Raw genomic sequence first — 57,671 nt, 5'->3', positions numbered from 1 at the left:
AATCACCAAAGGCAAAAATGTTTGGATCAGCCTGAGTCTGTAAGGTTGCGTATACGTTTAAACGCCCCATGCGATCTTTTTCAAAGCCTGCTAAATTGGCAATCACTTTAGGGGTTTTTATCCCTGCTGCCCAAACTTTTAATTGTGCTTCTACGGATGTGCCATCACTAAAATAGACTTTTTCAGCATCTACTTTTTCAACACGTTTGCCCGTTAATACATCTATTTTCATTCGTTGTAATTGCTGTGTGGCATGCTCAGCCATTTTTTCAGAAAGTGCAGGTAAGATACGATCAGCGCCTTCAACCAAAGTAATTTTGACATTGTTTGGGTTAATTTTATTTAAACCATATTTATAAAAGTTCTGTTTGGCTTGAACCAACTCAGCTGAAAGTTCAACACCTGTTGCGCCTGCACCAATCACGGCAATGTGTAATTCACGATCAATATTTTTATTTTGAGCATCTAAATACAAGTGCAGTAAGTCCTGTTGGAAGACTTCTGCTTGTTGGCGACTGTCGAGATAATGACAAAACTCTTTAACCCCAGGCGTATTAAAGTCATTGGAGACTGAGCCGACTGCCAGAATTAAGGTGTCATAATGCAGTGTGATTTGCTCTTGATTGGATTCATATTTACTGGTTTGGGTTTTGCTAAGCTCGATGGTTTTGTTATCACGATCTAAATGTTCAAAACGGCCCAGGACAAATTCATAGTGATGCTTGGCTGCATGCGCATAATAATTGGTTTCTTCATCACTTGGGTTCATGGTGCCAGCTGCAATTTCATGCAGCAATGGTTTCCAGATATGGGTGAGTTTTTGGTCAACAAGGGTGATTTTGGCTTTTTTACTCTTTCCAAGCGTATCACCGAGTTGTGTCACCAGTTCTAAACCACCAGCGCCACCACCAACAATCACGATATGATGTAGATTTGACATAGAAAACCTAAATTGTTGTTATGAAAATAGAATGGCATAAATATGCCATTCTATTTAATTGTTTAGGTTTTTTTTGTATTACAGGTTACATAATTATAATAAATCTAACTAAATTGGTTGGTTTTAATTAAATCCCAAAAATTGATTTGATCCATTCCATTAAACGTTCAAACCAAGAGGCTTGTTCGATATGCACTTCATCTTCAATATCAAAACTTTGAATTAGTTGATTGTTTTGGTAAACATTCACTTTTGCCAAATGCATGATCTTTTCTAAAGGTGCGGTAAGTGATGTCTCATTCAGTTCAACATTCAAATGGGTTTGAGTTGTTGTAAGCGGTTCAACTGCTGCCAAGAGACCATTTGCCTCAGATTTCATGATACGACTATTTACAACATCAAAAGTCGCTAAATCAATTGGTGTCGCATCGTTATATAAAGATGTGGTAATGAGTTGAGGTTTTTTTGCTTCAACCTTAAACATTTTTAAGGTGGATTTAACTACAGGAAGCTCAGCAATCAATTGTTTGTCTTTAATTGCGACTTCATCACGGGTGTAGGCATAGCCCAAGTTTAACAGTTTATGTGCAATTTCCGCGCGTTTAACTGCACTTTTTGCACCCATCACCACCACAATTAAACGACGATCAGGAGACTCTGTAATAGCAGAAGGACGATGCGCTGTCAGTGCTAAGTTATAGCCGGCTGCTTTGGTAAAACCTGTTTTTAAACCATCTACACTTGGATCAGACTTTAAAACAAGGTTGGTGGCATGATGAAAATGTTGGTTATAACTAAAACTTGGCATCACTGAATAATGCATATATTCAGGGGTTTGTGATGTCACTGCTTGACCTAAGATCGCCATATCATGTGCTGACGAAAAATGATCAGGCATGGTAATGCCAGGAGGGTTGGCAAAATGAGTATCCTTCATTCCTAAGGCTTGTGCTTCTTGGTTCATACGAGCAACAAATGCAGGTACGCTACCTGAGATACGTTCTGCCAGCGTTACTGCTGCATCATTGGCAGACATCACAATCAATCCAGCAAGAAGTTGGTCAATTGAGATTTGCTCACCTTGCTTCAGGTACATTTGAGATTCATCCCATTGCACGATCTGAACTACAGGGGTTGCAGTAATAATCTCTTCTTTTTTGATATGACCTGCTTTGAGTTCTTTCAACGCAATATAGGCGACCATCATTTTGGTCATGGATGCTGGCGCACGCTGTACATGACTATTATATTCAGCAATGGTTTGACCCGATTGTGTATCTAATATTGTCCAAGCTTCAGCTTCAACAGATTGCGGATTAATATTAAGTAAAGCGGCGTTAACAAACGTGGAGCAAACCAAGCCAGTTATCGCGATAAAAGAAGCAAGAATTTTCAACAGATTTACCTTTAAGCCAATCCTATGGCAAGAGTGCATAAACTTTGCGAATGCTATGCCTTTTTTGCACTCTTCGCTAGTCAGAATCGTAGACAATTGCGACTAAAATCGCCTGACTTTGTAAAAAAATGCTAATCTAATTGGTAATTTCTCACTGTCTATTTTCGAATATATATTTATGTTGCATTATCAGATTGAATTTGACGATTACCGTCAGCACCTCATTCATGTCACATTGCGCTTTCTGGCGAACCCTACTCAAGTTTTGTCACTTCCTACATGGATTCCTGGTAGCTATTTGATCCGTGAATTTTCTAAACATATCGAATCTGTGAAAGCCTATGATGAAGCAGGTCGTCAACTACAAATTAATAAGTTTGAAAAAAATAAATGGCGTTTATATAACACCGATCATGAACTGATTACTGTTGAATATGATGTTTATGCCTATGACCTTTCGGTACGTGGTGCATATGTCGATCAAACCCGTTTATATGTCAATCCTGCTTGTGTCTGCCTAGGGTTGCAAGACCAAGAAGAATCAGCAATCGAAGTTGAAGTATTTTTACCTGAAGAATTAAAGCATTTTCAAATTGCCACAGGTTTAGAATCAAGAAGCCTAGTAAAAGGGCGCTATACCTTAAAAGCCAACAATTATGCACAATTGATTGATGCACCATTTGAATTGGCGGATCAAACCCGTTTTAGTTTTGAAGCGAACGGGATTCCACATGAATTTGTGGTTTCTGGTCAGCATACAATGAATGCAGCGCGTATGAAGCAAGACCTTGAAAAAATCTGTAGTACAGAAATTTCAATGTTTGGTTCAGCACCTTTTGAAAACTATACTTTTATGACCATGGCAACTGGCAATAGTTATGGTGGTTTAGAGCATCCGAATAGTACCAGCCTGATTTCGCCACGTGATGATTTTCCTAAAGCAAATGAACCTGTAGAGCCTTCTGCGGATTATCAACGCTTCCTTGGATTGTGTAGTCATGAATATTTTCATTCGTGGTTGGTTAAATTTATTCGCCCTGAAAATTTTGCAAATTACGATTTAGATCAGGAAGGCTACACCTCACTGTTATGGATTTTTGAAGGTTTCACCTCTTATTATGATGATTTGATTCTGTATCGTAGTGGTGTGATTTCTCAAGCATCTTATTTAAAGTTGCTAAAAGGGCAAATTGATCGTTATCTACAGAATCCGGGACGTTTTATTCAATCCGTTTCAGAATCTAGTTTTGACGCTTGGATTAAATTTTATCGTCAGGATGAAAACTCAAATAATGCTGGAACCAGTTATTACAATAAAGGCTGTTTGGTTGCACTCAGTTTAGATTTGGGTCTACGTTTACGTGGTTCTAGTTTGGATGCGTTAATGCGCCGTTTGTATGAAAATACCCAAAAGGGCGTGCAAGTCAATGAGCGTACGATTGTCGAATTGTGTAACGAACTGACTGGCGATAATTGGATCGAGCAGATTAATCATTTGATTAATACCACAGATGAATTACCACTGGATCAATTGTTTCCTGAATTTGGTTTGAGCTATAGCTTGCAGAATGAAAAAGCACTTCCATTTGGTTTGAAAGTTGCTGAAAAAGCTGAGGGTGTCATCATTCAGCAAGCGCGTCGTGATGGTGCTGGCGCAAAAGCAGGTCTGTCTGCCAATGATGTGATCATTGCGATTGATGGTTTAAAAGCGTCTGAAAAACTTTTAAACCAATATGCAAAACAGCAAGGTCAATTTACGGTTTATGCATTCCGTCGCGATGAGTTTTTGCAATTTGAGCTGCAAGGCGGCGAAGTTGCGTTGACTACGGTTGAGTTAACTGTATTAGATCAAGCCAAAGCTGAGAAATGGTTAAAGGCTTAATTAAATTGTGTAGCAAGAAAAACCGATGTTAAAAAAACATCGGTTTTTTATGCCTAAAATTTAACGTGGTATGGTCAATCAATTACCACGATATGTTGAATATCCATAAGGGCTAATCAACAGTGGGATATGGTAATGTTCGAGACTTCCATCAATCACAAAAACCACAGGAACTTCTGGGAAAAAAGCACGTTGGTTATTTTGTTTAAACCATTCACCTGTTTGAAAAGTAACCTTATAGACACCTTTATCTAATACTTTGTTTTCAGGGTATAAGGATGAAATTCGCCCATTACTATCAGTGCTTCCTTCATTAATTTTTACCCATTTATCTTTTTGTTGCGCTTCAAGAATGACTTTAACATTGCTTGAAGGTAAGCCATTTTCAAGATTTAATACATGTACGCTTAATGGGTTTTGGGCAAAGCAAAGCCCAGAAAATAGGGTTGCTGAAATAGCTAAAGTTAATTTTTTCATCATCAATTTTTACTAAGACTAAAATCACTATGTTAAGGTTAAGTTGAAGTGTTGCCGTTAAAAAAATGTAAAATTATATTAATCGTTAAAATTTAACGATGTACGAAAAATAAAATAATATTCATTTAACAATAAGATAGATAATTAAAATAATAGATAAATTGGCAATGATTTATTTCAACCCAAATCTGCAACAACAATAAAACGAGGTAAATAAGCTAAAGCGTCATCTATTTTTAAATTCATGATTCCCAGTTAAAAGAAATCAACATATTTGTCATTAAACTTTCTAACTGTATATTTTAGAATCATCCAACAATAAATTTATTTTAAATTTTGAATTCATAATACAAAAGGGTAATGTCAATGAAAAAGCGTTTCTTAAAGCTCATCACAATTGCATGTGGTTTAGGCGTAGCTCCACTTGTATTTGCTGCAAATTGTTCAAGTACAATTAGCAATAATGCTGTGGCAAACTTAACTGTCCCAGCAGGTGCAACATGTACTTTAAATAGTACATCTGTTGATGGAAATGTGAATGTACTCAATGGTGGAAGTTTGATTTTAAATAATTCTTCAGTGAGTGGAAATGTGCAAGCCAATACAGCCAAAGTATTAAAGTTAGTCAATTCTTCTGTTGAGGGGGATGTGCTTGCAGGTCAGGTTTCGTCAACATTGAGTTTAAATAAATCCATGATTTCAGGAAATTTACAATGTTCTACACTGACGAAACTACAAAGCAATATGAGCAGTATTGAAGGTAAAACTACAGGGAAGTGTCGTTAAAGATCAAAAATATCTGTAAAAAAGCACTCAATTTTGAGTGCTTTTTTGACGCTTAAATTTGTGAACGATGACTTAAGCTTCGATGGCTTGTACCGCAATTTTTTTCGCAGGATCAACTTTACGACGTACCACTGGAACAGGTTCACCATAATATTGACGATCTGCAAAATAGCTTGAACGAACCATTGGAGCAGCCCAGATATTTCTGAAACCAAGCTTGTGACCATGTGCAGTATAACGCTCAAATTCTTCTGGTGTGACAAAACGGTCAATTGGTGCATGTTCTTTAGAAGGCTGTAAGTATTGACCAATTGTCACATAATCAACACCGTGTGCATGTAGATCATCTAACAGAGCAATCACTTCTTCTTCGGTTTCACCAATACCCACCATCAAACCACATTTTGTTGGCACATCAGGGCAGTATTCTTTAAACATTTTTAATAAGTTTAAAGAATGTTGATAGTCTGAACCCGGACGCATCGCTTTATAGAGGCGAGGTACTGTTTCGATGTTATGGTTAAATACATCTGGTGGACATTCAGTCATGATACGTAGTGCAATATCCATACGACCACGGAAATCTGGAACCAATATTTCTAATAATGTTTTTGGACTGAGTTGACGCGCTTCTTGAATACAATCAACGAAATGTTGCGCACCACCATCTAAAAGATCATCACGGTCTACAGAGGTAATCACTGCATACTTTAAACCGAGATTGGCGATGGTTTCTGCCATATGACGAGGTTCATCAGGATCAAGTGCATTTGGACGACCATGTGCAACATCGCAGAACGGGCAGCGACGGGTACAAATATCACCCATGATCATAAAGGTTGCAGTACCACCACCGAAACATTCTGGAAGGTTAGGACAAGCTGCTTCTTCACACACAGTATGTAATTTTTGTGCACGTAAAGTGGTTTTGATTCGTTGAACTTCATCAGGCGCAGCCATTTTGACACGAATCCAGTCCGGCTTTCGTGGTGCTTCAACCGTGGGAATAACTTTTACAGGTATACGAGCAACTTTTTCCGCGCCACGTAATTTGACACCCTGTTCTGGTTTACGGTTCTCTGACATATTCAACTTTTCCACTGTTTTCTACGGGGGAGATTATGCTCATTATAGCGGAAATGCAAAAAGATAGGGCAAAAACACTATTCATATACTAAATGTCGTTATCACAGAATATATGCATGCGAAATACAGAAAATTGTTTTGGTTTAGGTCATAATATTGCATAAGACAAGATATAGACTGAATTTACTATAAGGAGCTTTGAATGCCACGTAAGAAAGAAGTCGTTAGTGGGAAATTTGTGAAATACGATGCGGTCGTACTTGGCTCTGGTCCTGCTGGTGAAGGCGCGGCAATGAAGCTTGCTAAATCGGGTAAGCGTGTTGCAATTGTAGATATTCGTGAGCAACTTGGTGGTAACTGTACCCATGTCGGCACCATCCCAAGTAAGGCTTTACGTCAGACAGTTTCAAGTATTATCCGTTACCAACGTGATCCAATGTTTAAAAAAGTAGGGGATTGGAAACAATTCACTATGAAGCAAGTTTTGCGTAATGCGCATAAAGTGATTCAACAGCAAGTTGATACACATTCACGTTTTTATGACCGTAACCATATCGATGTATTTCACGGTCGCGCATATATCCAAGATAAAAATACGGTGATTATTTTTAGCGAAGATGGTGTTAAAGAAACGTTAGTTTTCAAACAGCTTGTGGTTGCCACAGGTAGCCGTCCTTATCACCCACAAGGTTTAGACTTTAATCATCCGCGTGTATTTGATTCAGATAAAATTTTAGATCTGGATTATCCAATTCATAAAATTATTATTTATGGCGCAGGTGTAATTGGTTGTGAATATGCATCTATCTTTATTGGTTTAGACCATAAAGTTGACTTGATCAATACACAGCATCAGCTGCTCAGTTATCTCGATGATGAAATTGCAGATGCGTTGTCTTATCACTTACGTGAACAAGGCGTGTTGATGCGTCACAATGAGCAAATTGATCATTTAGAAACGTTTGATGATCATGTGGTCTTGTATTTGCAAAGCGGTAAAAAAATTAAAGCTGATGCGATTTTGTGGTGTAATGGCCGTTCAGGAAATACCGATGGTTTAGGCCTTGAAAATGTAGGTATTACACCAAACAGCCGTGGGCAACTTGCGGTAAATGATCAATATCAAACCGAAGTTGAAAATATCTATGCGGCAGGTGATGTTGTGGGTTGGCCATCCCTCGCTTCTGCAGCATATGACCAAGGTCGTTGCGCTGGTTCAAATATGAGCGGCGAAGAAAATGTTAAGCCAGTGAAAGACATTCCAACGGGGATTTATACCATCCCTGAAATTTCATTCTTTGGTAAAACTGAAAGTCAGTTAACTGCTGAAAAAATTCCATATGAAGTTGGACAAGCATCATTCCGTCATTTGGCACGTGCGCAAATTACAGGAGATACAGTTGGTGAACTTAAACTGTTATTCCATCGTGATACCTTAGAATTATTAGGTGTGCATTGTTTCGGTAATAATGCGGCTGAAATTATCCATATTGGACAGGCGGTGATGCAAAGTGGAAACAATACCATTAAGTATTTTGTTGAAACGACATTTAACTATCCAACAATGGCAGAAGCCTATCGTGTTGCAACATTGAATGGTATGAATCGCTTGTTCTAAACAAATATTCAGAATTAAAAACCCGTAAGTCATCTTGCGGGTTTTTTATGCCATATTTAAAAGATTTGATGTGTGAACTGCATAGTCTTAAGTGGTTCAAAGGTTTATCATAGCGGCAGTTAAACTTGTGGATGACGCTATGAAAATTGTTGCAGATGAAAATCTAGCATTTACTGAATATTTCTTTTCAGAATTCGGAACCATTCATCAAGCAGCAGGACGCAATTTGACTCATCATGATGTGAATGATGCAGATGCGTTATTGGTACGCTCTATAACAAAAGTCAATGAACAGTTGGTCCAAGATACAGCACTAAAATTTGTTGGTAGTGCAACCATAGGGACAGACCATTTAGATATTTCAGCATTAGAAAAGCACCAAATCGCATGGTCAAATGCAGCTGGTTGCAATGCACAAGCCGTTGCAGAATATGTCATCACGGCTTTACTGCATCTCAATCAGGATTTTCTAGATTTAGGGAAAAAGTTTACTTTAGGCATTATTGGTCTAGGCAATGTGGGAACACGATTAGCATATATGGCTCAGTTGTTGGGCTGGAATGTCATTGGCTATGATCCCTTGGTACAACGAGAAAATGTTCAGCAAGTTGAATTTAACGCTTTATTAAAGAAAGCCGATGCGATCAGCATACATGTGCCTTTAACCCAAACAGGGCCGTTTGCAACACATCATTTAATCAATGCTGATGCATTGGCGCTGATGCAGCCAGAAACCATCTTAATTAATTCAGCGCGTGGTGCTGTTGTTGAAGAAGCGGCATTAATGGCAGATATCTTAAAAACACGTCGTAAAGTGGTGTTGGATGTATTTGAACATGAGCCTGAGATTTCACAACGTCTATTGGATTTAATTACAATCGTGACGCCACATATTGCGGGTTACAGTCTGGAAGGTAAAGCACGTGGTACTCAGATGATTTATGACGCATTTTGTAAAACATTTGCCTATACCGCACATAAGAAATTTGAATCACAATTACCGGCATGTGAACAATATTTTTATGGCAATAACATTAAACAAACGCTAAAAAAATACTTAGCTGAAATTTACAATATTCAGCGAGACGATGAAAATTTAAGAGATTGCTTAAAGGACGGCAAGGTGGATCAAAAAGCCTTTGATTACCTTCGTAAAACTTATCCTTTGCGCCGTGAATGGGCTGCTCATGGAGGGCCAAAAGCATGAGCATAGATTTTAAACCAACATGTGATATTCAGGCGCTTAAAGCACGAGCAAAACTCTATAGACAAATTCGCCAATTTTTTATTGAGCGTGATGTTTTAGAGGTTGAAACTCCGATCTTGTCTCAAGCAGGTGTAACTGATGTCCATCTGGCTTCCGTACAGGCTCAGCGTCATCTACATGGCAAACAACAAACGCATTATTTACAAACTTCACCAGAGTTTGCCATGAAGCGTTTATTGGCGAGTGGCAGTGGTGCGATTTATCAAATTTGTAAAGTTTTTCGAGATGATGAACATGGGCGTAAGCACAATAGTGAATTTACCATGTTGGAATGGTATCGTCCGCAATTCAGCTTGAAAGATTTAATGTTAGAAGTCACTGATTTATTAAATGTGGTTTTGGCTGAACGTTTTGGTGAAGTTCGACCAACCGTACTCAGTTATAAGCATGCATTTATCGATCGTTTGGACTTGAATCCACTGCAAGCAACATTGCAACAATTAAAAGATGCTGCACACCGTGTAGGGCTCAATCTTGATTTGGGTGATGATCGTTTAGCCTATATTGATTTGTTATTTTCTCATATGGTTGAGCCAAGTTTAGGTTTTGATACGCCGGTATTTTTAACTGATTTCCCTCCAGAATTGGCCTCTTTGGCAAAGACCAAACTGGATGAGGATGGTGAGTTCGTTGCTGCACGTTTTGAGCTCTATATCGAAGGGTTAGAACTTGCCAATGCCTATGATGAGTTGATTGATGCTGAGGTTTTGCGTAGTCGTTTTCAAGCAGATAATGCAGAGCGTGAAAAGCTGGGCTTACATGTGATGCCCATCGATGAGTATTTGCTCGCTGCTTTACCGAATATGTCGGAATGTGCAGGTATTGCTTTGGGAATTGACCGTTTATTAATGGTGGTAATGAACCAAATGAAGTTGGAAAAGGTGATTACATTTCCTGCGGATGTGTCTTGATATAATGTCGTTTTGGACCATAGATAGATATTTATTCATGCTATGGTCAATCAATGATTGGATATTATTTAAAAGAAAATACGATATCTAAAATCTAAGAACGCCTCTCATTACTGAGAGGCGTTTTTTTAAACCGTATGATGATGATGACCTAACTCATGCTTTAAATCAGCAATCGCTTCAATACGTTTTTGAATCAACATTTCACCGATATCAGGACCTTGAATATCTGGGGGTAAATCCGATGCTTTAATCGTGCGTACAGTTTTCATTGCATCTAATAGGTAATGCGCTTGTGGGTATTCGCGATTTTCTAAGCCTAAACGGCCTTTAGCATCACATTCACAGGCTTGCGCAAAAGCTTCGACTCGCTCAGGACGACGCAGCACATCTAAACGCTGTAACAAACGCCATAAGGTGCCTGGTTTTAAGGTAAAAGCCTGATGACATTTTAAATGTTCTTTACACACGGCTAGAGCAAGCTGTTTCGTTTGAGTGGGCACACGTAAACGATCACACACATCTGTGACAGGCTGAATCCCACGTTCTTCATGCATGATATGACGAGGTAATTCATCTTTCGGTGTTAAAGCTTTGCCCAAGTCATGTACCAATACGGCAAAACGAACATCTAAAGAATAATTGGCTTTACATGCTTGCTGTAAAGACATCAGTGTATGAATACCACAATCAATCTCAGGATGATATTCAGGTCGTTGTGGAACGCCAAACAGGGCATCTATTTCAGGAAAGAGCACTTTTAATGCACCACACTCACGTAACACTTCAAAGTAAACATCGGCATGACGTTCCATTAAAGCACGAGAGGTTTCTTTCCAAACACGTTCAGGTGTCAGTGCTTCTAATTCGCCAGATTCAGCCAGTTGACGCATCAATGCAAGTGTTTCATCAGCAATAAGAAAACCGTATTGCGCATAACGAGCAGCAAAACGAGCCACACGCAGTACGCGTAAAGGATCTTCTGCAAAAGCGTCTGAAACGTGGCGTAGGATTTTATGTGCTAAATCATCTTGTCCATGATAGGGATCATACACTTGGCCTGCTTCATCCATTGCAATGGCATTGATGGTTAAGTCACGACGAATTAAATCCTCTTCCAAGGTGACATCTGGATCGGTAAAAAACTCAAATCCATGATAACCATGTCCCGATTTACGCTCAGTACGGGCTAGGGCATATTCTTCTTTTGTTTGGGGATGTAAAAACACAGGGAAATCTTTCCCAACGGGTTGATAACCTTGGGCAAGAAGTTGCTCTGGCGTGGCGCCAACAACAACATAATCCTTTTCGTGATAGGGATGACCGAGTAAATGATCTCTAACGGCACCGCCTACTAAATAAACTTGCATGAAAAAACCTCTATTCTTACTGCCATCATGCATCAGAATAGAGGTTTTCTCAAGTACAGAACTTGAGTGATTGACTAAAGTTCTGCGGTATTGATGTTAAATTGACTTCAAGCTTAGCCTTCAGCTTGTTGAATCTCAGCAACGGTTAAAGCTGTCATATTAACTAAACGACGTGTTGTCGCTGTAGGTGTTAAAATATGCACAGGTTTAGCAGCACCAAGCAAGATAGGGCCAATAGTCACATTATTGCCTGATGTTGATTTTAACAAGTTGAATGAAATATTTGCCGCATCAAGATTTGGCATAATCAACAAGTTCGCTGAACCTTTGAAGCGTGAATTTGGGAATGCAAAATGACGAATATTTTCATCAAGTGCAGCATCTGCATGCATTTCACCATCTACTTCTAATTCAGGTGCGATTTCTGTCAAGATTTCAAATACTTTACGCATTTTTTGTGCACTTGGATCATTTTGATCTGAACCAAAGCTAGAATGCGAAAGTAATGCAACTTTTGGCGTCATACCGAAACGACGAACTTCTTCAGCCGCTAAAATAGTCATTTCAGCTAGCTGTTCAGCAGTCGGGTTAGTATTTACATATGTATCTGCCATAAAGATATTGCGATCTTCAAGCATCAATGCATTAAGCGTAAAGAAGTTATTACGACCTTCTTTTAAACCAATCACATTTCTTACAAAGTCTAAATGGATATCATAACTTGCATAAGTACCGCATAGCATACCATCTGCAAGACCATGACGAACCAACATTGCTGCGATCAAGGTAGAACGACGACGTGTTTCACGTTGTGCATACTCAGGCGTTACACCTTTACGTTGCATCAAGTTGTAATAGTCATCTGCAAACTTATCGTAATCAGGATTCTTTTCTTGATCTACGATGGTAATATTTACACCATGTTCAAGACGTAAACCTAATTTCTTGATATTCGCTTCAATAACTGCAGTACGGCCAACCAGAATAGGTTGTGCCAAACCTTCATCAACTGCGATTTGAATCGCACGCAATACACGAAGATCTTCACCTTCCGCATAAGCAATACGTTTTGGCGCCGTTTTCGCTTGTGCAAAAATTGGTTTCATCATCAATGCAGAATTATAAACAAATTCAGATAGACGTTGACGATAAGCCGAGAAATCCGCAATTGGGCGACTTGCAACACCTGAATCCATTGCAGCTTGTGCAACAGCAGGAGCAATTTCAAGAATTAAGCGTTGATCAAGTGGGCGTGGAATTAAGTAATCACGACCAAATGATGCAGATTTTTCACCATAAGATGCGGCATCCGCTTCAACATGTGCCATACGTGCAATTGCATGTACACAAGCAATTTTCATTTCTTCATTAATCGTCGTAGCGCCAACATCTAGCGCACCACGGAAGATATAAGGGAAGCAAAGCGCATTGTTTACTTGGTTCGGATAATCTGAACGACCAGTTGCCATGATTACATCTGGACGTACTTCATGTGCATGTTCAGGTAAAATCTCTGGATCTGGGTTTGCCAATGCAAAGATGATTGGATCAGCCGCCATAACTTTAACCATTTCTTTGGTTAAAATGCCTGCCGCAGAAAGGCCAAGGAACATATCTGCATCTGCAATCACATCTGCAAGTTGAGTACCCTCAATATCTTGCACATAACGCTTTTTAGACTCATCCAAGCCTTCACGTTTAGTGGTCAATAAACCGCGTGAGTCAGCAACCACGATATTTTCTTTTTTAGCACCAATTGCACACAGCAAGTCTAAACAAGAAAGTGCCGCAGCACCTGCACCTGAAGCAACAATTTTGATTTCGTCAATTTTTTTGCCATTCAATTGCAAAGCATTGAGAAGGGCTGAACCTACGATAATTGAAGTACCGTGTTGGTCATCATGGAACACAGGGATTTTCATGCGTTCACGAAGCTTTTGCTCAATATAAAAACACTCTGGTGCTTTAATATCTTCGAGGTTAATACCACCAAAAGTAGGTTCTAAAGCCGCAACGATATCCACAATTTTGTCAGGATCATTTTCAGCAATTTCAATATCAAAAACGTCTACACCAGCAAACTTTTTAAATAATACGCCTTTGCCTTCCATTACAGGCTTAGATGCTAATGGACCAATATTACCTAGACCTAAAACGGCTGTACCATTACTGACCACTGCAACCAAGTTGCCACGAGCAGTATAAAGCGCTGCTTTTGAAGGGTCTTTTTCAATTTCTAAACAAGGCGCTGCCACACCTGGTGAGTAAGCAAGCGCAAGGTCATGTTGATTGACAAGTTGCTTACTTGGCGTAACGCTAATTTTTCCTGGTGTTGGAAATTCGTGATAGTAAAGGGCTTGCTGTTTTAAAGATTGATCATCCATCTGAATCTCGATTATTACATGTTCCAGCGAGGCTGGTGGTTTGACTAAATTTCATCGAATATAACATTTGTTGAGCGATACCGACAGTCAAAAAATAGTTATTTCAAACAAAGTAATAGATATAAAGTCTAAAAAAATTAACAAATCTTTATAAGTTTATGCTGTTCCAAATATTTTGTGCTGTCCGCAGATGACAATGCTTTGGAAAAGTAAAAGCCTTGTAAAATATAACAACCGTGTTTTTGTAAGAATAACGCTTGTTCTTTAGTTTCAACGCCTTCAGCCACTAAGGTAATGCCGATTGCATTGCCCATAGCAATAATCGCATTGACGATCGCTTCGTCTTTTTCTTGTCCAATTTTTGAAATAAAAGCACGATCTATTTTTAAAATATCAAAAGGGTAACTGGTTAGATAAGCTAAAGATGAGTAGCCTGTTCCAAAATCATCCAAAGAAATCGAAATATGGCGATCTTTTAATTGTTGTAGAAGAAAATTAACTTCCTCTGACTTATCAAACAAAGACGATTCAGTCAGTTCCAGTTCAAGCATATCACCTGAAATATTATATTTTTTAAGGGCGTAGTCGATATCTTTGACTAACTGTCCGCGGTAAATTTGTTGTGCAACAATATTAATCGATACCCTAAAATGATCAAAACCAAGGGATTGCCACTGTTGTATTTGCTTACAGGTTTCATGCAATACAATTAAACCAATATCTGAAATGAGGCTGGTTTCTTCAGCAAGCGGAATAAAAATATCTGGCAAGATATAACCCAAAGTTGGATGTTGCCAACGGACTAATGCTTCAAAACCATAAATACGTTGAGTTTTAACACAGATTTTAGGTTGATAATGTACGGTCAGTTCTTTGTGCTTTATGGCTTTTCTTAATTCGTTTTCTAAGTTGATCCCTTGATTGAGCAACGGAGTTTTTTTGTTTGAATAAAAATATACGGTATTTCCACCTAAACGCTTGGCTTCGTGTAATGCTGATTCTGCATGACCATTGAGACTGTCGAGCTGTAAGCCATGCTCTGGATATAGCGCAACGCCAATAGAAATGGTGATGGTTTGTTCTTGTTCTTTAACATCAAAAGGTTGTTTAAAGGCATCTAAAATATGTTGTGTATGTTGATGAATATTGATGTTATTGCTACTTAAATTATAGATCACTGCAAAATCATCATTATTTAAATAAGCGATCAAAGAGGCATTTGGACAACATAATCTTAATCTGTGAGCAACTTGTTTTAATAATTCATCACCTTCTTTATGGCTCATAAATTCATTGAATAATTTAAAGCGGTCAATGTTGATACGTAAAACCGCAAAATTTTTAAATGAATCAGAATAGTGAATTAAATAATTATGCAGTTGTTGTTTGAAATAAAAGCGATTTGGCAAATCGGTCAGGATATCATAATGTTCTAAATACGAGAGTCGTTGTTCTTGTTTTTTGCGATCAGTTAAATCGGTAATAATGCCGACATAGTTGGAAAATTTATTTTTTTCATCATAAATTGCATTGATGTGTACCCAAAGTGCAAGTTTTTTCCCAGAGGTAAAATCAATCTGTAATTCAGACTCAAATTCTCCCTTTTGAATTAAACTTTGGGTAATCACGTTATACATCTGTTGGGTACGAGAATTATTGTTGATCGTGATATCAAATAGATGATTTCCAACGATATTATGTTGCTTATAATCTAAGAGTTTTTCAAAATAAGGGTTCACTTCTAAGTAGCATAAATTATTATCTAAAATGAAAACACCTTCAGCCACTTGAGCTAATACATTTGCTGCGAGTTTTAGCTTTTCTTGGTCAGTCTTTTCTTTTTGAATGTCGCGTTGGATTCCCACCATTCTGAGCGGTTTGTTATTGATGTTCTTAGAAACCACTTTGCCAATGTCTTGAATCCAGCACCATTGACCATCTCGCTTAACACGGTAGATTGCCTCAAAGCGCTCAGTTTTGCCTTTGAGATGTTGTTTCAGGATGGTTTTATAATTGACAATATCATCAGGATGAACATATTCATCTACGCTATTGTGTTTTAGATTAAGTTGTTTGAATTCTGCACCGCTTTTTGAGTCGGAAATCTCAAAAGTTCTTTTTTCAATATTCCAGACCCAAGAATGAATACCCGCGGTTTCATGGGCAAAAGCTAAGTTGGCCTGATGATTTTCTAAACGGTCATTCATCTGTTTAAAATCGAAAATTCTTTCTTTTACTTTTTGTTCTAATAAATGATTATGTAACTGCAATTCACTTTTCATGACCTGTGTTTTTGAGATTTCATTTTTGAGTTGTATTTCTAAGCCTTTATAATTTGCAAGTTGTTCTTGTGATTGCTTAAATAAAAACTTATTTTTCAGGTCTAATATTTCAGAATTAATATAAATTTTATGTGAAGCATAAGTGCTAAAGAATAATAAAGAGAACCAAACAATGAAAATAGTGCTATAGATTTCATTGGTATTTTGAGGGAAAAGTAGGGGGAGCGTGAGCACCGGAATTGCAGAAGGCACAAATAAAGCAATAAAATAACTAAATCTTTGGTTGAGAAAATTCATTGCTAAAACATATGAAAAACTCAGCAAAAAGCTAGATAACAGAAATGAAAAAAATGGGTCAACCACATTTGGCATCATCATAAATTCTAAATTGATGATATAAACGCCAATCCCAAATAAGCTTCCTAAGATCAAACAAGAAAACTGAAAAAAAAGATCAAGATGTTTAAATTCTTGGACTTTATTTTGCTGTAACAGATAGGTAGAAGAAAAAAATCCCGATAATATAAATAAAACAGTCAGAATAAACCAACCGCTTAATAATTCAGAAGAAGTATTAAATAAGTAAATATAGATTAAAGCGTCACAGATACACGTAAAAAATACCCAAATAAAAAATATCCGGATATCTTTGGTTATCTTTCTGATGTTCGACGAATTCACATCATATGAAAGAAGCTCTTCCTGAACATCATTCATTAGCGCTTGCACCTCTGCTATTTTTAGAATGTGTAGGTTTAACGGAGCAACTATTTAAAATTTGCTAATTAATAGTTTCTTTGGAATTAAAATACTGTGAAATCATCCAATTTGCAATTATTTTACATGACATACATCACTTTTTAAAGCTTTGATAATTCAAAATTGATAATGCAACTACAGGGGCTGTTTCAGTTCTTAAAATACGATCACCGATGCACCAATTTTTAAATCCATATTGGTTGGCCTGATCAATTTCAGCTTCATTTAAGCCACCTTCAGGGCCAATCAAAAGGGCGATATCTGGGCTTATATCTTTCAGTACATCTGCTTGCTCTTTTTCAGGCGCAAGGACAAATTTGCTCTGCGGTAATTCAGTTTTGATCCATTCGTTTAGGCTTAGAGGCGCTAAAATCTGAGGAACAAGATTCATACCACACTGTTCACAAGCTGCAATCGCTATACCTTGCCAATGATCTAATTTCTTTTGATCTCGATCATATTTTAAACGCATTTCACAACGTTCTGATGTGAGCAGTTGAATTTGAGCTACGCCCAATTCCACAGCTTTTTGAATCGCATAATCCATACGATCGCCCTTACTCATGACTTGTCCAAGTAGGGCTGTAAAAGCAGGGGTACGGTTATCTGGATTAAATGAATTGACTAAAACAGAAGCAGATTTTTTAGCGACTGCTGTTAAAGTCACTTCATATTCACCCCCTTGTCCATTGAACAAGATGGCTTTTTCACCCACTTGTGCACGCAATACTTTGACCCAATGATGAAATACTGTTTCAGTGAGTTCAACCGTAGTTTCGACAGCTAAATCAGTTTCAATATAAAAGCGGGGCATGCAGTTTTACTCACAAGTTGATGATGCAATTTTGATTTAAGCTAAACCGAGATCAAGTACCAGTTGGCGGTTTGGCTCAGTATGATTCATGCTATAGAAATGCAAACTTGGTGCACCTCCTGCAATAAGGCGTTCACACAGTTTGATCACAACTTCATGCCCAAAGGCTTTGATACTTGCAGAATCATCACCATAGGTCGCAAGTTGCTTACGAATCCAACGTGGAATTTCTGCACCTGTCCCATCTGCAAAGCGGATTAAATTACTTGCATTGGTAATTGGCATAATTCCAGGCGCAACAGGAATATCGATTCCTTGCTTTTGGATACGCTCTACAAAATAGAAATAGGCATCTGGATTAAAGAAAAATTGAGTGATGGCTGCATTTGCACCTGCTTTGACTTTTTCTGCAAAGTGCTTAATGTCTGCATCAAAGTTGTCAGCTTGCGGGTGCATTTCAGGATATGCTGCAACTTCAATTTTAAAATGATCACCTGAGTGTTCACGAATGAAACGGACCAAATCAGTCGCATAAGGAAGTTCACCTAGGCCAACTTGACCAGAAGGTAAATCACCTCGAAGTGCAACAATACGATCAATCCCTTGAGCTTTATAGATATCGAGTAATTCAGCAATACGTACTTTGTCATCACCAATACATGAAAGGTGAGGGGCAACAGGTGTGCCTTTACCATTAAAGTCAGCAATTGCGGCTAGCGTACGTTCACGCGTCGAACCACCAGCCCCATAAGTAATCGAGAAAAACTCTGGATTTAAAAGCTGTAATTCTTGATGAACAAGCTTAAGTTTTTCCGCCCCTGCATCAGTTTTGGTCGGGAAAAACTCAAACGAAATTGGAACACGTTTGGTCATGGTTAAATCCTTTTTTATTCATACTTTTTTAATTTGTTTTAGCCTCTCCAAAGTCCTTTCCTAATAAAGGAGAGGACTTGACCTTTATATTCATTAATACGTTAATGAATATTGCTTCTCCCTAAGGGAGAAAGCTAGGGAGAGGGGGATTAAAACTTAGTATTTATAAGCCTCAGATTTAAATGGACCTTCAACTGCAACACCTAAGTAATCTGCTTGAACTTGAGTCAATTGCGTTAATACGCCACCAAAACCAGCAACCATTGCTGCAGCAACTTCTTCATCTAATTTCTTAGGAATCAGTTCAACACGGATCTGTGCAGCTTTTTGATCTTCTGGAAGATCGGCAAATTTCTCTGCGAATAAGTGCATTTGGCCTAATACTTGGTTGGCAAAAGAACCATCCATCACGCGTGAAGGGTGACCTGTTGCATTACCAAGGTTAACCAAACGACCTTCTGAAAGAAGAATCAGGTAATCATTTTCATTTTCTGTACGATACACTTGGTGTACTTGAGGCTTAACTTCAACCCATTTGTAACCACGTAAATAGTTTGTATCGATTTCAGTATCAAAGTGTCCGATATTACACACCACTGAACCTGCTTTTAATGTATCTAACATTGCAGAATCACATACGTGGTAGTTACCTGTAGTTGTTACGATCAAATCAGTATTTTGAAGAAGGTCTAAGTTAATGTCTTCTTTTTTACCTGTTTGTACACCATTTTTATATGGAGAAACAACTTCATAACCGTCCATACATGCTTGCATTGCACAGATTGGGTCAATTTCAGTTACACGTACAATCATACCTTCTTGGCGAAGTGATTGAGCAGAACCTTTACCAACATCACCATAACCAATCACAAGCGCACGGCGACCAGATAACAACATATCTGTACCGCGTTTGATTGCGTCATTTAATGAATGACGGCAGCCATATTTATTGTCGTTTTTAGATTTTGTGATTGAATCATTCACGTTAATTGCAGGAACTTTTAAAGTACCATCACGGAACATTTCGTTTAGACGTTGTACACCCGTAGTCGTTTCTTCTGTAATACCATGAATTTTAGCAATAAGTTCAGGATATTTTTCATGAACAACAGCAGTTAAATCACCACCATCATCAAGAATCATGTTGGCATCCCAAGGCGTGCCATTAACATTGATTTGTTGTTCAAGACACCACATGTATTCTTCTTCAGTTTCACCTTTCCAAGCGAATACTGGAACACCAGATGCTGCAATTGCTGCTGCTGCATGGTCTTGAGTTGAGAAGATGTTACATGAAGTCCAACGTACTTCTGCGCCTAATTCAACCAGTGTTTCAATTAAAACAGCAGTTTGAATGGTCATATGAATACAACCCAGAATTTTTGCGCCAGCAAGAGGTTTTGCTGCTGAATAACGTTTACGTAAGCCCATCAACGCTGGCATTTCTGCTTCAGCAAGTTTGATTTCTTTACGACCGTAGTCAGCGAGGGAAATATCTGCAACTTTATAATCTGTAAATGAAGCATTAACCGCGTTCATCACGATCTCCTTTATATTAAAAAAATATTGATCATTCAGTTCGCGGATGCCGTTGTTGATCAGCACGAAAGTCTGACCGAATCGTCGAGCCTAGCGATTTCACATTTATGTGCCTGTGAAAAAGTCGCAGCATCCCTCGACTGGCCACTATTGTACCTAGATTTTAATAGAGTTCAAATGTAGTTGGTTAATATTCAACTAAAAGATAGAATTGTTTTTGAATCGCTATGCTATGCAAAAATATGATCAGTATTTACTGATATATAAACAGAAATAAAATCAAGATGATGCGTTTCAGCGTTTGCCAAGTGCTAGAGCTGTGTAATGATGATTGCAGTATTTGTGATCATGATACGTGCTTTGCTTTTTCTATCTCTGGGTTTTTTGGTTTAAAAAGTGAATATCGGGGAGATTAAATTGATGGATATTGTAAAAATAATTGATCAGCATAGTTTTGCATTGCGACAAGCCATTGAGCAGGCTTCGCTTGAACAGCGGAAAAGTTTGGTGAAAGCTGTTTTTGCTTTTTATGAAAAATTACCGAATTTTCAATCTGCTATTGAACAAAATTATCAAATTAAAATTGATAAAAAACAATTATTTCAGGATATTGATCAAGAAAATTTAATTGATTATCAAAAGCGAATTCGACAATCAAATGCTTCCGTAGATGAATATGCCGATGATTATGAGGAATTAGCGGCCATTGAGGTGATTTCTTTGGATGCCTTTTTCTTGATGGTATCAAATCAAAACAAAAGCCAGCATTTAGTGGCTTTGTTTAATGCGATGATTGAAGTATTGGATTATTATGAGAATTTTTCAGAAAACTCAATCTATTGGAATGAAGTTTTAGAAAAAGAAATTCTTTTACAAGAACAGATTATCAAACAGATTGCTACACATATTATTTTTGATGAATCCATTTATCGTGTGCATTATCAAACAATAGAATTTCCTGATTTGGATTAACTGATTTGGATTAAAGAGAATGAAAAAAATCGTATTGATCACATCGATTCTGACAGCGACATCAGCTTTTGCCAATGATTCTACAGGTTATGTGGGAACAGGGGGAATTGAGTACCTTAAAAATAAAAATATTGCCATGCAACGTGAAGACTTATTTATTAGTAAAAAATTAATTAAGGTCGATTATCAATTTAAAAACCTCAGTAATCAGGATATTACTGAAACCGTTTTGTTCCCTTTACCACGAGTTGATAATACTTTTGAATCCGATTTTGCCCACACTGAGGATTTATTAAAAAGTTTTAAAATTCAGGTTAATGGAAAAGCGGTTCAACCGACAATGCATGTGCAGACATTTATACAAAGAGATGAAAAGTCTAAAGCGATTGATGTCACTGAGTTATTTAAACAATGTGGTTTTTCACAAACTGAAATGTTAAATCCTTGGAATCGCAAAAGTGATGAATATGGGGTATTTGAAAAGAAACTAAAAAGCTGCTCAAACCCTAAAGTAAAAAGCATTTTGCCTAAAAATCCAGACGAAGTCATCAACTGGTCATCACAAGTGGTTTATAGCTGGAAGCAAACTTTTAAAGCCAATTCAATTACACAGGTAAAACATCAATATAAACCTTTAGTGGGTGGTTCGGTTGCATTATATCCAGATGAATATAATCAACAATTTTGTATGGACAGTAATTTTAAGAAAGGCTTGAAAAAAGCACAGTCGGAACATTCGCCTTTTAATGCACTGAGTTATATCTTGACTACTGGGGCAAACTGGGCAAAACCGATTGAAAACTTTAAATTGACCATTGAACGTGATCCGGGAGAGTTGGTATCGTTTTGTTGGAAAGGTAAAGTCTATAAAATTAGCCCGACACAATTCCAAATGGTTGAGAAAAACTTTGTACCTAAACAAGATTTAGATGTAATTTTTGTGCATTTACGTAATTAAATAAGTGAATCAAATTTAAGCCCATTTTATATGGGCTTAAATTTATAAATTATACTGAGGTGTCTTCAGCTGACTTGGCTTTTTCAGCCCAAAAATCAGCTTTTTCTTCATCAACATCAACGCCCATCCCGTGTTCATAAATACAAACAAGATCACGCATGGCTTGAACTTCACCCAGTTTTGCTGCTTGCTCAACCAGCTCTACTGATTTCACCAGATCTTTTTCAACCACATCGCCACGGCGATAGAAATTGGATAACTCTAAAATCGCAGCAGGATGCTGATGTTTGGCCGCTTGCTCTAACCAGCGGTGGGCATGTTCAAAATAAGCCTTGGCTTCTTTAGGATCTTCTTCAAGGATATCTTTTGCATAATAAGCATAGCCTTCACCTAACCAATACATGGCTTCAACATGGCCTAATTGTGCTGCCTTAAGTGCCCATTCTTCTGCAAGTTGATTGTTATCTTCATCTTCACTTTGCATATATATTTCAGCAAGTTCAAATTGTGCAGCGGGATTGCCCATTGCAGCACGATTGAGTAATTCTGAAGGGATTGAAAGTGGTTTAGACATAAAAATACCAATACAAGGCAATAAATTTGATAGAAAAAAAGCCAATCCGCAGATTGGCTTATGATTATAACTGATTTTTGTGAAACAGTTTAAATGAGTAGCATCACACTTGTGATTAAGCTGATACCCACACAAAAGCTGGCAGCCAATTTCATTTTTAAACTGTAATAGCTTAATAACACCCCAACAAATAATGCTGAAAAGGTCAGTACTCCAACCCAAATGCTGAGCATGCTACTAAGCTGCCCTGACATGACACAAATGATCAGTGAAATCAGCAGTAAAGCCCAACCAGAAATAGAAGCAAGTTGGGTTTGTTTGGGGCTTAGTTCATGTCCATAGAACTGTTTTTGATGTTTTGACATTGCGCTGGCAAGCGTGATAAAAGCCAAGCTAGACAAAGACCAAATTAATAAGAAGAAAATCACGCTGAAATCTCCTTATTTGAAAGTACATTTCTGGCTTTTTTGACAGGAAGCCCTTTATGTTTTTTAACTTTATAAAATGAGTAGAAAAACAAAATCGCAAGCGCCCATGTCATTAAATCAAAAGACGCAATCATCCATTGGCCATTGGCAATACTGTTCCAAAGTGCTTGACCACCCGTAATAAAATTGACAATAGGCAATAGGGCAAAAGCAACACCAGAGAACAATAGAAGTTCTAGCCAAGCTTGACGATGTGGGCGAAGCGCTGCATAAATTAACGTAGCTAACCATACAATAAAGAAGGCTCTAATTTCCCAATTTAAACGTGTTTCTATTTCAAATGGAATGAAACGATTGGCGTAGAAGTAGGCTGCACATGCAATAGGTAATCCAATCACAGCGGCAATATTCATCACTTCAACAAAACGATAACCAAATGATTTATAGCCTTGTTTTTGTTGTTGCGGTGCACGTTTGACGCACCATAAGATCAGCCCCGTTGCAACCATTAATGTGCCCATTACACCAGAGAAGAACAATAACCAGCGGAAGGTTAAATCAAGACCACGTGCTTCATGCAATACAGTCACCACATTGTAAATCCCCATTGGAATAGAGGCATTGTTTGCTTGAGCCGCTTCGCTGATGTCTTTACCAGTCACGCCATCGAATTTTAAAATGGGGTAAACACCCCGCTGAACTACACTCTTCGCATATAAAGCGCGAAGCTCAATGGTGGCATTGGATGTATTTGGCGCAATGATTTGAATAGAAGCAATCGGATTTTCTTTCCATTGCGCTTGAGCAGTTGTAATAAGCGGGGTTAAGTCGCTGAGTGGTGCAGGATGACCAGCGTCTTGTTGATGTTTTTTGCCTCTTTCGCCTCGTGAGCGTTGTTCATTTTGGCCTTGAGTTTGATTTGCATTTGCAGATCCAGTACGGTTTTCAGCATTTCTATTGCGAGCATTATTTTGCTGAACTGCACCTCCGCGCATCTCTTGAAAAAACTCTTGTCGATCTTTATAGACTTGGTTAATTCCCCAAGGCATAAACATAAACATCAGTAATAACAAACCACTGAAGGTGATCATGATATGAAAGGGAAGGGCAAAAACAGCTGTGGCATTATGTGCATCTAACCAAGAGCGTTGGCCTTTACCTGAACGGAACGTAAAGAAATCTTTAAAAATTTTTTTATGGGTAATAATGCCGCTGATAATTGCCACAAACATCAGCATCGTGGCTAAACCGACGATCCAACGTGCCCAAATACGATCAAATCCATACAGTTCAAAGTGAAAGCGATATAGAAAACCACCACCACGGGTGTCTCGTGCTTCAATAACTTGTCCAGTTGCACTGTCTATGGTGATTCTTTCCCCACCACGACGCGCTTGTAGATCTTCACCTTGTTTACGAATATTTAATTCAGTTGTGGTCTGTCTAGAATTGGGTAATTGAATCGTCCAACTACCAGCATCAGGATAGTTCTTTTGTAGATAATCTAAGGCAACTTGGGTTTGCTGTACTTGAGAATCACTTGGAACGGATTGATGTATTTCTGGTTTCATCCAAGCCGTTATTTCAGACTGAAAGAAACTCAATGTTCCTGTCAAAAAAATTGCATAGAGTAACCAACCAAGAATTAAGCTTGCCCATGTATGTAACCATGACATAGATTGGCGTGGACCTTCAACTTTTGCATCTACGCGCATCTTAATTCCCCATCATTTTATAAATGGCAAATAAAATGATACTTGGGAGAAGTATGCCTAAGCTGGCTTTTAATGTCTTATTGACCATAAAAACCCAAATGAATGCAGCACAGTGAATACAGAAAGCAAGTAGCGTTGCACTCATCGCAGCCGCGGCACGATAATCAGCAAATGCTTTTGCAATCACTATAGCGGACAAAGATGCAAGCAGATAACCACCAAGAATTGCCAGAGCAAAACGGTAGGCAATCATGACGCGATATTGTATGAGTGAGGGTGCGGATTTAGCTCGTGTTGATACAGTCGGAGTTGAAACTGATGCGTTTAGTACATCGAGCTCAGTCTGGCTATTCATAGGCAATCAAATACAGAAAGGTTAAAAATTAAGTAAATAATAACAATTATCATTTACTTTTTAAATACAAAAGTTAAATTTGATTAAAATAAAGCACTGGATTTATTTCAACTTTTATGAACAGGCTTGGATACAAGTTTATCCAGAATAATTGAAAAAATTTTTATAATTTTAGATGGTTACACGATTTTATCGTGACTATATTTTTGAGCATGTGCCTTCGAACATAAAGCATACAGCGTATTTCGATATTTATTTATATCTTGTAGTGACATCTTGGAAAATAATAATATGGAAATTAAATAATGTTTATTCATGCTGAAGACGCGAAACGATTGGCAGCCAATTCAAACTTAAATATAGAGCTATATAAAGTTCGTTTGGCTCAAATGATTGAAGAGAATGCTAAGCAGGGCAATACTGCTGTTTTTACAGTTTTGCCTAAACATCTAGCTTTAGAGGATATTCGTGGGCTTTCTTCTGAGTTAACCCAATTGGGATATCATATCCGCTTTGAAGTGGATGAGTTTTTTTATAGTTTTAATGTGTTTTGGAATTAACTCGGCAATATAGGCCATAGTTTTGAGCATGACCTATATTGAAGAATTAGCAGGTATTGCTTGTCTATGATTCTTTTTGATATTCATTGATGACTTCGAGCGCGGCACGAAATGCTTCTTGGGTTGTGGGTGCGCCACAGTAAGGTAGGCTGTGTAATAACACTTCCTGAATTTCTTCAACTGTTGCGCCATTATTCAATGCACCACGAATATGACCTTTTAGTTCGGTTGGGCTTTTTTGTGCAACTAAAAATGCAATGGTAATCAAAGAGCGGTATTTACGTGGTAAAACACCCTCACGTTGCCAAGTTGAACCCCATGCATGCTCATTGATCCAGTCTTGCAAAGGTCTTGTAAAAGCAACAGTGTTGTCTTGAGCGCGTTTTACAAAACTTTCTCCCATCACTTCTGTACGGACTTTTAAGCCATTTTCATAATCTTGTTGAGACATCGTTTTTTTCCTCAGCTGTTATATTTTTAACACTATACCGAAATAGGCAAATAACCCATTGGCAATATGTCTATGTTAAAAAACAGCGATGGTGAATCGCTGTTTATGGTCAACGTTTTATATCGCCTTATCTGTTAAATGGCATTTGCCAAATCGATTTAAGTTGAGTGAAGATGAGGATTTTCTAATACCAACACCTGCTCTAATTTTTCATCAAAAATATCTGTGAGCATACTGTCATAACGAAGTGCGTTATATTGGGTTAATTTCGTGGCTAAATCATCGCTGATTAAGCCACGAGTGACTGCATCCTGTATGCGCTCTTCAATTGTTAGCCCTTTATATTCACCTTTAGATTCCGCTTTTTTAAAACTGTTCCAATCGTCTTCAACAGTTGTGAGTAGATTGAAGGTGGCTTCCATTCGTCCAAAAGCATCATTCGGATCAACAGTATAATAAACCTGCGTTTTTAAATAATCTCGGAACGGGTTATCTTGCATGAGCAGTTCCGCTGCTTCACTCTTTTGACGATCACTCGGTTTTTTGATCGGTCGACCAAATGGGAAACAAACAAATTTAACCAGACTTGATGCAATTTGAATCGGAAAATTATCAAATAAGCCATAAAATGCTTCTTGGGCATCATAAAGCGTTTCGTCTAATGCAAGTTTGGCATGTACCTGTTCTTGCGAGGATCTTTGACCATTTTCATAAAATTTGAGAATGGCTGTCGCAATAAACATTTTGGAGTGAATATCAGCTAATCGCCCTGAGAGCATTTCTTTACGTTTAATATCACCAGCTAACAGTCCAAGACACATATCTGCGGTTAGGGCGAAGTCAGTACTGAATCGATTGATGATTTTATAATAAGGTTGAGTAAAAGCATCTGATGAGTCAGGTCGTTGACTACTTGCCCCAAACCATCCATAAGTGAATGCACGCGCACCACGGTTTAAGGTGTAGCCTAAATGTTGATATAACATGGTGTTAAATGTATTTAAGGCAGAGGCTTTATCTTCGGCCTGTAACAGTTGTAATTCCTCAAATAAATAAGGATGGCAACGCATTGAACCTTGACCAAAGATCATTAACGAACGGCTTAAGATATTTGCCCCTTCAACTGTTATCGAGATCGGAATAGCTTGATACATATTGGCAAGAAAGTTACGCGGACCTTGTTGAATACCACGACCTCCTGTGATGTCCATACCATGATTGACGATTTTTCGCATCGTTTCAGTGGCATAGTATTTTGCCATCGCGGTCATAACAGCGGGTTTGCCACCTTGATTTAAACCACAAGTGACTAAATAGCGGAAAGCTTCTAGCATATAAGTATGGCTGACGATGTCACTGCTAACTTCTTGCACTCCTTCAAATTTACCTACTGATAATTTAAATTGTTGACGAATTTTAGCGAATGCACCTACAGATAAATACGTCATTTCACCTGCGGCTGTAGAAAGTGCAGGAAGTGAAATACCACGTCCAACAGCCAGACATTCCATCAGCATACGCCAGCCATTCCCCGCATTTTTTGCGCCACCAATAATCCAGTCAAGCGGAATAAAGACATCTTTACCTTCGACTGTACCATTCATAAATGGGGAACCACCCGGATGGTGCCTTGGTCCAACCTCTACGCCTGCATGAGAGGCGGGTATAAGAGCACAGGTAATACCATACTCAGCTTTAGTTTTATCTCCCAATAAGCCATCTGGGTCATACAGTTTGAAGGCGAGACCGACTACCGTTGCGACGGGTGCTAAAGTAATCCAGCGTTTTGAGAAATTCATCTTTAAGCCAAGCACTTGTTGACCTTCAAACTCTCCATAACAAACCACGCCAGTGTCAGGAATCGCTCCAGCATCAGAACCCGCTTCAGGACTGGTGAGTCCAAAGCAGGGAATTTCTTCGCCCTTGGCCAAGCCGGGCAAATAACGATTTTTTTGTTCGTCTGTACCATAATTCAGTAAGAGCTCACCCGGTCCTAATGAGTTAGGCACCATACAGGTCACAGCGGTGGTTAAAGAGCGTGAGGCAATTTTGCTCATAATGCGACTTTGTGCAAAAGAGCTAAATTCACGACCACCATAAGTTTTAGGGATGATGAGTCCAAAAAAGCCATTGTCTTTAATAAATTGCCATGTCTCTGCGTTAAGGTCTTTATTTTGATGAATTTCCCATTCATCTAGCAACTGACAGAGTTGTTCAACCTCATGATCTAAAAAAGATTGCTCTTCATTACTAAGCGTCGGGTAGGGATAATTGTTAAATTTTTCCCAATCTGGCGCCCCCATAAATAATTCTTTTTCCCACCAACTGGTACCCGCATCCAATGCTTCACGTTCAGTGGTACTCATGCTTGGCATTGCATTGGCTAATGTTTTATAGGCCGGTTTAGTCAAAACTTGCATTCGCAGTGGTTCAATCAGTAACACTAAACTGATGAGAATAAGCGGAAGACCAAGGATGAGAGACCATGGGCTGATCACTGCACTCAGAATTGCAATGACAATCGTAGTGATACTTCCGACTGTTCGATGAAGTGCAAAAAAGAAAACGGCCCAGAGTGAGATGATTTGAATAAGTATTGCGATGAGTAATAGCATTAACATATTACCTCTACAGTTTTAATATTAATTTTGGGATCGGAAATACATCATTGAAGCTTATTCTTTCATCAAAGATGTGATGAAAAATTAAACATGTAATTTATTAATAACGATTTTTTCACTTACTATTCAAGGTAAAAGTATTGTTGTTTTGTGAGTATAAGTTAACCAAAGCATATTTATTGTCATATCGTGACCAGAGTATTGGGGGGGTAAATAAACTTTCCATTCATTGGCTTATTCATTTTTTAGACAGACTTGAATGATTTAAAATTTAAACAGTATTTAGCTGATTTTTGTTTGTGCTGTTTGGCTTGTTTTATGTCGCTGAAGCGTGTCGATGTGTTTTCAATGGCTTTCAATTTGCTGCTCAGTCTGTAAGAATCAGCAAGATAAAATTTTTAATGTTTAAAACAATAAAGCACAAGAGGGCATGGATTGTTGTTGCTCTTGATCGGAATGACTATTTTTACAAGAAAATGCTTAATTTTTGTGCAAATATTGATATTAATGCAATATTTGTGATGTACCATTTTTTTACGAAATGTCGTTATCACAGATCTTACGTTGACTGTAATACCAGGAAGGCTGATACTCTTGGGGTTAAATTTAAGCAAGTCGGTTCGTAAGGGCTGGGTCACAAGCTCGGTTCTCAAAACACAATTTAAAGCAAGGGGCTATATATGGCTGGTGGAAAGTCAACAATCATTTACACACTGACTGACGAGGCGCCATTGTTGGCGACTTATTCGCTACTGCCGATCATTGAGACCTTTACTAAGCCAGCTGGCGTAGAGATTGTCAAAACTGATATTTCTGTAGCTGCTCGTGTTCTTGCAGAATTCGCGGAATACTTAAGCGATGAACAGAAAGTATCTGACAACCTTGCGCATTTAGGGCGTCTTACTCAAGATCCAGACACTAACATTATCAAACTCCCAAATATCAGTGCATCTGTTGCTCAGTTGAGCGCATGTATTAAGGAACTTCAGTCAAAGGGTTATGCAATCCCAGACTATCCTGAAAATCCAACAACTGAAGAAGAAAAAGCAATTAAGGTGCGTTATAGCAAGTGCCTTGGTTCTGCGGTGAATCCAGTGTTACGTGAAGGTAACTCTGACCGTCGTGCACCTGCAGCAGTGAAAAACTATGCGAAGAAACATCCACATTCAATGAGCGAATGGAAACAGTGGTCACAAACACATGTTTCGCATATGGATGAGGGTGATTTCTATCACGGTGAAAAGTCAATGACACTTGACCGTGCACGTAACGTAAAAATGGAACTGATCACCAAAAATGGTGAGAGCATTGTGCTTAAGCCAAAAGTTGCATTACTTGATGGCGAAATCATCGATTCAATGTTTATGAGCAAGAAAGCGCTTTGCGATTTCTATGAGAAAGAACTTGATGATTGCCGTGAAGCGGGCATTTTATTTTCGTTGCATGTAAAAGCAACCATGATGAAAGTTTCACACCCGATTGTATTCGGTCACTGTGTAAAAATTTACTATAAAGAAGCATTTGAAAAGCACGCTAAGTTATTTGATGAGTTAGGTATTAACGTCAATAACGGTATGGCTGGTCTTTACGAGAAGATTGCAACTTTACCAACATCATTACGTGAAGAGATCATTGAAGATCTTCATGCTTGCCAAGAACACCGTCCTGCACTTGCAATGGTGGATTCAGCGAAAGGTATTACCAACTTCCATTCACCAAATGATGTGATTGTGGATGCATCTATGCCTGCGATGATTCGTGGCGGTGGTAAAATGTGGGGTGCTGATGGTAAGCAGTATGATTGTAAAGCTGTTATGCCAGAGTCAACATTCGCACGTATTTACCAAGAAATGATCAATTTCTGTAAGTGGAATGGTAACTTTGACCCACGTACTATGGGTACTGTGCCAAACGTTGGTTTGATGGCGCAAAAAGCTGAAGAATACGGCTCACATGACAAAACTTTTGAGATCACTGAAGCGGGTGTTGCAAACATCACAGATCTTGAAACTGGTGAAGTGTTGATGTCACAAAACGTTGAGGAAGGCGATATCTGGCGTATGTGTCAGGTGAAAGACGCACCGATTCGTGATTGGGTAAAACTTGCAGTAACGCGTGCGCGTAACTCAGGTATGCCTGCAATCTTCTGGCTTGACCCATACCGTCCACATGAAAATGAATTGATCAAGAAAGTACAAAAATACTTGAAAGATCATGATACAGCGGGTCTTGATATCCAAATCATGTCACAAGTACGTGCAATGCGTTATACGCTTGAACGTGTTGCTCGTGGTTTAGATACAATTTCAGTGACTGGTAACATTTTACGTGATTACTTAACTGACTTGTTCCCAATCATGGAATTGGGTACTTCTGCGAAAATGTTGTCTATCGTTCCGTTAATGGCGGGCGGTGGTATGTACGAAACAGGTGCGGGTGGTTCAGCGCCTAAACATGTACAACAACTTGTAGAAGAAAACCACTTGCGTTGGGATTCTCTTGGTGAATTCTTGGCATTGGCTGTTTCTTTAGAAGAGTTGGGCATTAAAGAAGATAATGCGCGTGCTAAGTTATTGGCGAAAACATTGGATCAAGCAACTGGTCAATTGTTAGATAACGACAAGTCTCCATCACGCCGTACAGGTGAGCTTGACAACCGTGGTAGCCATTTCTACCTTGCGAAGTTCTGGGCTGAAGCACTTGCTGCACAAAATGACGATGCTGAATTAAAAGCCAAGTTTGCACCACTTGCAAAAGCATTGGATGAGAACGAAGACAAAATCCTTGCTGAGCTTGCAGCTGTTCAAGGTAAGCCAGCGGATATCGGTGGTTACTATGCAGTTGATACTGCTAAGGTTGAAGCTGTAATGCGTCCAAGTGCGACGCTTAACGCTACACTTGCAACTGTTTAGGTTTTAAATGCTATAAACCAACGATCTTGTTGGTGAGAAAAGCCGATGCATACGCATCGGCTTTTTTTATTGAGGGAGTAAATCTTTGTTTAAGTTATTTATTTGCAAGGTTTTGTATGAATCAATTTAAATGATGAGGGCGAGATTGGTTTTAATTGGTCTTGAATTTTTTAGTTATAAAATAAAAATGCCCAATGAAATTCATTGGGCATTTTTGCAATATGTGGCAATCGATTAATGGCTTAGAAGGACTAAATCCTAGCGACCATTACGTCCACGACCACGTGGTGCTTTGGTATTTGGGCGGGTGGTACCATTGGTCTTACGACGTGGTTTTTCACCATCTTCCATTTGCCAGATACGTTTAGTTCCAGATTTCTTTGTTGAACCATCTTTATTTTTGCGAACGATTGGTTTTCCACCTGTACCGCCAGGTTTCTTCACATAAGAGCGTGAGCGGTAAGGTTCATCTGCTGGAATATTTTGGAAGTCTGGATAAAGTAATGGTTCAATTTCTTTAGTTTCACCAGGTTGTAAACCCATTTGCACCAAATCAATTGCACCAATCTTGGTACGGATCAAACGTAAAGTTGGAAAACCAACAGCCGAAGTCATACGACGGACTTGACGGTTACGGCCTTCACAAATAGAAATTTCAATCCAAGATGTTGGAATATTGGCACGGAAACGTACTGGTGGATCACGATCCCATAACCATTCAGGTTGTTCAACTTTATTCGCTTGAGCAGGCAAAGTCATACCATCTTTTAGCTCAACACCTTTACGCAACTGTTCTAGGGCTTCTTCAGTCACATCACCATCAACTTGCACCAAATAAGTTTTAAATTTCTTATTGGCAGGATTGGTAATGTATTGATTTAAACCACCATGATCAGTTAAAAAAACTAAACCTTCAGAGTCCATATCGAGACGACCCGCCAAACGCAAAGTCGAGTCATCTACGAAGTCAGACATCGTCATATGTGCTTCGTCTTTACGAAACTGGGAGAGGACGTCATAAGGTTTATTAAGAATGACAATTTTCACTTTAGACCACTAATAAATATCAATAAAATTTTTGAGTTTGATAAAGTTACCCGTTTGAAGAGAGTTGGGTAAAGATAAAGACTACGATATGTGCGCTACTATATCAGATTACGCTTTGTATTCTTCAACTTTATTTATTTACCGAGGCTGAGTTGTAAATACATTTTTCTTAGGCGGGGGATTGGTGGTTTTATCTTGCTAGAATTTACCATTGCGTGAAATTGAGCTAGGCAACTTGAAAACAGCGTCTATTGAAGCTATATCTTATAGTCAACCTGTCAAAAAACTCAGACACAAAAGTATAATTTCTCTTAATTGAAATTTTTTATTGAATCAATTACATGGTGGATAAATTATTTGATTATAAAAGCTTGCATTGCCACACTTTACATTCAAAGTTTAAATACCTTTGCGTAGGCGATGCCTCACTGTGGTAAAAAAAACTGTACCACCTTTGGGTAGTACAGCTTTTTTGAATAGCGTAGATCTCAATTTTTAATCAGTGATCACAGGCTATCTATGGTTTAACCATGTTATTTAGTGGTCATGTTTTAGATATTCAGGTTCTTTCGGTAATTTAAAACTACATAAGAAACAGATCACTAACATGACAATCACATAAAGGAAGAAGGTGCTTTCAATACCCGCCGCTTTGAACTGTAGTGCAACAGATGGTGCAGAACCACCAAAGATCGCATTACCCACAGCATAAGAGAAACCAACACCCAATGCGCGAACATGTGGTGGGAACATTTCTGCCTTAACCAATCCGCTGATAGAGGTATAGAAGCTGAGCAACATCATGAGGAAAATAAGTAACAGAGCAACCATCAATGGCGAATAACTGAAATGTGGCATCCAGATCACCATGACTGGATAGATGAAAATCGCCATAGTACCACTGAACGCAAGCATTGCAGCACGACGGCCAATGCGGTCAGAAATAGCACCAAACACCGGTTGTGCAAGCATAAAAATAAAGAGTGAAGCTGTCATAATGAATCCGACAGTTTTACTATCTACACCCATATTGGTGAGGTAGGTCTTTGAATATACTGTAATCACATAGAAGGTGAGGGAACCCGCAGAGGTATAACCTACAACCAATAAGAAGGTTTTCCAGTGATTTTTAAACAGTTCACTTAAGCTTCCAGATTCTTCTTTATCACTGTCTTCGCTAGATAATGTTTCTTCCAAACGGCTACGTGCAAGTAGAGAGATAATTGCAGCAATACCACCAATGACAAAAGGAATACGCCAGCCACCATCAAGCAATTGCTGCTCTGATAGGAATGCCAGCATAATAACACCGAGCAAGCTTGCTAATAATTGACCGCCCGACAAGGTGACATATTGGAAAGAAGCAAAAAAGCCTCGTTGGCCCTTTAAGCCAAGCTCACTCATATAGGTTGCTACAGCACCATATTCACCACCTACAGATAAACCCTGTAGCAGGCGAACAAGTAAAAGTAGGAAAGGTGCTGCCATTCCAACTTGTTCGTAGGTTGGGAGTGCCGCAAATAAGAAAGAGCTTACTGCCATAAGACAGATGGAAATGACCATTGATTTTTTACGGCCATGTTTATCGGCAATTCGTCCGAAAACCCAGCTACCAATTGGTCGCATAAAGAAGCTGGCTGCAAAGACACCCCATACATAAATTGCTTGAGTACCGGAGTCCATATCAGGTGCAGTTAATGCTTTAGTGAAATATGCCGCAAACACAGCATAAATATAAAAATCAAACCATTCTACTAAGTTTCCTGAAGCTGCGCCGACGATACCGCGTATACGACCTCGCTTCTCTTCTTTAGTGTAAGTTTTATCCATTATTTACATCCATGAGATAGGTTGAATCACAATAAATTCAAAATTCATTACGATTTAAAAAACAGGAATAATGTTAAAGATTTTAAGACTAAATAATAATTGCAAAGATGGTTAATTTGATTGGAGGCCATAGGATAGGCAGAAGGAATTAAAAAATGAATTTTGATTTATTTTTTCATTAAAATTCATGTGAAAACATATAGTAAAAGTGAATTACTTTTGTAATTAATCTTAACTTGGTTGTGATTCTATGGAAATTATTTTTTTAAAACATAAATCAATGGCAAAAAACACCAATAATGAAAATAAAATTGCCGGTTTTTGTTTGTGTTCTATTGTGGTGCATAATTTAATGTAATGAAATATATGAATATATTGTGGTTTTAAGGTGGCTGGTTTGGTTATCAATCTATTGTCAAAATGTTATAGATTTTTAAATTAAATAGCGAATATAAAATCAAAAAATTAGAAATCATGTTTATAGTGAAAACGTATAGTAGCTCTCACTTTTAAAGCTCTGACTCTTGGAAAATTTATGTGTATGGAAAAGCAAAGCTAATACTTTTATTTTAAGCATTAGGGATGATTGAGCTTGTCGATTTATATAAAAAATGATGGTTTGAATGATATTAAATAATGAAACATTGTGCTTTATTCAGTAGAGAAATGTTGTTATTCCTCGTATAAATCTCAAAAAATGTACGAATTAGACTAGACTGATATGCGCTAAGAAGGGTTAAAAGTAATGTCTATTTGGCAATTATTTTGGATTTGCCAACTATAATAAAAGGGAGAACCTGAACAATGGGTTATCAGAAGATCGTAGTACCTGCCGATGGTAGCAAAATTACTGTAAATGCAGACTTGTCACTGAATGTTCCAAATCATCCAATCATTCCTTTTATTGAAGGGGATGGTATTGGTGTTGATATTACTCCAGCCATGAAAGCTGTTGTAGATGCCGCAATTCAAAAAGCATATGCTGGCAAACGTTCGATCGAATGGATGGAAGTTTACTGTGGTGAAAAGGCAGATAAAATCTACGGTACCTATATGCCTGAAGAAACTTTTGAGGCGCTGCGGGAATTTGTGGTTTCGATTAAGGGTCCATTAACTACACCTGTGGGTGGTGGTATTCGTTCATTGAATGTCGCTTTACGCCAAGAACTCGACCTTTATGTTTGTGTACGTCCTGTACGTTGGTTTGAAGGAGTACCGTCACCTGTTCAACACCCTGAATTGACCGACATGGTGATTTTTCGTGAAAATTCCGAAGATATCTATGCAGGTATCGAATGGAAAGCAGATTCTCCTGAAGCGAAAAAAGTCATTAAATTCTTAAAAGAAGAAATGGGTGTAACCAAGATTCGTTTTGAAGATAATTGTGGGATTGGTATTAAACCTGTATCGAAAGAAGGTACTCAGCGTTTAGTGCGTAAAGCGATTCAGTTTGCGATTGATAATGATAAGCCGAGTGTAACTTTAGTGCATAAAGGCAATATCATGAAATATACCGAAGGTGCATTCAAAGAATGGGGTTATGAGCTGGCAATTGATCGTTTTGGTGGCGAGCTGATTGATGGCGGCCCTTGGGTAAAAATTAAAAATCCAAGAACGGGTAAAGAGATCATTATTAAAGATGTCATTGCCGATGCCTTTCTACAGCAAATCTTAATGCGTCCTTCTGAATATTCTGTGATTGCGACACTTAACTTAAATGGTGACTATATTTCTGATGCGTTGGCAGCTGAAGTAGGTGGTATTGGAATTGCGCCGGGTGCAAATATTGGTGGTGCAATTTCTGTATATGAAGCGACTCACGGTACAGCACCGAAATATGCAGGCCAGGATAAAGTAAATCCAGGTTCTATTATTCTTTCTGCGGAAATGATGCTTCGTGATATGGGGTGGATTGAAGCTGCTGATTTGATTATTCAGGGTGTATCGGGAGCGATTGCTGCGAAAACTGTTACCTACGACTTTGAGCGATTGATGCCAGGTGCAACTTTGCTTCGCTGTTCTGAATTTGGTCAAGCAATCATTGATAACATGGATAGCTAATTAAAAGATAGACGCACTAAAGTCAGTATAATCAAAGGTCTGCCAAGTGTGGGCCTTTTTTTATTTATGGTTTGTCTATTTTATTCTAGAATCTAAGTATATTTATTAAACTTTAGGCTGTGAGTAATTGCACCAACAACTGATTACTGTAGACTGTTTTTAGCGGTTGTTTGAAAAAATATTAATTATATTTTAAGGAGTTAATCGAATGAACATAGAAAATGATCCTAAAATACTGGTTGCTCCACTTGATCAATTAAATTTTTTACATGAAGCCAAGCAATATATTGATAAAAATCTTACCAGTACTCAAGCCTATTATCTAATGACCAGTAAGCCGCCAGTTTGGTTGAGAGCTGCGTTTAAGCTAAGAGATTTTTTAAGCCGGCATTTAGGTGGTGTGCAACCTATTCAAGGCTTTGGTGAATCAACTAAACCACTTCAAGTGGGTGGAAAAGCAGACTTTTTTGATGTGGTTAAAGTCTCAGATCGTGAGCTTTTTTTACAGTCAACCGATAAGCACTTGAGTGTATTGTTGGTTTTACAAATCGAAGAATATGATGAACTTAGAAATGAATTAACGATATGTACCAGTGTAGTGACATATAATCTTTTTGGGAAAATTTATATGCTGCCTGTTTCTATGGTTCATGGTTTTATTGTTCAGCAATCACTTAAAAACCTTCAAATTAAATCTTGAAACTGAAGGATTTGAACTATGACAAAATGCTGTAAAACTTGGCAAAAAAAGTCATATTTATACCTTAATTGTAGATGAAAACTCCTGTGAATAAGAAAACTCCTGTGTAAATAGCAATTTAAATCATTTGTTGATATTTTGTTGAAACTTAAATGGAGTGTTGGTTGTGAAAAAAGTATTGTTGGTTATCTTAGCTTTAGGGATTTCTCATCATGTATTTGCTAAAGATGTGCACAAATGTGTGATAAAAGGTTCGGTAACTTACCAATCTAGACCTTGTGCTGGAACTGCTACTGTAAATCCACAGCAACAACTTCAACAAAAATTAACCCAACGAACTGCAAACCAAACTTCGATACAACAACAAAAAACTCAGTCTGAAATGCATCAGTATTCTCAACAACAACATTTGCAACGCCATTCTGGAAATGGAACTTCTAATGAGATTCCAGATACAGTTGAAGGTAAAAAGAAAAGTTTGGCTATAGCGCAAGAAGCTTATAAACAAACAAAGAATCGTTAATTGTTTTTTAAATCTGCTGTTTTATGGGCAACTGGTTTTTATTGAAATAGCTTTAGGAATAAGCTCAATATAATAATAACTTGATGTATGAAGAGTATTGGTGGAAGTGATTGCTGAAGCTTCTAAATCACAAGGTGATATGCTTTTTACTTAAGTTTTTCGCTTTCAATAAATAGGGGGTTGTAATCCTATGGCTGTAGGCGAGTAATGTATTGGATGGGATTATTCTGTTATATTAACCAGCCTAGTTAAATTTATTGAAAGCCTTGAATTTATGTCACAGACAAGTTCGAAAAAATTTTATATCTTTGCGACATTAGCATTGTTATTTCCAGTATTTTTAGTTGGAATGGCTTTTCTTGCGGCTAAAAGTGATGCTGAAACCAAACGAGAATATGATCAAATTCGCCAAGAACACGCCGAAAAGATTGAGTTGCAAAAACAACAGCAAAAATTAGAGCAACAAAACTTATCGCAGCCTGAAACGAAGAATGCAGTGTCTTGATAAGCAATCTTTAATGAAAAGTCATTAAGGCTAAAGCTAAAAAAACCGCCAATTTGGCGGTTTTTTTCATCAAAAATTATTTATTTTTGTCTTTCAACTGAGGGATCGCAGATCCTGTGCCGACAGCCAATAAACCAGTATTGGTATAAATACCAAGTTTTGCACGGGTGTCCGTGATATCAAGATTACGCATAGTCAATTGGCCGATACGGTCAGCAGGACTAAACATTGAATCACCTTTTTCCATGGTTAAACGCTCAGCTTCATAAGTGAGGTTCTCTGATTCAGTGTTCATAATCGTGTAGTCATTACCACGACGAAGTTCTAAAGTCACAGTACCTGAGATTGCTTTAGCAACCCAGCGTTGTGCTGTTTCACGTAGCATCAATGCTTGTGAATCGAACCAACGACCTTGGTACAATAAACGACCTAGACGTAAACCATTAATACGATATTGTTCAATAGTGTCTTCGTTATGAATACCAGTTACAAGACGTTCATAAGCAATATGAAGAAGCGCCATTCCCGGAGCTTCATAGATGCCACGAGATTTTGCTTCAATAATACGGTTTTCGATTTGGTCAGACATACCTAGACCATGACGACCACCAATGCGGTTGGCTTCAAGAATGAATTCAACAGGGTCTTCAATACGTTTGCCATTTAATGCAACAGGAAAGCCTTCTTCAAACGTTACAGAAACTTCTTCAGCTTCAACTTTTACGTCTTCTTTCCAGAACGCAACGCCCATGATTGGATCAACGATTTTGATGCCAGCATTGAGGTATTCAAGATCTTTCGCTTCGTGAGTTGCACCCAACATGTTTGAATCTGTTGAATAGGCTTTCTCTTTCGACATTTTGTAATCAAAACCATTGTCGATCAAGAATTGTGACATTTCAGCGCGACCGCCTAATTCATCAATAAATTGTTGATCTAACCAAGGTTTGTAAATTTTAAGTGCAGGGTTGGTTAATAAACCATAACGATAGAAACGTTCAATATCATTCCCTTTATAGGTTGAACCATCACCCCAAATATTAACATCATCTTCTTTCATTGCTGTAACAAGCATTGTACCTGTTACTGCACGACCTAATGGTGTTGTGTTGAAATAAGGAACACCACCAGTGCTGATATGGAATGCACCACATTGAATTGCAGCAATACCTTCCAATGCAAGTTGTAAGCGGCAGTCAACCAATCGGGCTTTTACAGCACCGTAGTTTTCAGCTTTACGCGGAATTGCATCGTAGTCATCTTCATCAGGTTGACCTAAGTTTGCTGTATAAGCATAAGGTTCTGCGCCTTTTTGTTTCATCCACAATAAAGCTGCTGAAGTATCTAGACCACCAGAAAAGGCGATACCCACTTTTTTGCCTACTGGTACATTCTGCAAGATCGTTGCATTATCAGTCATTGCTCGTCCTAACTATTTCGAAAGAGGCACCACATACATGGGTGGCCAAAGAGAATTTTATAAACGCAGTATTGTAGCACTTTTTCAATCAATGTTTTATTGGATTTGAAGGTTAACATTGAAAAAAATAACAATTTATAGCGCGAAATGAATTTACTTAAATGACCTATGCACCTCATGTAAAAACTTATAAGAAAAGTCAAATTAACGCGGTGTGAAATTTAATAAATTGATATAATTTTCTAATTATTAAAAACTTTTAATCCTATGCAATTAAATAAAACGCTCTACTATACACATAATACTTTGTTTGGCTTTTACGGTATTTTGTTGCTTATATTAATTTTCTGTGCACTAACTTCGGGGTTTAATTCCACTGGTTTTGTAGGTGTAGTATTTGCTTTTGCGGTGTTGTTTGGTTTGGCATACTTACATTATAAAGCCGCTATTGAAGTTGAAAAGGGGAGTGAAATAGGGAGATTGATGTCTACCATTATTGGGTGTTTATTCTTGATTGGATTTCCAATAGGTACTTGTATAGGGATGCTGATTTTGCTGAATGTGCGTAAGGCCAAATGGCAGGCTGCGGATTGACCTATGTTAAAAGTAAGATAAATTGGATGTATAGGGTTAACCCAATATATCTCATTTGTTCGGGATCATAGCTGATCATTTAAACCAATAAACTGCTTTTCAATCGGGGTAAATACATGCTCACTTCGTGCAATCAGATAGAATCCAATATCTCGATATTGTTCGGGTGTTTCTCGATAATATTGAATGTTAAATTTTTTAATCAGTGACTTTGCAATCATTGAAATTCCCATACCCAATTGAGTGAAATTGACTAAGGCTTCATGATCGTAAATATGGGTTAATTCACCTTTGGTTAAATGATAATCTGTATAAATATGATCTAAAGTGGTTGCATAACAGCATTCTTCTGAGGCAAGTAAAATATTTTGATGATTGAGACAGTCTTCAAGGTTGTCATGGTTGATGACATTTTTTCCAATAATCACCAATTGATCATCTGCCTTTTGAATATATTGGATATTTTTCTGTTTTGGGTGACCTAAAACATAAGCGATATCTAGGTTTCCGCGTAAAATTTCATCTTCAATATAGCCTGTAGCACCTGTTTTCATGGTGATTGAAAGCTCAGGGTAGGTTTCATAAAGTTGACTAAAAGACGGGTAGAAACGCATTCCGCCTAAACTGGTGTTGGTACCAAAGCGTAAATATTTTTCCTGCTGATAGATTTTATTTTCTGTTTCTTCCCATGTGAAGATCATTTTTTTGTATTGCTGATATAAATTCATTCCTGATTCTGTCAGTTCAACACCTTTGGGTTTTCGGATGAATAATTGACGTTTATAGTGATTTTCAATTTTTTTTATTTTTGCCGTCATATTCGATTGTAAATAATTGAGTTTATTTGCTGCTGCTGTAATGCTTTTTAGTTCAGCAACAGTCACAAATGATTTGATATCACCCATATCGATATTCATTTCAATTCCTCAATAATGCATTGAATACGTGCTGACACTAAAGTATCTGCTTTAGCATCAAAAAAAATGATGTGTATATTAAAACATAGCATTATTCATGATGTCATTTATTTTCTATAATTTACGAACTTTCCATCTGTTGAGTACAGCAAATGAATCTTCGTGTGATTGGTGCAATTGTATTATTGTGTCTCGTCTGGGGATCTTTGTGGGGATTGGTCAAACATAGTTTGCAAATATTTCCGCCATTCTTATTTATTTCTACGCGTTTAATCTTAGCTGCGCTTACCCTTATGCTGGTTCAAGTACTGTTAAGAAAATCTGTTTTACCCGCAAAAGGTGAATGGCAAAAACTGATGATCTCAAGTTTGATGATTTGTATTGGTTTTTATGCAACACAAACCTTTGCCATGCAATTTGTTGATTCAGGATTGTCTGCGGTTTTAGTGTTTACTATGCCTATTTTTATTGGTGTATTGGCGCATTATATTTTAAATGAGCGTTTAAATAGCCAAAAAATGATTGGGTTGGTTCTTGGCACATTAGGCTTGGTTGCGATTCTTTGGCCACAATTACATCATATTCATTTGAATTTATCTTTAATTGGTCAAGCTTTCTTAATCTTGTCTGGCTTCTTTTGGGCTTTAACCACAGTGTATATCAAACAGAATTTTGCGACTTATGACAAAATCAAATTGACCTTTTGGCAATTGCTGATAGGTGGGGTGGTGATTCTGATCGGCGCTTTAATTTTTGAACCTGTAGATGTTAAAGTTTGGATGAATCCACTGAATGATTCAATCCTGTTCTATATTGCTGTGATTGGGACAGGTTTTGCCTTTGCCTTGTGGAATTGGATTGTGAGTCAGGTGGATACCTTTGTTGCGTCTATTTCAATCATGTGTATTCCTATTCTAAGTTTATTTTTTGGTTATGTGCTTTGGCATGAGCCGATTACAATCAACATTATTATCGGTGCTGCGTTTATTTGTTCAGGCATTATTTCAAGTTCTTTAAATCTTAAAATCAAGAAAAAACCTGAAACCTTATTGAGTTGTGAACATCGTTAAATCAGTGAATGGGCATTGTTGAATTAATTTATAGTTGATTAAATTTATATAATTTTTAATTAAGGTAAAAAGCAAAATCAGTGAACATTTATTGGTTTTGCTTTTTTTCTTTCTGTTTTTCTTTCTATTTTTACTTGATATTTGTTTGTTTAAAGCGATGCCTTGACGCTTATTTTAACTGATTTTTAAATTGGTCTGACTAATTTTGGTTTTGAAGTATTTCCAAACCCGATAATAAACTTAAATCAGTGTTACTAAAAAGTGCATTAAAAAATAGCATACGACTAAAGTTGTATAAAATTGGTTTAATTTAAAAAAATACAATATAAAACAAATGAGTTATTCGATTTGAAACCCTGAAAGCTGAAGGATTGGTCTGTGAATAGGTCGAAATATTTGCAATATTGGTCATACCAAAATAATTAATTGAGTGCCAACTATTGATCTTTAAATCAGCAAAAATTAATATTAAGTAGCAGTTAGTGCAAAATTTTTTAATTTAAAACTAAATTGGTCATACCAATTATTGAGAAATAAATGGATGATTCAATGACATTCCACGTTCTAGCAAGCATTTCAAGGAGATGACAATGCTTCAACATTGGCAACAGATTTATGATCCGATGGGCAATATCTGGGTATCCAGTGCCATTGCGCTGATACCAATTATCTTTTTCTTTTTAGCCCTTGCTGTATTCCGCATGAAAGGAAGTGTTGCGGGGACAATTACAGTTGTATTGGCTTTACTGGTTTCATTATTTGCTTATCAAATGCCAACGATGATGGCATTGGCATCATTGGTCTATGGTTTCTTTTATGGTTTATGGCCAATTGCTTGGATCATTATTGGCGCAGTCTTCCTATATAAAGTTTCAGTAAAAACAGGGCAGTTCGATATTATTCGTTCTTCGATTTTGTCGATTACTGAAGATCAACGTCTGCAAATGCTTTTTGTTGGCTTTGCTTTCGGTACTTTCTTGGAAGGTGCTGCTGGTTTTGGTGCGCCTGTTGCGATTACCGCAGCATTATTGGTGGGGCTTGGTTTTAAACCACTTTATGCGGCAGGTCTATGTTTGATTGTGAATACAGCACCTGTAGCATTTGGGGCAATGGGGATTCCAATTATTGTGGCTGGACAGGTTTCTGGTGTAGAAACAATGGAAATCAGTCAGATGGTTGGACGCCAGTTGCCATTTATGGTTCCAATTGTGCTGTTCTGGATCATGGCAATTATGGACGGTTGGCGTGGTGTAAAAGAAACTTGGCCTGCTGTGATTGTCGGTGGTGGTTCTTTTGCGCTTGCACAATATTTGACTTCAAACTTTGTGGGTCCAGAATTACCCGATATTACCGCTTCAATTGCGTCTTTGGTTTCATTAACGATTTTATTAAAATATTGGCAGCCAAAGCATATCTTTCGTTTTGCAAATGAAGATGACAGCATGAGCGAAAATCTTGCTGAACAGAAACAGCAGAAATATAGCCTTGCTAAAATTGCCAAAGCGTGGTCACCATTTGCGATTTTAACTGTGATGGTTACGATCTGGAGTGTAAAACCATTTAAGGATTTATTTACCAAAGATGGCGCGCTGCATGATTTAGTGATTTCTATCAAAGTGCCATATTTGCATCAAATGATTCAAAAGATGCCACCTGTTGTTGCTGAAGTAAAAGACTATGATGCAATTTATAAATTTGATTGGTTCTCAGCGACGGGTACCGCAATTATTATTGCTGCAATCATTACCATTATTTTCTTAAAAATGAAGCCAAAAGAAGCAGTGGTTACTTTTGCTGAAACCATTAATGAGTTAAAAATTCCAATTTATTCGATTGGTATGGTGTTGGCATTTGCTTTTATTGCCAACTATTCAGGTATGTCTGCAACCTTGGCTTTGGCATTGGCACATACGGGGCAGGCATTTACATTCTTCTCTCCGTTCTTAGGATGGTTAGGTGTATTCCTCACAGGTTCGGATACTTCTGCAAATGCTTTATTCGGGGCATTACAAGCCACGACTGCGCAACAAATTGGTGTCCCAGAAGTATTACTGGTTGCTGCAAATACCAGTGGTGGTGTCACTGGGAAAATGATTTCTCCTCAGTCGATTGCAATTGCATGTGCGGCGGTGGGGCTGGTAGGTAAAGAGTCTGATCTGTTCCGTTTTACGGTTAAACACAGTATAACGTTTACTGTAATGATCGGTATTATTATTACACTACAAGCTTATGTGTTCCCATGGATGATTCCATGAGCATAAAACGTCACTGAATGAGGAAAGCAGATGAAAGTCTCTGACAAAGTGGTACAAAGCCTTCGTATGTTAATTGAAGAAAAAAACATGCAAGTCGGAGAACGTTTACCTGCTGAACGAAAGTTGTGTGAACAACTGGGTGTATCCCGTTCCTCTTTAAGAGAAGCGATTTCTCAACTGACCAGTACCGGAATGCTGATCAGCAAAGGCGGGGCGGGGACCTATTTACAACAATTCCCGGTGAATTGGTCACAAAACCAAATTGTTGAATCTCTAAGTAATTTGATTGATGAAGACCCAGCATATCGTTTTGATGTGCAAGAGGCGCGAACAATCCTTGAAGGTGGTTCAGCTTGGTATGCGGCACAACGTGCAACCCCTAAAGATCTGGCTCAGATTCGCGAATATTATGATCAGATTTCATATTTTCAGTCGATTGGTGATGATGAGCAAGCTTCACTTGCCGATGCTAAATTTCATTTGGCGATTGCTGAAGCATCGCACAATTTAGTGTTGATACAGATGATGCGGGGCGTTTTTGATCTGTTGCAGTTTAACGTGCTCTTGGGTAGACGCAAAGTGTACTCAGAAACACATCGATTTGATCAATTGCATGATCAGCATTTTAAAGTGATGGATGCAATTGAACGTCATGATCCAGATGCTGCAAGAGATGCAGTCTGTGGACATATAGAATTTGTAGTACAGCAAGTGCGTATGATTGATGAGGAAGAAGCCCGTCGTCAGCGTGCGAGCCGATTAAACAGGATATGAGCATGATTATTTCTTCTGCGAATGACTATCGTGAAGCCGCGCGACGTCGTTTACCCCCATTTCTTTTTCATTATATTGATGGTGGTGCGTATGCGGAATATACACTAAAACGAAATGTAGAAGATTTATCAAAAATCGCTTTAAGGCAACGTGTTTTAAATGATATGTCGCAGCTAAGCCTAGAAACAAAATTGTTTGATGAAACTTTATCTATGCCTGTTGCATTGTCTCCTGTTGGATTAACAGGGATGTATGCACGTCGTGGTGAGGTTCAAGCTGCTGTGGCGGCAGATAAAAAGGGCATTCCTTTTACCTTGTCGACCGTATCTGTTTGTCCGATTGAAGAAGTTGCACCAGCAATTAACCGCCCAATGTGGTTTCAGTTATATGTGCTGCGTGATCGTGGCTTTATGAAAAATGCTTTAGAGCGAGCCAAAGCTGCCGGTTGCTCAACTTTGGTGTTTACTGTTGATATGCCTGTACCTGGTGCGCGCTATCGTGATGCACATTCTGGTATGAGTGGTCCAAATGCAGCGATGCGTCGTTATATGCAGTCATGCTTCCATCCGCATTGGGCTTGGAATGTCGGTTTGCTGGGGCGTCCACATGATTTAGGCAATATTTCCAAATACTTAGGAAAGCCGACTGGACTTGAAGATTATATCGGTTGGTTGGGCAGTAACTTTGACCCGTCTATTTCATGGAAAGACCTTGAGTGGATTCGTGAATTTTGGGATGGTCCGATGGTGATTAAGGGGATCCTTGATCCTGAAGATGCCAAAGATGCAGTACGTTTCGGTGCCGATGGTATTGTTGTATCAAACCATGGTGGTCGTCAGTTAGATGGTGTCTTATCGTCTGCGCGTGCACTTCCGCCAATTGCAGATGCCGTCAAAGGGGATATTAAAATCCTTGCTGACTCTGGTATTCGTAATGGTTTGGACGTGGTTCGTATGCTGGCATTGGGTGCAGATACCTGCATGCTTGGACGTGCTTTTGTCTATGCATTAGGGGCAGCGGGTGGTGCAGGCGTTTCTAATCTGCTTGAATTAATTGATAAAGAAATGCGTGTCGCAATGACTTTGACGGGCGCCAAAACAATTGCAGACATTAACGCCGATTGTTTAGTCAAGTTAGACAAAGCATTGGATGCGTGATGTATTTTTGATACGTCATCAAGCTAAATGACAGTGTTCAATTTGATAGATGCAAATGTCATCCATGCAAATTTCATCTGTAGTGCTTTGAGGCAGAACGACCTTATAACATGATGTATTTGCAAAGCATCAAATGAAAAGATGTGATTTAACGAGTTTTCGGATGAGCATGGTTCAAGCTACTTTTCATCAAAAAAAAGTAGTTTGAACTGATCGTTGATCCCTCAATATAAATAATATTGAAAAAACGCTGTCGGAATGAATGCCTTATTGAATGAGATTGAATAAGGGTTCATCAATAGGATAGGGAAAATGCAATCTAATATTGATTCACAACACACCATTCAGCAATTGATCAACATCGTCGGTCAGCAACACGTTTTAACTCATGATCATGCTACCCGCTTGTATCGTCAGGGGCGTCGTTATGGCTCAGGGCAAGTGCTGGCTGTTGTGGCTCCCGGAACTTTGTTTGAACAATGGCAAGTGCTACAAGCTGCTGTAAATGCGGACTGCATCGTGATTATGCAAGCTGCTAATACTGGCCTCACGGGTGGTTCAACACCTTTTGGTGATGATTACGACCGACCCGTTATTTTAATGAGTACACGTCGTTTGGCGGGTATACAAGTGATTAACCAAGGTCAGCAAGTGATTTGCTTACCTGGTGCAACCTTAGATCGTCTTGAAAAAGAGTTGGCACACTATAATCGTGAGCCGCATTCAGTAATTGGTTCATCTTGTATTGGTGCATCGGTTTTAGGTGGAATATGTAATAACTCTGGTGGAGCATTGGTTCGCCGAGGTCCTGCATATACTGAACTGGCACTTTATGCACGGGTCAATGCGTCAGGTGAGTTAGAGTTGGTCAATCACTTGGGGGTGAATCTGGGTGACACACCTGAAGAAATTTTGACAAAACTCGAAAATAAAAACTATCAACTCAATGATGTTATTAATAATGCGAGTTGTTGTGCTTCTGACCATCGTTATGCACATGATGTTAAACAGGTCGATGAAAATACGCCTGCGCGATTTAATGCTGATCCATCACGTTTATTTGAAGCTTCAGGTTCTGCGGGTAAAGTCTGTGTCTTTGCAGTACGTTTAGACACCTTTGAAAAAATTCCAAGTCAGGTATTTTATGTGGGGACCAACTCACATGATGATTTGACGGAAATCCGCCGTTTCTTACTCAAAGATTTGCCAAGATTACCGATTGCGGGTGAATATATTCATCGTGTTGCCTATGATATCGGTGCTGAATATGGCAAAGATACCTTTATGTTTATCGAGAAATTTGGTACGGCAAAAGTGCCTGCTGCATTTGCATTAAAAGATAAGGTGGATGGGTATCTCGAAAAAATTGGCTTACGCAGTTTGTCTGATAAAATGTTGCAGATGGTGACAAAGTTGTTGCCGAATCATTTGCCAAAACGGATGAATGAGTTTCGTGATTTATATGAACATCATTTGATGATTCGTATCGAAAATCAGGATGTTGAGCAAGTCGAACGCTTTCTAAAAGAATATTTTCAACATAAAACATCAGGGGATTTTTTCCATTGTACGGATGAAGAAGGTCGTAAAGCTTTTTTACATCGTTTCGCAGTGGCGGGTGCAGCAATTCGTTATCGTGATACGCATCGTTCGGAAGTTGAAGATATTGTTGCGCTTGATATTGCTTTACGCCGTAACGACCGTGAATGGGTAGAAACTTTACCTCAAGAGATGGATGATTTAATTACCCATAAATTGTATTACGGACATTTCCTCTGCCATGTGTTTCATCAAGATTATATTGTCAAAAAAGGGGTAGATCCTTTGGCGATGGAACATCAGATGTGGCATTTGCTGGATAACCGTGGTGCAGAATATCCTGCGGAACACAATGTAGGGCATTTATATATTGCGAAACCTACTTTAAAAAATCATTATCAAAAGCTTGATCCAACCAATAGCTTTAATGTCGGCATTGGGCAGACCAGTAAATTAAAATACTGGAAGTGATGATATTGCGTCGTGTTAATTTGATTTGTTTATGGTGATTTATCAGATAAACAGTCTTTTAAAAAAGTAATAGATGATGAACTGATTTATTTAATGAAAATAGCCATGCAAAAGCATGGCTATTTTTTATTTCTGTTCGCCTAATTTGGAGGAAATAAATCCAAGTACAAAAGCACTGACAAAGAAAGTAATAACCGTGTAGAGTGCAGATTGTGTGGTAAACCAAATTGCAATGGTTAAGATCGTAACGATCGCTGTACAAATCCAAATCGCCAATCCAGAAGTTGCTAAAGGTTGTTGAGATGGAGCAGGGTCAGTTTGATCTGGTGTGGATTGATTTTCTTTGATATTTAAATCGTGAATAGGGGCATGCAGGTTGACACCATAAAAGAAATAAGGATGATCATCAAAACGTGCAAGCTCAATACGTTGCATTTCAATAAAAGAAATTTGTTGTGAATGATCCTGTGCTGTATTTTCAATGTGTTGTAGCAATTGGGTTAAGAAATGGGCATCATTTAAATCTAAGGGTAAACCACTGGTGCGTAATAAAATGTACTCAGGATAATGTTGTTCGATTAAAGATTTAAAGTCATCAAAATGATAGCTATTTTCTACCCCAAAAATTTCTATAAATAAGGGTTTACGCGCTGCTAAATTGAGAAGTGCTTGCTGTTGATCAATAACTAAATAAGCATACTGACTCTCACCAAAGTCCTCTTGGCGTTCTTCTAGATCAACTTGGTTGCGTTCATCGTTGATATCAAGATCATCTATATATCTTGTCCAGAAAATATTTTCTTGCTTAAACAGCATAAACCATAAAATCGGAATGAATGCATTTGCTTCGAGTTCAAAAGATGCACTTTGAAAAAACTCAGCCCATTGATTTTGACTACCTCTTGGCATATGGCTAAAGGTAGAACTGGTTAAAAATACCGGGTGGCTCATAAGGTTGATGCCTTTTCTTATTTACTTTTATTCAGCAGTTATATTGCAAAATAACGAAAATTGACACAGAAGATTGTTATAAAACTGTATAACACTTTTCTTTTAATTGAGTCATATCAAGATGTGTTGCTTCTTGCTGTGGGTAAGGCAGATAGAATTGACACTATCTACGATGAAAATATCAAAAATTGCCATCAAAAAAAAATTAAAACTCGATAAAGTAGTATGCAACAAGTTGCAAAGCCAAACTTAAAGGATTCATCATGACAAATAGCTATGCAAATATCTTAAAACCACTCCATCTGGGATTTACGACCATTAAAAATCGTGTCGTGATGGGTTCAATGCACACAGGTTTAGAAGATCGTTTTTATAACTACCCAAAACTTGCTGCATATTTTGGAGAACGCGCCAAAGGTGGTGTTGGGCTAATTATTACAGGGGGGATTTCCCCAAACCGCCAAGGTTGGTTGTTGCCAGCCGGTGGTACGATGAATACTTTAGGTGATATTGCACCACACCGTTTAGTCACACATGCTGTACATAAGCATGGTGCAAAAATTCTGATGCAAATTCTGCATGCAGGGCGTTATGGTTATCAACCGTTTGTTGTATCTTCAAGCCCAATCAAATCACCGATTTCGATGTTTAAACCACGTCAGATGAGTGACAAACTGATTCTTGAAACCATTCAAGATTATGCTGAAACAGCTAGTCTGGCAAAAAAAGCCGGCTATGATGGCGTAGAGATTATGGGTTCAGAAGGCTATTTACTGAATCAATTTTTAAGTCGCCATGTGAACCAACGTGAAGACCGTTGGGGCGGGCCAATTGAAAACCGTATGCGTTTGGCAGTCGAAATTGTAAAAGCGATTCGTGCCAAAGTTGGTGAAAAATTTATTATTTGCTTCCGTTTGTCGATGCTCGATTTGGTCCATGACGGTAATACTATGGATGAAGTGATCACTGTTGCGCAGGCATTAGAAAAAGCAGGTATTACTTTACTGAATACTGGGATTGGTTGGCATGAAGCACGTGTTCCCACGATTGTAACCTCTGTTCCGCGTGCTGCATTTGTAGATTACACCGCAGAAGTGAAAAAGCATGTCGCTGTACCTGTCATTGCTTCCAACCGAATTAATATGCCTGATACTGCTGAGGAAATTTTGGCAGCAGGTAAAGCTGATATGGTGCAAATGGCGCGTCCATTATTGGCAGATGCTTTTTGGGTGAGTAAAACCGCAACCAATCGTGTTGATGAAATCAATACTTGTATTGCATGTAACCAAGCCTGTTTAGATCATAGTTTTCAAAATAAGCGTGCAAGTTGCTTGGTGAACCCACGAGCAGCGCATGAAACTGAACTGGTTTATCTTAAAACAAAAAAACCGAAGAAAATTGCGGTTGTTGGTGGTGGTGTTGCAGGAATGTCAGCAGCTACTATTGCGGCAAGTCGAGGACATCAAGTAACTTTGTTTGAAGCTTCTACTGAGGTCGGTGGGCAGTTTAACCTCGCTAAAGTTGTGCCAGGTAAAGAAGAGTTTCATGAAACCATACGTTATTTTAAGGTTCAGATTGAAAAAACTGGTGTAGATTTACGTTTAAATACCAAAGTGAATCGTGAGCAATTAGAGCGTGAAGGTTTTGATGATGTGGTGATCGCAACAGGCGTGATTCCACGGGGTCTAAATATTGAAGGTAGTGATGCACCACAAGTGTTGTCTTATGCTCAAGTATTACGTGGTGCACCTGTTGGCAACAGAGTCGCTGTGGTCGGTGCAGGTGGTATTGGTTTTGATGTATCGGAATATTTATTAAAACCTGAGCATCAGCCGCAACCCCAAGCCTTGGCGGATTGGCAACGAGAGTGGGGTGTAGACCCAAATCCAAACTATATGACTGAAGGTGGTTTTGTTCCTGCTGAAGTAGAGCAACCGATCCGTCAAATATATTTGATGCAACGTAAAACCACACCTCTTGGTGTTGGTTTAGGTAAAACCTCGGGCTGGGTACACCGTGCACAATTGAAAAAACATGCGGTAAGAATGATGCGTGGCGTGCAATACAAGTCTGTAACCAATGAAGGATTATGGATTGAAAGCAATGGTCATGATCAATTGTTACGAGTAGACACGATTGTGGTGTGTGCAGGTCAGGAATCCGTTAAGGACTTAATGCCTCAAGAGGGTGAGTCAACTTTAGCAAATTACCATATTATCGGTGGTGCAAAATTGGCTGGTGAGCTTGATGCAAAGCGTGCGATTCGTGAAGGTGCTGAAATAGCAGCTAAACTTTAATCAAAATCATCTATTTTGATGAAACAATATGCATTTGAATGGTTTAAGTCTATTTTTTTCTTGTCAGAATTGGAAAAGCTTAGTATTCTTGCGCACATGGAAGCGTGGCAGAGCGGTTTAATGCACCGGTCTTGAAAACCGACGAGGGTGTGAGTCCTCCGTGAGTTCGAATCTCACCGCTTCCGCCAAATATCTTAAAGGGAATCAAATGAATAGTTTGATTCCCTTTTTCTTTGGCACAATTTTGGCCCTATTCAAAATTTTAGCTGATGACTACTCAAGTCTATTGATGGCGCTATGCAACATTTGGCTGCTATTGTATTGATCGCAATCTCAGCGAATAGCGACATCCAGAGCCATTCCAAAATGGAAAAATATTTTTCCATAGATTTTAGTTGCAGGCTTATTCATATAAGAATCATCGTGCTGAATAAGCCTTTAGAGATAGGTTTGTAATAAAACCGTTTCTAAGCAAAATGCTGCTTTAAAAAGGGTATTATGCATTCTGAATATTGTTCAGGGAAATCTCGATAAATATAAGTATGTTCTGCATCCGCGAAGATTTTAATTTCTACTTTTGTTACATGGTCGAGCCCTACTTTAAGCCGGTGGCCAAACTCAGGTGGGGTATAAATATCTTTTTCTCCATACATTAATAAGATGGGGGGGGTGATATTTTACTTGTGTAGATTTTGCTAACGGATTGAGTTCCTGATTAAGCTTTGGTAGTAGTGTATTTGATACCTTGAGCATTGCATGAGCGACTGGATAATGTTTCCAGAATTCTGGTAAGGTCGGAAATGCGCCTTCAAATACTGCAATTTTATATGGGTGTCCATCTTTTGCTAATGAGCATAGTCCCCAAGCCGCACCAAATGACGCACCAATTAAACCTACATTTAATTCGGGTGTCCGCTTTTGAGCATATATCCCTGCATGATATACATCATTGGGATAGTCAAATGAAAATCCTTCACTTTCTCCAAAACCATTAGCATCATAAATAAGTACGTTATAACCATTTTTTAAAAATAGATCCGCATGTCCGTAACGGAGCCAAAATGCTTTAGCCGCTTTTCCCATTGGATGAGCAAGTACTAAAGTTGCTTTTGCTGCTGGTGCACTTTTCCAGTAGCCCGCGAGTGTTTGCTGGCCAGTTAAGGGAATAGTGACAGCCTCCCAGTCTTCTTTAGAAATAGCTTGAGGCCAAATCCAAGGTACTTCGAATCTTCCAAAAAATGGCTTTCGTAGAATTTGGTGAGCAATTTTTTTCATTTTGGTTATCCAATATTTTTCAAAGTTTATAATACATAGTAAAGTTCCTTTTTGGAACTTGTAATTCAAAATGTATCCCTTATTGATTTCTTTTATGGAAATTGGGTATCGCTCATATTTTTAACCATCTTAATGATACATCGGACAAACATGACGAATACGTTGAAATTAAGAAATGGAATAGATAAATTATCATTTATTTTTTAATTACATATAGAGCGCAATAGCTATAATTCGAGTTGATAAGCCAAATTACTGAAAATAGATTCTGCAACAAAAAAATTGCCGTGGTTTAAAGTCCAAGAAGTGTTTCTGGTATACAGTTGTTTTGCCTTTATGCAGATTAATAAAGGCAAAATCATCATTTGGGGTATGAACCAGTAAATTATGTTTTTGTTAGTGCTAGTATCCGAGACTACAACCAGAATATACAATACGACAAGGCTGTAAATTTTCACTTAAACAAAACACTAATGCACCTTTTTTAGCCCCATCCTCTGAAAAATCCAGTAAAATTTTTGATTTTTGACCATCATTAATTGGATCAGCTATAGCAACACAGCGATTAGAATAGGTTTTAGATACTTCACATTTTTGTCCGCCATCCTGTTGACACGCTTTTAATGCTTTTGCTTGTGCCTCATCTTTAGATTTAAAATTTCTTGTAAAACCAATTGGACGCCCTTTTAAGCCTTTACTTTTATCCTCTGCAATCGCACCCCATAATGTTTCAATCATAGGATACAAAGTTGGATTTTGATTCGTATATCCACCACTTCCTCCACCTGGAATAGGTGCGCAACCTTGAACACCTTGTCCACCTACAGGATAATAGCCTGAAGGACAATTCCCTTCAGCATGTACATTCTCAATAGTTAAATAAATGATAAAAATAAAGAAAATAGATAAATTAAAAATCTGATTATTTGTCAATATCATTCTATAAACTCCTTTAAAATCATTGCTTAATAATAAGGAAAGCTATGAATTATTCTATATAATTCCTATATTTTAAAATGATAATAAGTTCTTTTGTGTTTTTAAATGTCAGTGCATTCTCGGTAGAAAGGATAGCACCTAAATTTTTTAGTTCCGTCTTTTAATGAAATAATTTAGCGAATTGATGTGGCATTAAAATGAACATTGGCTTTCTTTTTATAGAAAAAATCAAATTGTTCGGAAAACCCCCATTTTGAGTTGATTAAATGAGTAGAACACCAAAGTCCTTATACGGTGATCATATGCTGTAGATCGCTTTATAAATGCTCATATAATTATGGCTGACTAAAATATCATTTTCACGTCACTTTAAAGTTTGGCAAATTATTTTATTGTAAAAGTCAACAAACTTAATCTGAGAGAAACTCATGAAAAATGTACTTAGTCGAAGTGTAACAGCTTTAATCTGTATGGGTGCTTTAATGACCACAGTTCAAACATGGGCACATGAGGATGAAGATAAAGTATTGACTAGAACAGTCGATGAACAGCCAATAGACAAAAAACAAAAGAAATGTGAAAAAAATTGTAAAACAAACATTGATCCTAAAACTCAAACAAATAACTCAACGCAACATCAGCATGGAAACGCTTCAGAAATGTCACAAATGGATCATTCAAAAATGACCAATATGCCTTCTTCAATGAAAGATATGGATCATTCAAATATGGAGATGCCAAACAAAACAAATAAGTGATTCTTTGAGAAAAAAGATGAGTCTATTAGACTCAACACATTTCATTGTGATCTCCAAAAGCTCATCAAAAGATGAGCTTTTTTAAAACATAAAACTTGTGTATGGACTATGCTTATTTTAAAAATGTCATCGCTTAGACATGATATTTGAGTATATTAGAAGAAATTTTCACAAAATAAATGTGTATGCCTGTTCAAGAAACGACTTCTCCACGTATTCCCAAATATATTGCCATTCGAGATGCTATTGCCCATGAGATTGAGTCTGGGCAATGGAGTGCCAATACCAAACTCGCTTCAGAGCGTGTGTTGATGGAACAATTTGCTACCACACGTGTCGCAGTTCGAGAAGCATTATTGGCTTTGGAAATGGACGGTCTCATCTATCGTTTAGATCGCCGTGGTTGGTTTGTTCGTGCACCACGAATTATTTACCGTCCGCAATCGACTAAAAGTTTTAACCAATATGTGACTGAGCAAGGGGGTGTACCAAGTACGGAATTGATTTCTGCGGAATTGCTGCAAGCGACCTCTTGGGATGCAGCACATTTAAAAATTTCGGTGGGTGATGATATTTATTCGATGTGGCGACGTCGTAGTATCAATGGTCGTCCTGCGGTAGTTGAACATTTACGTATCAATGCAAGTTTATTTCCTCAATTCTTAGAACAACAATTAGAAGGTTCTATTACGATATTGATGGCAGAGCATTATCAACGGCAATTGACCCGAGCGCATATTAATCTTTATCCAACGGTATTGTCAGAACAACAAGCCAAAGCTTTGCATGTCAATGTTGGTAGTATGGGTTTATATATTTGCCGTACCAACTGCGATCAAAAAGGAGTGATTACCGATGTTGACCAAGAATATTGGTTACATGATGTACTCGATTTACATTTTGAAGCGTCATAATAAAGAATGAAAATAATTAATCTGGTTTAAACCAGATTAATTAAATTGTCATAAACTTTTGTTGAAATACAGGCTATCAAGAAGCAGCATTCGTTAGGAATGTCATAATGAGCCCGTATCTGAAACAGCAGCAAAAAAAACTCCTCGCCATGGGCACAAGTATTCTCTTTGCTTGTGTCAGCACGGCATGCACCACGTCTTCAACCTCGAATGATGTTGAGCAAATCACAGTCTATACCGCGGTTGAAGCGGATCAATTAAAGCGTTATCAATGGGAATTACGCAAAGCACATCCTGAATTAAAAGTAAAATGGGTGCGTGATTCGACAGGTGTGATCACCGCAAAATTATTAGCAGAACAAAAGAATCCACAAGCCGATGTGGTGATGGGACTTGCTTTAACCAGTTTATTGGTCATGGAAAAAAAAGACTTATTGCAACCGTATCGTCCGAAGCATATCGAACAACTTAAAACTGATTTTTATAGCCAAAACGACATTCCAACATGGACAGGCATGACTGCTTGGGAGTCAGCTGTTTGTGTCAATACTGTTGAATTGGAAAAGAAAAAACTACCGATTCCGCAAACATGGCAAGACCTGACTAAACCAATTTATCAAGGGTTAATCGTGATGCCAAATCCGGCATCGAGTGGCACAGGCTATTTGGATGTGACTGCATGGATGCAAATTTTTGGTGAAAAGCAAGCTTGGCAATATATGCAGGCACTCGATAAAAACATTTCTCAATATGTGCATTCAGGCTCGAAGCCTTGCAAGATGGCGGCTCAGGGTGAAACGGTCATTGGAATTTCGTTTGGTTATCCAGGCTTTAAGTTGAAATCGCGTGGTGCGCCTTTAGAAATTGTCTATCCAAAAGAGGGGCTAGGTTGGGAAATGGAAGCCTCAGCCATTGTCAAAGGTACGAAAAAACTCAGCAGCGCAGAAAAGTTTATTGATTGGAGCATTAGCCAAGCTGCCAATGAAGCTTATGCACAAAATTTTTCAATGGTGGCACATCAAAATGTTCACAGCAAAAACCAAGACTTCCCAAAAAATCTTGCGCAGCAATTGGTAAAGAATGATTTTTATTGGGCAGCTGAACAGCGTGAATCAATTCTAAAACAATGGTCAGCAAAATTTGAAAAGTAATTGAATCATATACACACAAAAAGCTATTCAGAATCAGTTATTCAAAATTAACGATTAAAAACTAGGTGCAGTATGCAAATTCCATCGCATTTACAAAATAGTAGGACAGGGCAAGCCATGCCAAACTCGGCAGGGCATCTGCTCTCAACTTTAAGAACATTTAAAATGGCAGAATCAAAAACAGTGCTTGAAGTGATGGATATTCAAAAATCTTTTGGTTCAAGCCGTGTCTTGGAACACATTAACCTTGACCTGAAAGCAGGTGAATTTGTTAGCTTTTTAGGTCCATCAGGTTGTGGTAAAACAACATTGCTACGCATCATTGCTGGGCTTGAACAGCCTGATTATGGCAAAGTGATTAAACAACAAATTGATATTACCCATTTTAATATTGCAAAACGTAAATGTGGCATTGTTTTCCAAAACTATGCACTCTTTCCAAACTTAACTGTGGCGGAAAATATTGCATTTGGTTTGCATAAAAAACACTGGTCAGCGCAAGAGATTCAATTTCGTATCAATGAATTATTAAACTTAATTGAATTGCCCAATATTGCGGAAAAATATCCCAATCAATTGTCAGGTGGTCAGCA

Annotated in this window: 47 protein-coding genes and 1 tRNA gene (2 of these 48 running past the window's edge); 25 read left to right on the top strand and 23 right to left on the bottom strand. The window is 38.2% G+C overall.

The features are described 5' to 3' along the window. Both AS4_RS15370 and AS4_RS15365 read right to left on the bottom strand, forming a co-directional pair. Positions 1 to 940: the 5' portion of an NAD(P)/FAD-dependent oxidoreductase gene (locus AS4_RS15370; protein WP_004717064.1), read on the bottom strand. It extends 347 nt beyond the left edge of the window; the window shows 940 of its 1,287 coding nt (coding positions 1–940); the start codon lies at positions 938 to 940; its stop codon lies off the left edge, out of view. Between the two features lie 127 nt (positions 941 to 1,067). After that, positions 1,068 to 2,336 (bottom strand): D-alanyl-D-alanine carboxypeptidase PBP6B, encoded by a 1,269-nt coding sequence (locus tag AS4_RS15365; RefSeq protein WP_096734750.1) that lies wholly within the window; start codon positions 2,334 to 2,336, stop codon positions 1,068 to 1,070. Between the two features lie 178 nt (positions 2,337 to 2,514). Here AS4_RS15365 and AS4_RS15360 point away from each other — a divergent pair, with 178 nt between their 5' ends. Continuing rightward, positions 2,515 to 4,218, top strand: a complete 1,704-nt coding sequence (locus AS4_RS15360) for a M61 family metallopeptidase (protein ID WP_096734749.1) — start codon at positions 2,515 to 2,517, stop codon at positions 4,216 to 4,218. Between the two features lie 78 nt (positions 4,219 to 4,296). On the opposite strand, the gene uraH is transcribed toward AS4_RS15360, so the two are convergent. Beyond that, positions 4,297 to 4,698 carry a hydroxyisourate hydrolase gene (gene uraH, locus AS4_RS15355; protein WP_004717057.1) on the bottom strand — a complete coding sequence of 134 codons (402 nt, stop codon included), beginning with the start codon at positions 4,696 to 4,698 and terminating at the stop codon, positions 4,297 to 4,299. Between the two features lie 363 nt (positions 4,699 to 5,061). Between uraH and AS4_RS15350 the strand changes: the two genes are divergently transcribed. Next, entirely contained in the window at positions 5,062 to 5,481 is a 420-nt protein-coding gene (locus AS4_RS15350) for a hypothetical protein (RefSeq protein ID WP_096734748.1), read from the top strand. Positions 5,482 to 5,553: 72 nt separating this feature from the next. Here AS4_RS15350 and lipA read toward each other — a convergent pair whose 3' ends face one another. Continuing rightward, positions 5,554 to 6,567, bottom strand: coding sequence for a lipoyl synthase (lipA, locus tag AS4_RS15345; RefSeq protein ID WP_004717052.1), 1,014 nt, complete (start codon positions 6,565 to 6,567; stop codon positions 5,554 to 5,556). A gap of 202 nt (positions 6,568 to 6,769) precedes the next feature. Between lipA and sthA the strand changes: the two genes are divergently transcribed. The 3 genes from sthA to epmA all read left to right on the top strand — a co-directional run bounded on the left by sthA (position 6,770) and on the right by epmA (position 10,363). Continuing rightward, the gene (gene sthA / locus AS4_RS15340) at positions 6,770 to 8,185 is read left to right on the top strand and encodes a Si-specific NAD(P)(+) transhydrogenase (RefSeq protein WP_004717049.1); all 1,416 of its coding nucleotides are present in this window, start codon (positions 6,770 to 6,772) and stop codon (positions 8,183 to 8,185) included. Positions 8,186 to 8,324: 139 nt separating this feature from the next. Then, positions 8,325 to 9,392, top strand: a complete 1,068-nt coding sequence (locus AS4_RS15335) for a 4-phosphoerythronate dehydrogenase (protein WP_096734747.1) — start codon at positions 8,325 to 8,327, stop codon at positions 9,390 to 9,392. Beyond that, the gene (gene epmA / locus AS4_RS15330) at positions 9,389 to 10,363 is read left to right on the top strand and encodes an EF-P lysine aminoacylase EpmA (protein ID WP_096734746.1); all 975 of its coding nucleotides are present in this window, start codon (positions 9,389 to 9,391) and stop codon (positions 10,361 to 10,363) included. The genes AS4_RS15335 and epmA overlap by 4 nt, the downstream gene beginning before the upstream one ends. A 128-nt stretch (positions 10,364 to 10,491) precedes the next feature. On the opposite strand, the gene AS4_RS15325 is transcribed toward epmA, so the two are convergent. From AS4_RS15325 to ahcY, 6 genes are all read right to left on the bottom strand, one after another. Then, entirely contained in the window at positions 10,492 to 11,733 is a 1,242-nt protein-coding gene (locus tag AS4_RS15325; RefSeq protein WP_096734745.1) for a multifunctional CCA addition/repair protein, read from the bottom strand. A 113-nt stretch (positions 11,734 to 11,846) separates the two neighbouring features. Beyond that, positions 11,847 to 14,117, bottom strand: coding sequence for an NADP-dependent malic enzyme (locus AS4_RS15320; protein WP_004717035.1), 2,271 nt, complete (start codon positions 14,115 to 14,117; stop codon positions 11,847 to 11,849). Positions 14,118 to 14,254: 137 nt separating this feature from the next. After that, positions 14,255 to 17,116 (bottom strand): sensor domain-containing protein, encoded by a 2,862-nt coding sequence (locus tag AS4_RS15315; protein WP_096734744.1) that lies wholly within the window; start codon positions 17,114 to 17,116, stop codon positions 14,255 to 14,257. Between the two features lie 136 nt (positions 17,117 to 17,252). Beyond that, positions 17,253 to 17,972, bottom strand: a complete 720-nt coding sequence (locus AS4_RS15310) for a 16S rRNA (uracil(1498)-N(3))-methyltransferase (protein ID WP_096734743.1) — start codon at positions 17,970 to 17,972, stop codon at positions 17,253 to 17,255. Between the two features lie 36 nt (positions 17,973 to 18,008). Beyond that, the gene (gene metF, locus AS4_RS15305) at positions 18,009 to 18,845 is read right to left on the bottom strand and encodes a methylenetetrahydrofolate reductase [NAD(P)H] (protein ID WP_096734742.1); all 837 of its coding nucleotides are present in this window, start codon (positions 18,843 to 18,845) and stop codon (positions 18,009 to 18,011) included. 156 nt (positions 18,846 to 19,001) lie between these two features. Next, positions 19,002 to 20,384 (bottom strand): adenosylhomocysteinase, encoded by a 1,383-nt coding sequence (gene ahcY / locus AS4_RS15300; protein ID WP_004717024.1) that lies wholly within the window; start codon positions 20,382 to 20,384, stop codon positions 19,002 to 19,004. A gap of 420 nt (positions 20,385 to 20,804) precedes the next feature. Here ahcY and AS4_RS15295 point away from each other — a divergent pair, with 420 nt between their 5' ends. Then, the gene (locus AS4_RS15295) at positions 20,805 to 21,356 is read left to right on the top strand and encodes a hypothetical protein (RefSeq protein WP_096734741.1); all 552 of its coding nucleotides are present in this window, start codon (positions 20,805 to 20,807) and stop codon (positions 21,354 to 21,356) included. A gap of 19 nt (positions 21,357 to 21,375) precedes the next feature. After that, the gene (locus AS4_RS15290; protein ID WP_096734740.1) at positions 21,376 to 22,314 is read left to right on the top strand and encodes a DUF4424 family protein; all 939 of its coding nucleotides are present in this window, start codon (positions 21,376 to 21,378) and stop codon (positions 22,312 to 22,314) included. Positions 22,315 to 22,363: 49 nt separating this feature from the next. Here AS4_RS15290 and AS4_RS15285 read toward each other — a convergent pair whose 3' ends face one another. From AS4_RS15285 to AS4_RS15270, 4 genes are all read right to left on the bottom strand, one after another. Beyond that, a complete protein-coding gene (locus AS4_RS15285) occupies positions 22,364 to 22,888 on the bottom strand; it encodes a tetratricopeptide repeat protein (RefSeq protein ID WP_004717016.1) in 525 nt (174 codons plus the stop codon). Between the two features lie 89 nt (positions 22,889 to 22,977). Further along, positions 22,978 to 23,316, bottom strand: a complete 339-nt coding sequence (locus AS4_RS15280) for a DUF3325 domain-containing protein (protein WP_096734739.1) — start codon at positions 23,314 to 23,316, stop codon at positions 22,978 to 22,980. After that, complete coding sequence (locus AS4_RS15275) at positions 23,313 to 25,031, bottom strand: PepSY-associated TM helix domain-containing protein (RefSeq protein ID WP_096734738.1); 1,719 nt, start codon at positions 25,029 to 25,031, stop codon at positions 23,313 to 23,315. Before AS4_RS15275 ends, AS4_RS15280 begins: the two co-directional genes overlap by 4 nt. Position 25,032: 1 nt before the next feature. Continuing rightward, positions 25,033 to 25,386, bottom strand: a complete 354-nt coding sequence (locus AS4_RS15270; protein WP_096734737.1) for a hypothetical protein — start codon at positions 25,384 to 25,386, stop codon at positions 25,033 to 25,035. A gap of 305 nt (positions 25,387 to 25,691) precedes the next feature. Between AS4_RS15270 and AS4_RS15265 the strand changes: the two genes are divergently transcribed. Continuing rightward, entirely contained in the window at positions 25,692 to 25,946 is a 255-nt protein-coding gene (locus AS4_RS15265; protein ID WP_004717008.1) for a hypothetical protein, read from the top strand. Positions 25,947 to 26,010: 64 nt separating this feature from the next. Here AS4_RS15265 and AS4_RS15260 read toward each other — a convergent pair whose 3' ends face one another. Together AS4_RS15260 and AS4_RS15255 are read right to left on the bottom strand one after the other, a co-directional pair. Then, on the bottom strand, positions 26,011 to 26,397 hold the full coding sequence (locus tag AS4_RS15260; RefSeq protein ID WP_004823072.1) for a carboxymuconolactone decarboxylase family protein: 387 nt from the start codon (positions 26,395 to 26,397) through the stop codon (positions 26,011 to 26,013). A 158-nt stretch (positions 26,398 to 26,555) separates the two neighbouring features. Next, positions 26,556 to 29,012, bottom strand: coding sequence for an acyl-CoA dehydrogenase (locus AS4_RS15255; RefSeq protein WP_096735546.1), 2,457 nt, complete (start codon positions 29,010 to 29,012; stop codon positions 26,556 to 26,558). A 686-nt stretch (positions 29,013 to 29,698) separates the two neighbouring features. Between AS4_RS15255 and AS4_RS15250 the strand changes: the two genes are divergently transcribed. After that, positions 29,699 to 31,930 carry an NADP-dependent isocitrate dehydrogenase gene (locus AS4_RS15250; RefSeq protein ID WP_004823068.1) on the top strand — a complete coding sequence of 744 codons (2,232 nt, stop codon included), beginning with the start codon at positions 29,699 to 29,701 and terminating at the stop codon, positions 31,928 to 31,930. Positions 31,931 to 32,188: 258 nt separating this feature from the next. On the opposite strand, the gene AS4_RS15245 is transcribed toward AS4_RS15250, so the two are convergent. Then, positions 32,189 to 32,977 (bottom strand): pseudouridine synthase, encoded by a 789-nt coding sequence (locus AS4_RS15245; RefSeq protein ID WP_004823066.1) that lies wholly within the window; start codon positions 32,975 to 32,977, stop codon positions 32,189 to 32,191. 537 nt (positions 32,978 to 33,514) lie between these two features. Beyond that, complete coding sequence (locus AS4_RS15240) at positions 33,515 to 34,807, bottom strand: MFS transporter (protein ID WP_004823065.1); 1,293 nt, start codon at positions 34,805 to 34,807, stop codon at positions 33,515 to 33,517. 804 nt (positions 34,808 to 35,611) lie between these two features. Here AS4_RS15240 and icd point away from each other — a divergent pair. From icd to AS4_RS15220, 4 genes are all read left to right on the top strand, one after another. Then, a complete protein-coding gene (icd, locus tag AS4_RS15235; RefSeq protein WP_096734735.1) occupies positions 35,612 to 36,868 on the top strand; it encodes an NADP-dependent isocitrate dehydrogenase in 1,257 nt (418 codons plus the stop codon). A 208-nt stretch (positions 36,869 to 37,076) separates the two neighbouring features. Further along, positions 37,077 to 37,568, top strand: coding sequence for a DUF2867 domain-containing protein (locus tag AS4_RS15230; protein WP_096734734.1), 492 nt, complete (start codon positions 37,077 to 37,079; stop codon positions 37,566 to 37,568). Positions 37,569 to 37,734: 166 nt separating this feature from the next. Beyond that, complete coding sequence (locus AS4_RS15225) at positions 37,735 to 38,091, top strand: hypothetical protein (RefSeq protein WP_096734733.1); 357 nt, start codon at positions 37,735 to 37,737, stop codon at positions 38,089 to 38,091. A 274-nt stretch (positions 38,092 to 38,365) separates the two neighbouring features. After that, positions 38,366 to 38,596: a hypothetical protein gene (locus tag AS4_RS15220; protein ID WP_004724907.1), complete on the top strand. Its 231-nt coding sequence runs from the start codon at positions 38,366 to 38,368 to the stop codon at positions 38,594 to 38,596. 76 nt (positions 38,597 to 38,672) lie between these two features. Here AS4_RS15220 and argG read toward each other — a convergent pair whose 3' ends face one another. Continuing rightward, complete coding sequence (argG, locus tag AS4_RS15215; RefSeq protein WP_096734732.1) at positions 38,673 to 40,016, bottom strand: argininosuccinate synthase; 1,344 nt, start codon at positions 40,014 to 40,016, stop codon at positions 38,673 to 38,675. A 267-nt stretch (positions 40,017 to 40,283) separates the two neighbouring features. Between argG and AS4_RS15210 the strand changes: the two genes are divergently transcribed. Next, positions 40,284 to 40,610: a hypothetical protein gene (locus tag AS4_RS15210; protein WP_096734731.1), complete on the top strand. Its 327-nt coding sequence runs from the start codon at positions 40,284 to 40,286 to the stop codon at positions 40,608 to 40,610. A gap of 65 nt (positions 40,611 to 40,675) precedes the next feature. On the opposite strand, the gene AS4_RS15205 is transcribed toward AS4_RS15210, so the two are convergent. Then, positions 40,676 to 41,527 (bottom strand): LysR family transcriptional regulator, encoded by an 852-nt coding sequence (locus AS4_RS15205; protein WP_096734730.1) that lies wholly within the window; start codon positions 41,525 to 41,527, stop codon positions 40,676 to 40,678. Between the two features lie 152 nt (positions 41,528 to 41,679). On the opposite strand from AS4_RS15205, the gene AS4_RS15200 reads away from it, so the two are divergent. The 5 genes from AS4_RS15200 (at position 41,680) to dld (ending at position 48,793) form a co-directional block, all read left to right on the top strand. After that, the gene (locus AS4_RS15200) at positions 41,680 to 42,597 is read left to right on the top strand and encodes a DMT family transporter (protein ID WP_096734729.1); all 918 of its coding nucleotides are present in this window, start codon (positions 41,680 to 41,682) and stop codon (positions 42,595 to 42,597) included. A 584-nt stretch (positions 42,598 to 43,181) separates the two neighbouring features. Further along, entirely contained in the window at positions 43,182 to 44,852 is a 1,671-nt protein-coding gene (gene lldP, locus AS4_RS15195) for an L-lactate permease (protein ID WP_171478423.1), read from the top strand. A gap of 30 nt (positions 44,853 to 44,882) precedes the next feature. Then, positions 44,883 to 45,626 (top strand): transcriptional regulator LldR, encoded by a 744-nt coding sequence (gene lldR / locus AS4_RS15190; protein ID WP_004724896.1) that lies wholly within the window; start codon positions 44,883 to 44,885, stop codon positions 45,624 to 45,626. Positions 45,627 to 45,628: 2 nt separating this feature from the next. Continuing rightward, positions 45,629 to 46,783 carry an FMN-dependent L-lactate dehydrogenase LldD gene (lldD, locus tag AS4_RS15185; RefSeq protein WP_096734727.1) on the top strand — a complete coding sequence of 385 codons (1,155 nt, stop codon included), beginning with the start codon at positions 45,629 to 45,631 and terminating at the stop codon, positions 46,781 to 46,783. Between the two features lie 312 nt (positions 46,784 to 47,095). Further along, entirely contained in the window at positions 47,096 to 48,793 is a 1,698-nt protein-coding gene (gene dld, locus AS4_RS15180; protein WP_096734726.1) for a D-lactate dehydrogenase, read from the top strand. Positions 48,794 to 48,919: 126 nt separating this feature from the next. On the opposite strand, the gene AS4_RS15175 is transcribed toward dld, so the two are convergent. Continuing rightward, positions 48,920 to 49,744, bottom strand: a complete 825-nt coding sequence (locus AS4_RS15175; protein WP_096734725.1) for a hypothetical protein — start codon at positions 49,742 to 49,744, stop codon at positions 48,920 to 48,922. A 263-nt stretch (positions 49,745 to 50,007) separates the two neighbouring features. On the opposite strand from AS4_RS15175, the gene AS4_RS15170 reads away from it, so the two are divergent. Both AS4_RS15170 and AS4_RS15165 read left to right on the top strand, forming a co-directional pair. Then, a complete protein-coding gene (locus tag AS4_RS15170; RefSeq protein ID WP_096734724.1) occupies positions 50,008 to 52,041 on the top strand; it encodes an NADPH-dependent 2,4-dienoyl-CoA reductase in 2,034 nt (677 codons plus the stop codon). A 98-nt stretch (positions 52,042 to 52,139) separates the two neighbouring features. Then, a tRNA-Ser gene (locus AS4_RS15165) sits at positions 52,140 to 52,229 on the top strand. 430 nt (positions 52,230 to 52,659) lie between these two features. On the opposite strand, the gene AS4_RS15160 is transcribed toward AS4_RS15165, so the two are convergent. Continuing rightward, positions 52,660 to 53,316: a serine aminopeptidase domain-containing protein gene (locus AS4_RS15160; RefSeq protein ID WP_227548086.1), complete on the bottom strand. Its 657-nt coding sequence runs from the start codon at positions 53,314 to 53,316 to the stop codon at positions 52,660 to 52,662. 402 nt (positions 53,317 to 53,718) lie between these two features. Beyond that, positions 53,719 to 54,255, bottom strand: coding sequence for a DUF4189 domain-containing protein (locus AS4_RS15155; protein ID WP_004822976.1), 537 nt, complete (start codon positions 54,253 to 54,255; stop codon positions 53,719 to 53,721). 428 nt (positions 54,256 to 54,683) lie between these two features. On the opposite strand from AS4_RS15155, the gene AS4_RS15150 reads away from it, so the two are divergent. The 4 genes from AS4_RS15150 to AS4_RS15135 form a co-directional block, all read left to right on the top strand. Continuing rightward, positions 54,684 to 55,013 (top strand): hypothetical protein, encoded by a 330-nt coding sequence (locus AS4_RS15150; protein WP_096734723.1) that lies wholly within the window; start codon positions 54,684 to 54,686, stop codon positions 55,011 to 55,013. Between the two features lie 179 nt (positions 55,014 to 55,192). Beyond that, on the top strand, positions 55,193 to 55,927 hold the full coding sequence (locus AS4_RS15145) for a UTRA domain-containing protein (RefSeq protein ID WP_096734722.1): 735 nt from the start codon (positions 55,193 to 55,195) through the stop codon (positions 55,925 to 55,927). Positions 55,928 to 56,076: 149 nt separating this feature from the next. Beyond that, on the top strand, positions 56,077 to 57,078 hold the full coding sequence (locus AS4_RS15140) for a putative 2-aminoethylphosphonate ABC transporter substrate-binding protein (RefSeq protein ID WP_406565199.1): 1,002 nt from the start codon (positions 56,077 to 56,079) through the stop codon (positions 57,076 to 57,078). Between the two features lie 72 nt (positions 57,079 to 57,150). Beyond that, positions 57,151 to 57,671 carry the start of an ABC transporter ATP-binding protein gene (locus tag AS4_RS15135; protein WP_096734720.1) on the top strand. Its footprint extends 673 nt past the window's final position, so the window shows 521 of its 1,194 coding nt (coding positions 1–521); it begins with the start codon at positions 57,151 to 57,153; the stop codon falls past the right edge of the window.

The sequence above is a fragment of the Acinetobacter guillouiae genome (assembly GCF_002370525.2).
GTDB classification, from domain to species: Bacteria; Pseudomonadota; Gammaproteobacteria; order Pseudomonadales; family Moraxellaceae; genus Acinetobacter; species Acinetobacter guillouiae.
The sequence above is the reverse complement of the archived record's forward strand: the minus strand, read 5'-3'. Positions and strand labels throughout refer to the sequence as shown.

Excerpts from the sequence above, each read along its gene's own strand:
- lldR (WP_004724896.1), top strand. The coding sequence starts at position 44,883 with ATGAAAGTCTCTGACAAAGTGGTACAAAGCCTTCGTATGTTAATTGAA.
- AS4_RS15315 (WP_096734744.1), bottom strand. The coding sequence starts at position 17,116 with ATGAATGATGTTCAGGAAGAGCTTCTTTCATATGATGTGAATTCGTCG.
- AS4_RS15255 (WP_096735546.1), bottom strand. The coding sequence starts at position 29,012 with ATGCTATTACTCATCGCAATACTTATTCAAATCATCTCACTCTGGGCC.
- AS4_RS15240 (WP_004823065.1), bottom strand. The coding sequence starts at position 34,807 with ATGGATAAAACTTACACTAAAGAAGAGAAGCGAGGTCGTATACGCGGT.
- AS4_RS15150 (WP_096734723.1), top strand. The coding sequence starts at position 54,684 with ATGAAAAATGTACTTAGTCGAAGTGTAACAGCTTTAATCTGTATGGGT.
- AS4_RS15335 (WP_096734747.1), top strand. The coding sequence starts at position 8,325 with ATGAAAATTGTTGCAGATGAAAATCTAGCATTTACTGAATATTTCTTT.
- AS4_RS15270 (WP_096734737.1), bottom strand. The coding sequence starts at position 25,386 with ATGAATAGCCAGACTGAGCTCGATGTACTAAACGCATCAGTTTCAACT.
- epmA (WP_096734746.1), top strand. The coding sequence starts at position 9,389 with ATGAGCATAGATTTTAAACCAACATGTGATATTCAGGCGCTTAAAGCA.
- AS4_RS15200 (WP_096734729.1), top strand. The coding sequence starts at position 41,680 with ATGAATCTTCGTGTGATTGGTGCAATTGTATTATTGTGTCTCGTCTGG.
- AS4_RS15170 (WP_096734724.1), top strand. The coding sequence starts at position 50,008 with ATGACAAATAGCTATGCAAATATCTTAAAACCACTCCATCTGGGATTT.
- AS4_RS15260 (WP_004823072.1), bottom strand. The coding sequence starts at position 26,397 with ATGTCTCAACAAGATTATGAAAATGGCTTAAAAGTCCGTACAGAAGTG.
- AS4_RS15220 (WP_004724907.1), top strand. The coding sequence starts at position 38,366 with ATGTCACAGACAAGTTCGAAAAAATTTTATATCTTTGCGACATTAGCA.
- AS4_RS15265 (WP_004717008.1), top strand. The coding sequence starts at position 25,692 with ATGTTTATTCATGCTGAAGACGCGAAACGATTGGCAGCCAATTCAAAC.
- AS4_RS15140 (WP_406565199.1), top strand. The coding sequence starts at position 56,077 with ATGGGCACAAGTATTCTCTTTGCTTGTGTCAGCACGGCATGCACCACG.
- argG (WP_096734732.1), bottom strand. The coding sequence starts at position 40,016 with ATGACTGATAATGCAACGATCTTGCAGAATGTACCAGTAGGCAAAAAA.
- AS4_RS15250 (WP_004823068.1), top strand. The coding sequence starts at position 29,699 with ATGGCTGGTGGAAAGTCAACAATCATTTACACACTGACTGACGAGGCG.
- lipA (WP_004717052.1), bottom strand. The coding sequence starts at position 6,567 with ATGTCAGAGAACCGTAAACCAGAACAGGGTGTCAAATTACGTGGCGCG.
- AS4_RS15295 (WP_096734741.1), top strand. The coding sequence starts at position 20,805 with ATGGATATTGTAAAAATAATTGATCAGCATAGTTTTGCATTGCGACAA.
- AS4_RS15210 (WP_096734731.1), top strand. The coding sequence starts at position 40,284 with ATGCAATTAAATAAAACGCTCTACTATACACATAATACTTTGTTTGGC.
- dld (WP_096734726.1), top strand. The coding sequence starts at position 47,096 with ATGCAATCTAATATTGATTCACAACACACCATTCAGCAATTGATCAAC.
- metF (WP_096734742.1), bottom strand. The coding sequence starts at position 18,845 with ATGACCAAACGTGTTCCAATTTCGTTTGAGTTTTTCCCGACCAAAACT.
- uraH (WP_004717057.1), bottom strand. The coding sequence starts at position 4,698 with ATGATGAAAAAATTAACTTTAGCTATTTCAGCAACCCTATTTTCTGGG.
- lldP (WP_171478423.1), top strand. The coding sequence starts at position 43,182 with ATGACAATGCTTCAACATTGGCAACAGATTTATGATCCGATGGGCAAT.
- AS4_RS15205 (WP_096734730.1), bottom strand. The coding sequence starts at position 41,527 with ATGAATATCGATATGGGTGATATCAAATCATTTGTGACTGTTGCTGAA.
- sthA (WP_004717049.1), top strand. The coding sequence starts at position 6,770 with ATGCCACGTAAGAAAGAAGTCGTTAGTGGGAAATTTGTGAAATACGAT.
- AS4_RS15160 (WP_227548086.1), bottom strand. The coding sequence starts at position 53,316 with ATGAAAAAAATTGCTCACCAAATTCTACGAAAGCCATTTTTTGGAAGA.
- AS4_RS15325 (WP_096734745.1), bottom strand. The coding sequence starts at position 11,733 with ATGCAAGTTTATTTAGTAGGCGGTGCCGTTAGAGATCATTTACTCGGT.
- AS4_RS15155 (WP_004822976.1), bottom strand. The coding sequence starts at position 54,255 with ATGATATTGACAAATAATCAGATTTTTAATTTATCTATTTTCTTTATT.
- AS4_RS15175 (WP_096734725.1), bottom strand. The coding sequence starts at position 49,744 with ATGAGCCACCCGGTATTTTTAACCAGTTCTACCTTTAGCCATATGCCA.
- AS4_RS15320 (WP_004717035.1), bottom strand. The coding sequence starts at position 14,117 with ATGGATGATCAATCTTTAAAACAGCAAGCCCTTTACTATCACGAATTT.
- AS4_RS15310 (WP_096734743.1), bottom strand. The coding sequence starts at position 17,972 with ATGCCCCGCTTTTATATTGAAACTGATTTAGCTGTCGAAACTACGGTT.
- icd (WP_096734735.1), top strand. The coding sequence starts at position 35,612 with ATGGGTTATCAGAAGATCGTAGTACCTGCCGATGGTAGCAAAATTACT.
- AS4_RS15290 (WP_096734740.1), top strand. The coding sequence starts at position 21,376 with ATGAAAAAAATCGTATTGATCACATCGATTCTGACAGCGACATCAGCT.
- AS4_RS15350 (WP_096734748.1), top strand. The coding sequence starts at position 5,062 with ATGAAAAAGCGTTTCTTAAAGCTCATCACAATTGCATGTGGTTTAGGC.
- AS4_RS15145 (WP_096734722.1), top strand. The coding sequence starts at position 55,193 with ATGTGTATGCCTGTTCAAGAAACGACTTCTCCACGTATTCCCAAATAT.
- AS4_RS15285 (WP_004717016.1), bottom strand. The coding sequence starts at position 22,888 with ATGTCTAAACCACTTTCAATCCCTTCAGAATTACTCAATCGTGCTGCA.
- AS4_RS15360 (WP_096734749.1), top strand. The coding sequence starts at position 2,515 with ATGTTGCATTATCAGATTGAATTTGACGATTACCGTCAGCACCTCATT.
- lldD (WP_096734727.1), top strand. The coding sequence starts at position 45,629 with ATGATTATTTCTTCTGCGAATGACTATCGTGAAGCCGCGCGACGTCGT.
- ahcY (WP_004717024.1), bottom strand. The coding sequence starts at position 20,384 with ATGAACGCGGTTAATGCTTCATTTACAGATTATAAAGTTGCAGATATT.
- AS4_RS15230 (WP_096734734.1), top strand. The coding sequence starts at position 37,077 with ATGAACATAGAAAATGATCCTAAAATACTGGTTGCTCCACTTGATCAA.
- AS4_RS15275 (WP_096734738.1), bottom strand. The coding sequence starts at position 25,031 with ATGCGCGTAGATGCAAAAGTTGAAGGTCCACGCCAATCTATGTCATGG.